The sequence below is a fragment of the Vibrio sp. 10N.286.49.C3 genome (assembly GCF_041469545.1).
Taxonomy (GTDB): domain Bacteria; phylum Pseudomonadota; class Gammaproteobacteria; order Enterobacterales; family Vibrionaceae; genus Vibrio; species Vibrio tasmaniensis_A.
Genome location: NZ_JBFRKT010000030.1, coordinates 1 through 57671, shown reverse-complemented (window position 1 = coordinate 57671; position 57671 = coordinate 1). Strand labels below are relative to the sequence as shown.

Below are 57671 nucleotides of genomic sequence, written 5' to 3'. Positions count from 1 at the left end.
AGGCTGGCTTTGATGTGGTGACTCGTACCGACGATATCGGTCTTGGGCATACGCTTCTGGAGCTGAAAGCTAACGCGAAATAATCATGGTAAACATGGCTTAAATTAATGAAAAAACTGTCAACTCAAGTAGTGATCATCGGAGCTGGCCCATCTGGGTCTATTGCTGCGTCTTTGCTTCATAAAAAAGGCATCGATGTTCGAGTGATTGAAAAGAGCCTTTTCCCCCGTTTTTCTATTGGTGAAAGCCTGTTACCTGCGTGCATGGAAGTGATCGAACAAGCGGGCATGAGCGAAGCTGTGGCTAATGCTAACTTCCAATTTAAAGATGGCGCGGCTTTTCGTAAAAATGGTGTTTATACGGCGTTTAATTTTGAAGATAAGTTCTCTTCTGGGCCGGGAACGACGTTTCAGGTTCAACGAGGTACTTTTGATAAGGTAATGGCAGACTGTGCTGAAGCGCAGGGTGTTACCATTGATTACCAACATGAACTGATAGGCATTAACTTCGCTGAAGACCGTACTGTACTAGATGTACAAATACAGGGTGGAGAGCGTTATCAGCTAGAGGCTCAATACGTCCTTGATGGTAGTGGTTTTGGTCGAGTGTTACCCAAGATGCTCGATTTAGAAGAGCCATCACGACTTCCTCCGCGCAAAGCTATCTTCACACATATTAATGATCATATCTCAGCAACGGATACTGATCTTGAATACGATCGCAGTAAAATTTTGGTCTCGGTACATCCAACCAATCCTGATGTTTGGTATTGGTTGATTCCCTTCAGTAACGGAGTCTCTTCATTCGGTGTGGTAGGGGAACCTAAATTCTTTGAATCATACCCAGAAGACAAGATTTCGGCGATTAAGCAGCTGGCAACAGAAGAGTCGGGCTTGGCCGAGATTTTGGCAAATGCGGAGTATCCAAATCCCGCAGGCGAAATTGGTGGCTATTCTGTCAACGTTAAACATCTTGCAACCGATAAGTATGCATTACTGGGTAATGCGGGGGAATTTCTTGACCCTGTATTTTCATCGGGAGTGACTATTGCGATGAAGTCGGCTCAGTTTGTGGTTGAGTGTGTGGAAAAACAACTCAATGGTGAGAAAGTCGACTGGGATCGTGAATACGCTGAACCATTGATGATTGGGGTAAATACTTTTAGAACGTATGTTGAAGGGTGGTACTCGGGGGCTCTTCAGGATGTGATTTTCTATCAAGAACCAAACCTGAAGATAAAGCAAATGGTATGTTCGATTTTGGCGGGCTACGCATGGGATCAAAGAAACCCCTATGTAAACGAGTCAAAACGTCGATTGAAGACGCTGGCAGAGATATGCCGAAGCTAGATGGTCTATTTAGTATGTAATAGCATGCTAAATGGTCACTATGGTTAGCCATAAATCAAAACAGCCGCAATGCGCGGCTGTTTTTGTATCTGATAATCAGCCTCTCAGCTCGAATACCAACTCCAGTACGTCAGAATCCAAAATTTCTAACGAAGTTATCGAGGTTGATACTACTTCAGATCAATGCTGTTCAATCGTCCCATAAAGATAAGCAGCTCAATCACATCTTTGTGAGCTTCAAGCAGTGCTCGTTTGGTTTGGCTGTAGGCTGCGAGTCGACCGTGTTTTCGTATAGAGCATACTTTTGTTCTATATTTGTAATCACCATTCTCAGAGAAAACACGCCATTTCGCTATGTAGCACTCGTCGCGATGTTCAGGGTCACTCTGCGTTGGATTAGGCTTAAATACAATTTTAGGCTCTAAACTATGAGGCAGACGTGTCATGAGATAAGGTTCTTTGAGGACCTTTGGCCAAAACTTGCCCCAAAGCTGTCTACCTAGCTCATCTCTTAATTTGATGGTTTTCTTGAGTGCTTTGTCTTCCCCCATACGAACAAAGCCAACTGAACGATGTAATACCGTATCGTCGGGTGTATGAATGTGGATCTTAAAAGCGGTCTTACCTTTCGAGATAAAGCGGTAACCGGTAGCACCAATTAGATTATTCTGGCTCATAGTTCGCTAAATGATGATTATGTTATTAATAAGATTACGACAAATACCGCGAAACCGAAACTAATCCTCATGAAAAAAATAAAGCCTTAGTACTTTTGCTAAGGCTTTATTAGAAAATATGAGTTGATGGTGCTGCTAACTACATGATTTTCTGCATTACATCACCAATTTGAATGCTTCCCGCAAGGCTTGGTTGATCAATGGTGAGTTCAGCTTCGTTTTCATAAACGCGAGAAACCGTCAGGGTGATATCGCTTTGAGAGACCTTATTGCGTGGCAAGCCTCTTTGGTCGATAAATGAACCTGTGTGCCAAAGCTGAAGTTTGTCGCCTTGTTCTACACCGTGTATTCGGCCTAAATCAATGGTCACCATATTCCCAAACACAGCAGCAACTTCAGGAAGCGTGATTTTACAAGATACTTCCGATTCTAAATCCAACATAATATTACGACTGACACGAAGCATCATGCTGCCATAGGTTGATGCCCAGAAACGAGCACTGCGGGTGTCGATTTCACTGGTCTTCGCAAATGGCCATTTTGCTACTTCACGATAGCTTCGGTTGTAAACCTGATGACCTGTTTTACCATCGAATACCTGCATTTCTAACGCAAATTGGCGATTGATAATGTCGTCTTTCAAAAGCTTCGATTCAATGGTTGCGGTTAAGTCGGTGATGTCACCACCTATGATGTACTGTGCCCCCGTATCTTGTGCGATCATTTTGATCACTTCCGGTCGACGCTTGTCAATGTCGTAATTTGTTGTGCCAACAGAGACAAAACTGCGAGATTCTTGCGCCAGTTGTCGGTTAACAACATGGCCAAAATCATCACCAATGTTATAGATTCGGCCCATCACAGCTTGTTGTGGAGAGCTTACATCAATATTACCGACCAAAAACGTCTTCTTATATTGGCTTTCATGGCAAGCACTTGCCGAAGGGTAGATGTCTATCCTTGCAGTGACCATTATATTGCCACCGCGTTTCTTCTCTTTTTCTACTAAGATGTAGCGCACTTCATGATTGGTAAATTGAAATTCTTTCTTTTTTGCATCTAAGTAGGGGGTGAGGTTTGCAATACTGCCGATGTCAGCACCAGAGAACTGTATGGCTTTGTAAACGGCATCCTCTAGGGCATGAACCCTTGCCGCATCCTCTGACGATACGATGGTTGCAGTACCGGTAACTTCATACCAAGAGGCATGAGTACTGAAGCTGATGGTTGTCAGTAAACTTATTGAAAATAAGTAATAAATTATTTTTTTCATCTATTCGTTACCAGTTGGGTATAAATATTGCTTAACAAATATCTATAAGCTTAAAGCTGACTCAAGTGCGTTTTTCATAATCTGAACCATTAATGAAAAGCAAAGATTGTTCCAACATTGTAATCCATTGAAAAGAGTCATGGCGAGAACATATTGGAACAGCAAGCACTAAATATATCTGGAGATAAGAGAATGAAAAAATGGCTCGTAGTAATGAGTGTCATGTTAATGACATCATGCGCTTATTCGCCAATCTATAACGGTAAATCTGAGTATTCAGGTAGTCCGTTTATGTTGATGGACAGCCCGCGTCATACCATGGATTTTTTCGTGGAAAGCATGACCGAAGATTTGATCTTGTCGAATACGAGTATTTCAGCCAGAACACCCATTGCCATTACCTCGTTTGTCGATCTGCAACACATGGACACAACCAGTTGGTTAGGAAACTCGGTATCAGAAGGTTTCATTCATCAGTTTCAACGTCGAGGTTTTAAAGTGGTTGATTTTAAAACCACAGGCTCTATCCAAGTGACCCACCAGGGGGATTTTGCTATTAGCCGCGATTGGAAAGACTTAGCCCAAGAGCAAGACGTCCAGTATGTTTTGACTGGAACTATGCTTCGTCAAGAAGGCGGTGTTCTAGTGAATGCTCGTGTGGTCGGAATGCAAACTCGCATCGTTGTTGCTTCCGCACAAGGCTTTTTACCTGCAGACCGTATTGGTCGTGACTTAGATACTCTGAACAGTATTCGAACTCAAGATGGGGTTATTATTCGTTCTGATCCAACGATCAGTCAGCCTCATACTGTTATTCTTCGCCCTTAGGAGTTCGTGATGAAGAAGTTAATATTTGTTGTTGCCGCTTTATTGCTTGTCGGCTGCCAACCATTACAAAGCATGAGACCTAATGACTTTTTGGTTGCGGTTGGCTACGCGAGTGTCAGCGAGCAGAAAGGTCGTAATGACGAAGAGAAACGTATTCGAGCAATGAGAGCCTCTAAAATTGATGCGTATCGTGAACTTGCCGAGCAAGTGTATGGTATGCGCGTGAGTGGTCGAGCTGAGCTTGAAGATCAGCGTCTTGGTACTGAGAGAACTTCAGGCGCGGTTGATGGTGTTATCCGTGGTGCCGAAGTGGTGCGCAGTTACCCTGTTGGCGACAGCTATGTGACTGAACTGCGGTTAGACATCCAAAAAATGGAACAACTGCGTAATTATGGCGAAGTTCAGCCAGTGCCTGAGAAGAGGCAACAAACGTTGTTCTAGTTTAAGGGGCGTCTAGTTATAGGTTTCTCCTGTTATATTGGCTGCTATTCGCTTTCCAGATGGCGTAACGGCGACCAGTAACGGTTATGAATAAGAAAGCGGTAAGTATTAAAGTGCTTGCCGCTTTTTTGTTTATCGGCTTGGGGAGTACATTCACAGGTTTAGTGGGAGATTTGACTAGTGTAACGAGAAGGGTAGGCTGAGATACAGATACAGATACAGATACAGATACAGATACAGATACAGATATGAGAGGGCGGTGGTTTACCTAACTAGGCTTTAACGTTGGTTCCTAGCGTAGAAATTGTATGCGTTTGGCCTCCGGCATTGTAGGTCATGCCAATTTTGCCGTGACTTTGCTGCATCATATTGCTGAGTTTTTTGAAGCTAAGGTGTGCTCGATTCAAGGCTTCGCCATTTACCAAGTTCGCTTGATGGCAGTCGTGCACTATGGATTTGATGGTTGTGACTAACTGAGCAAGTTCAGGGTTCTCGGTCAGTTCAGATATATTAGTATGGGCAGCGATTCGTTGATCGGTTGATTTTAGTTGTTCAACAAGAACCACTTTCTCTTTGGCTATTCGCTCAATATCGCTTGATTGTCGGCTTGTAATAGCGATTTTCTCTGAACTCAATAATTCAGATAAGGCTTTGGCATTTTGAAGTTGGAAATTAACTAAATCTGCTAGTGCCGCCATAATGTAACCTACTAATAACCTCGTGTACTTTAAGATAATAACTTTATTTTAAAGCTAATGTTTGCTTAAAGACCTTTTAATTCGTTTTCAAATTTCATCATGTTGTCGGCCAACTTTTCTGGATCAACAGTGTATGAACCATTTGCGATCGCTTCTTTTATTGCCGCGACTTTCACTGAATCGAAACTTGGTTGTGCTGCCATCTCTTGATGGAGTTGACCAATCGCCTTGCCTTGTTGGCTTAGTGAAACCGCATCTTTGCTTGCTGGTGATTTAGATGATGCATCAGATCTTGATGCCTCAGACTTAGAATCAGAGCGCACTGCTGAGCGGTTAGTGCTCGCTAGGGTTTGCCCTGAACGAATATTATCAATACCTGCCATAGTTAAGCCTTTTTCTTCAAAATGGGAACCTGTACAGTCAATATCGACCATGGGTGAGAATACTTTAGCAATTTTTAGCTCAATAGTCGAAAACGAACCAAACACCTCAACCGTTATAATTGGATGTTAGAGTTGAGAATAAAAGCGCTAACGATACCGACACTTTAAAGTGAAGTGTTAAAAGTAAACCGTGACTTCAGACATGCTGGTAACAATACCTTCGATTATACGCTGTGATTTGTCATTTTTCACCCTAACTTGATCACCCATTGAGCCATCGGTAAGTGCAGTACCTTTGGTGGTAATGGTCATGCCACCTTTTACTGCCTGTATGATAACCTTCTCATTTCGGCATACGACACAAATATCGCCTCTTTCGACAACATCACCGGGTCTTAGGTTCTTTTTTACCTTAGCACCGATGACTTGTTGTGGGGTGGTAAAGCCTTGGCGACGAAATTTGTTGAGAGAAATCATCGCAGTCGTGACGTCGTATTGACCGACAATTTCGCCTCTCGCCAGTGAGCGAGTCGTTGTGACAAGTGGTACTGACATTGAAAGGCGCACTGGCACGTAAACACGCCATTCATCAGGAACACAACGAACTAAAACTGTAATGCTGCTACGAGTGTTGGTTGTTGTCGAGGCACTTGTCTCGAGGGGGATAGGACAATTTGTGGCTTTGATTCTAGAGTCTACATTAGCGGAATTAACAAAAAGTTCACCGCCTCGCGGTTGCTCCACCGAGTCAAGGATGTGTTGCTCAGCCGCTGATTGGATCATGTCAATTTGTTCCGGCGTTGCCGCGTGTGTAAAAAAACTAAACAATATTGTTAGAATGCCGATAAACTTAGCGACAGTTTTAAAAATAGTTCTACACATAGCTATGGAAAAAAGATATATGTTTGCTTTATGATATGTCATTTTATTTCTCTAGTGGTTCGTAGCCTGCAGTAGACTAACACTTTCTATCCAAAAAGTTTGATATGGAGATGAGCTCATGACGGGTATTCTTGATTCAGTGAATCAGCGTACGCAACTCGTCGGTCAAAACCGATTAGAATTACTAACCTTTCGCCTAATGGGGCGTCAGCGTTACGGTATTAATGTATTTAAAGTGAAAGAGGTTTTACAATGCCCTCGTCTGACTTTAATGCCAAATTTACATCATCTCGTAAAAGGTGTGGCTCATATTCGTGGTCAGACAGTTTCTGTCATTGATTTGAGCCTAGCGGTAGGCGGACGTCCTACATCTGATATCGATAAGTGCTTTGTGGTGATTGCTGAATTTAACCGTACTATCCAAGCATTCCTCGTAAGCTCTGTAGATAGAATTGTTAATATGCACTGGGAAGCTATTCTTCCACCACCAGATGGTTCAGGTAAAGATAATTACCTAACAGCGGTAACCAACATCGATAATGAATTGGTTGAAATTCTGGATGTTGAAAAGATCCTTGCTGAGATCTCACCTGTTGATGAAACCATGGATAGCAGAATCGCAGAGGAAATTGCAGAAGTTGAACAAGAGAAAGAATTGGTTCGCCGAATCTTGATTGCTGATGACTCGACAGTTGCTCGTAAGCAGGTTCAACGTGCTATAGAATCTATTGGTTTTGAGGTCATTGCTGTTAAAGATGGTAAAGAAGCCTATGAGACTCTGATGAAAATGGCATCGGAAGGCAGTATTTACGATCAAATTTCATTGGTCATTTCAGATATCGAAATGCCTGAAATGGATGGATACACGCTGACTGCTGAGATTCGTCGTCACGCAGAACTAAAAGATTTATACGTAATTTTGCACTCATCATTGAGTGGTGTATTTAACCAAGCCATGGTTGAGCGTGTAGGGGCTAACTCCTTCATCGCGAAATTCAATCCTGATGAGCTTGGTGGCGCGGTTAAAGCTGCGTTAACTAACTAAAAGAGACATTAATGACTGCTATAACAATAAGTGATCAAGAGTATCGCGATTTCAGCCGTTTCTTAGAATCTCAATGTGGCATTGTATTAGGTGACAGTAAGCAGTATTTAGTGCGCAGTCGTCTAAGCCCATTAGTAACGAAGTTTAATGTAGCTTCATTGTCTGATTTGCTAAGAGATGTAGTGACAGGTCGAAACCGTGAGTTGAGAGTGGCGGCAGTGGATGCTATGACGACTAACGAGACACTTTGGTTCCGAGATACTTATCCGTTTGCTGTACTAGCGGATAAACTTCTACCGGAAATAGCGGCAAATAAACGTCCTATCAAGATTTGGTCTGCGGCAAGCTCTTCAGGCCAAGAACCATACTCAATGGCTATGACGATACTTGAGACCCAAGCACGTAAGCCGGGTATGTTGCCAAATGTATCGATTACCGCTACTGATATTTCAGCAAGTATGTTGGATATGTGCCGCACCGGCGCTTATGACAACCTTGCCTTGGGCCGAGGACTTTCTCCTGAGCGCCGTCGCACTTTCTTTGAAGATGCTGGCGATGGTCGTATGAAAGTGAAAGACAACGTTAAGCGAATGGTAAACTTCCGTCCTCAGAACTTGATGGAGAGTTATGCACTGTTAGGCAAATTCGACATTATATTTTGTCGTAACGTGTTGATTTATTTCTCTCCGGATATGAAGTCAAAAGTTCTTAACCAGATGGCAAATAGCCTGAACCCTGGTGGTTACCTGTTATTGGGTGCGTCTGAATCGTTAACCGGCTTAACGGATCGTTTTGAAATGGTTCGCTGTAATCCAGGCATCATCTACAAATTAAAGTAATTAGTGTCACCACTTTAAGGTGCAATATTACTGTCCAAATTTAAAACCCAGCCAAGTGCTGGGTTTTCTTTTTCTAATTTAATCTATATCTTTAAGTCAGAGTGACATTCCAATTTACTCTATTTGTTGGCTTGTATATTGCAAGTTTACCCACGAGTAACCTGTAAAAGTAATGGTCGGCCACTTTGTTTTTAAAGTTGGTATATATATTGCTTAGGTTATTTCATAACAGTCAGTTCTTGAGTTGAGGTTTACATGGCTATTTCTTTTGACAATGCTTTAGGCATTCACCAGCACACAGTTGGTGTACGTGAGCGTAACGCTGAGGTGCTTTCCACCAATATCGCGCAAGCTAACACGCCTGGGTATAAAGCAAAGGGATTAGACTTTAATAAATCACTGCAGGCGGCAAGTTCTGGGGCAAGCATTGGTCTTAGCCGAACAGACGGTCGGCATATTTCTGCCTCAACAACGGTGAATGGGGAAACGAAGTATCGAATTCCTACGCAACCTGATACTGGAGATGGCAATACGGTTGATTTGGATTTGGAACGAAATCTTTTCATGCAAAACCAAATTAGGCATCAAGCCTCTCTCGACTTCTTAGGAAGTAAGTTCAAGAATTTAACTAAAGCGATAAAAGGGGAATAACTAGATGAGCTTATTTAATGTATTCAATGTGACTGGTTCTGCGATGAGTGCTGAATCTGTTCGTCTAAATACTACCTCAAGTAACCTTGCTAACGCAGACAGTGTAAGTAGCTCTGCTAAAGACACTTACAAGGCTCGCCACGCAGTGTTTGGCGCTGAGTTAAATCAGGCGCGTAATAGTGGTCACACTGTGCCAGTAAAAGTATTAGGTATCGTAGAAAGCGATAAACCGCTGAATGCGGAGTACAACCCAGATCACCCGTTAGCGAACAACGAAGGCTACATCTATAAGCCTAACGTTAACGTTATGGAAGAAATGGCTAACATGATTTCAGCATCACGTGCGTATCAAACAAACGTACAGGTTGCTGACTCGAGTAAACAAATGCTGCTGCGTACGCTGCAGATGGGTCAATAAGGATAAGGAGGTAGCAAATGGCTGGAATCAACAATGTTGGTCAAAGCGGCTTGTCCTATGTTGACCAGCTGAAGAGTCTTCAAGATGGTGCTAAGAAGCCCGATGAAACAACAGGTAAGCAAGATCTTAAACAAGATGACTTCTTATCGTTGTTGACTAAGCAACTTGCACAACAAGACCCTTTTAAGCCGGTTAGCAATGACCAGATGATTGCGCAAATGGCTTCATTTGCGACCGTAGATGGCATTGGCAAAATGAATACACAGTTTGAAAGCTTGAATTCATCAATGACTTCTAACCAAGCACTGCAGGCATCTTCTTTGGTTGGACGCGATGTATTGGTTCCTGGAGCGGCAGGTGTGAAACAAGGTGATGGCGGTATGGCGTCAATGGTTAAGCTTCCTCAGGCAATGGACAATGTAATGGTCCGTGTTGAGAATGAAGTTGGCCAATTGGTTCGCACTTTTGATATCGGCTCAAAACCATCTGGTGACACGCGTGTTGAGTGGGACGGAAAAGACGAAGACGGTAATCCATTGCCGGCCGGTAAATACAACGTGAAAGCGTCGGGTTTATTGGAAGGTGAGAACACAGAGTTCCAAGTGTCGAGTTATGCGAACGTGAACAGTGTGCTTCTTGGTAAAGGCGATGGCAACGTACTACTCAATCTGGCTGGTTTTACATCGCCAGTACGACTTGCTGAAGTACTAGAAGTTGGTAAAGCGTAGCTCTTTTTAGAGTGATTATGCTAGCTAGATTAGGAGAATATTGGAATGTCATATGTATCTTTAAGCGGTCTATCCGCTGCACAGTTAGACCTGAATACAACCAGTAACAACATTGCGAACGCAAACACATTTGGCTTTAAAGAGTCTCGTGCGGAGTTCGGGGATGTTTACTCAAGCTCGTTGTTCACTAACGCAAAAACGACGCCAGGAGGCGGTGCGCAAGCTAGCCAAGTGGCACAACAGTTCCATGAAGGTTCAAGTATCTATACGAATAACCCAATGGACTTGCGTGTAAGTGGTACAGGTTTCTTTGCAGTATCGAAAGACCGTATGGTGCCAGAGATCAATGAACTAACGCGTAATGGTGCATTTCACCTAAATAAAGACAACTACATGGTTACGGCCAATGATGAGTTTCTTTTAGGTTATGATGTCGATCCAAACTCGGGTGAAGTTCTTTCTTATGCACCAAAGCCTCTCGACATTCCAGCTGAGTTTGGTAAGCCTAAACAGACAGAAAACATTGAAGTAGGGGTTAACCTTCCTGCGAACGGTGATCTTAAAGACCCGGCAACATTTGACTTCAAAGATCCAGATACCTACAACCGTGCAACGTCTTCGACGGTCTACGATTCTATGGGACAGTCTTACAAGTTAACGACTTACTACCTAAAAGATCAGACTCAACCGAATACTTGGCAAACGTACTACACCATGTCAGATGAAACGGGTGAGAAGCCGGTAAACATTACTGGTGGCGACGCGACGAATTCAGCAGGTCATGTTGGTCACACCATGAAATTCAACAATGACGGTACCTTAGCAAGCCTTAACAGTGGTCAGCCAATTCTATCTGATCCTATCGGTGCTGGTGAGAACGCAATTGATTTGAACGGTGCAGATCCGACACAGGTACTTAACTTTGGTCTGGATTCTTCAACTCAGTTTGCCGCTCCATTCGAACTGTCTAGGTTTGATGAAGATGGCGCGACAACTGGTTTCTTAACGAAAATCGATTTCGATGAGTACGGCAGTGTCCTAGGCAGTTACTCAAACGGTGAAAATGTGATACTAGGCCGCGTAGGTTTAGTTCGTGTACCTAATGAGCATGGTCTAGATAAGAAAGGCGGCACTCAATGGGATTCTACTAACGCTTCAGGTGATAAAATCTGGGGTGAATCAAATAAAGGTTCATTTGGTAGTATCAACAATGGCTCACTAGAGCAGTCGAATATCGATATGACTCAAGAATTGGTTGATTTGATTTCTGCTCAACGTAACTTCCAAGCGAACTCTCGTTCTCTAGAAGTACACAACCAACTACAACAGAATATTCTTCAGATTCGTTAATCGTTTCGAGCGTTTGAATCATCTGCGAATACCCAATTCAATGTTATTGAATTGGGTATTGTTGATGAATTACGTATGGCTGTTTGCTTCTCTATTTGCCGCCCCTATTGCCGCCCGGTAACGCCTCTGGCAACAATTCTTCCTCAATGATCCTTTATGATCAGTTTTTTTTTGTTGTTTCTCCGTTTAAGTTTTTGATAAATAACAGTTAAAAATATTGGCATAGTGTTTGCTTTATTAGTTCCAGAAGATGATTTTTGGAGCAAAATTATGGATCGCGCACTGTTTCTTGCCATGAGCGGCGCTAAGCAAAATATGCAGGCTTTGCAGCTGCGTTCAAACAACCTTGCCAATGTAAGTACAACGGGTTTCCGTGCTGATTTAGCACAGGCACGTTCAATGCAAGCGTATGGCGAAGGTATGCCTACTCGTGTTTTCAGCATGACAGAGCGCCCGGGTCATAATTTCGCTCAGGGTAGTGTGGTTACTACAGGCCGAGATCTAGACGTCACCATTCAAGGTGATGGTTGGATTTCAGTTATGGACAACACTGGTCGTGAAGGTTTAACCCGTAACGGTAACCTAAGGGTTGACCAAAACGGTTTGCTTACCAACGCAAGTGGTCATTTAGTGCTTGGTGAAAACGACGCACCAATCACGATCCCAATCCCAATCAGTAAAGTAGAAATTGGTACAGATGGTACGATTTCGGTGATTCCTCAAGGCGCTCCAGCTGAAGAATTAGCCGTAGTTGATCGTATCAAACTTGTGCGTCCAGATAATCAAAGCTTATTTAAAGACACGAATGGTTTATTCCGTTCGAAAAACCCAGATCAGGCATACGAAGCAGATGCAGCGGTAACGTTGCTAAAAGGTGCCATCGAAGGCAGTAATGTAAATGCTGTCGGTGAAATGACCAGCCTAATTGACTTACAACGTCAATTCGAAATGCAGGTCAAGATGATGAGCACAGCAGAGGAAATGGACAAATCGTCTGATTCACTGCTTCGTATGAGCTAATAGAATTTAAAGGAATTTGCTATGCATCCAGCATTATGGGTAAGTAAAACCGGTTTAGACGCCCAACAAACCAACATCTCAACAATTTCAAACAACCTTGCCAACGCCTCAACTATTGGCTTTAAAAAGAGCCGTGCGGTGTTTGAAGATTTGTTCTATCAGAATATTAACCAACCAGGTGGCCAATCGTCTCAGAATACTGAGCTGCCAAGTGGTTTGATGTTGGGTGCTGGTTCTAAGGTAGTAGCAACTCAAAAGGTGCACACACACGGTAATGCACAAACAACCTCGAACAGCTTAGATATGATGATCGAAGGTGATGGCTTCTTCCAAGTGGAAATGCCAGATGGTGAAACAGGCTACAGCCGTAATGGTCAGTTCACACTGAACGGTGACGGCGCGATCGTAACATCGGGTCAAGGTTATGCCCTACAACCCGAAATCGTTATTCCTGAAGATGCGATCTCGGTAACGGTTGGTAACGATGGTGAGGTGTCGGTTCGTCTACGTGGTCAGCAAAACAACGTCGTGGTTGGTCAAATCACCATTACTGATTTCGTAAACCCAGGTGGTTTAGAGCCTATTGGCCAAAACCTTTACTTGCCTACAGGTGCAAGTGGTGACCCGCAAGAGGGTGTTCCGGGGTTGAACGGCTTAGGTAATGTTCGTCAGTCTATGCTTGAAGCATCCAATGTAAACGTAACTGAAGAGTTGGTTAACATGATCGAAGCTCAACGTGTATACGAAATGAACTCAAAAGTTATCTCGGCGGTAGATAAGATGATGAGCTTCGTTAACCAACAACTGTAGCTAGTTAATTCGCTGTTTACTTATTTCTTTTGATCGTTCTGTTTACCATTGCCCGCTGAGAGTATGTCGCCATGAAACGTATTGTTTGTTTAGCCCTATTTTTGTCTATGACTGGCTGCGCCCCATTGGCTCCAATTGAAACTCCGGCGCAAGAGAACGCAACCACAGTGGTTGATGCCGTAGAAGGCGACAAGTCGGCCCAGGAAAGCTCTGGTATTATCGACACACTTCGAGATAGAACGGACCCTATTGCTGGTGATCCTGCATGGGCGCCAATTAACCCGAAGAAAAAACAAGAGCATTATGCGGCAGCAACAGGCTCACTGTTCAATGCTAACCACATTGGTAGCATGTATGACGACTCAAAACCTCGCGGTATTGGTGACATTATTACAGTTGCGTTAGATGAGAATACGCGAGCGACTAAAAAAGCTAATGCAGATATGTCTAAATCGAACGATGCATCGATGGAACCGTTAGCTGTAGGTGGTGAAAATCTAGAACTTGGTAAATACAACTTTTCTTACGATCTGAGTAACACCAACACCTTTGCGGGTGACGCGTCAGCCAACCAAAGTAACAGTATCAGCGGATACATTACCGTTGAAGTTATCGAAGTATTAGCCAATGGTAACCTAGTGGTCCGTGGCGAAAAGTGGATGACACTGAATACGGGCGATGAGTACATCCGCCTAAGCGGCACCATCCGTCCTGATGATATAGACTTCGAAAATACCATCGCTTCAAACCGTGTTTCTAACGCACGAATTCAGTATTCAGGTACGGGCGTGCAGAAAGATATGCAAGAGCCTGGATTCTTGGCACGATTCTTTAATGTATCTCTGTAGAGCTTGATAGGGCGTCGGGATTCTGACAGCCCTCATTAATCACAAATATTTCGCTAAGTTATTATAAACTAAAGCAATACAGACAGGTTACTCAATGAAAAAACTCACACTCGTACTATTCGGCATGCTATTTCTTGCCACCAGTGCCCATGCTGCGCGTATTAAAGACGTGGCAAAAGTGGCGGGTGTTCGTAGTAACCAACTTGTCGGTTATGGTTTGGTTACGGGTTTGCCGGGTACTGGTGAAACAACTCCCTTTACCGATCAAACGTTTAACGCAATGCTGCAAAATTTTGGCATTCAATTGCCGCCTGGCACTAAGCCAAAAACCAAAAACGTAGCGGCGGTAATTGTTACCGCTGAACTTCCTGCATTCTCTAAGCAAGGCCAGGAAGTAGACGTAACGGTGTCGTCTATTGGTTCAGCAAAAAGCCTTCGTGGTGGTACTTTGCTGCAGACTTTTCTTAAAGGTCTGGACGGTCAAGTGTACGCTGTGGCACAAGGTAATTTGGTGGTGAGTGGTTTTAGTGCTCAAGGCAACGATGGTTCTAAGCTCGTTGGTAACAACCCTAACGTTGGTATCATCTCTAGCGGTGCGACGGTAGAGCAAGAAATCCCAACCCCATTTGGTCGTGGTGACTACATCACTTTCAACTTAATCCAATCTGATTTTACTACGGCTCAGCGTTTAGCTGATGCGGTTAATAATTTCCTTGGCCCTCAAATGGCGTCTGCGGTCGATGCGACTTCTGTAAAAGTTCGTGCGCCACGTGAAATCAGCCAACGTGTGGCTTTCTTGTCTGCCATCGAAAACATCGAATTTGACCCTGCAGAGGGCTCTGCAAAAATCATTGTTAACTCTCGTACCGGTACTATTGTTGTTGGTAAGCATGTGCGCTTAAAAGCAGCAGCAGTAACACACGGCGGCATGACAGTTGCAATCAAAGAAAATCTAAACGTGAGTCAACCTAACGCATTCTCTGGTGGTCAAACGGTAGTCGTTCCTGATTCGGACATCGAAGTAACCGAAGCCGATGGTAAAATGTTCAAGTTCGAACCCGGTTTAACGCTCGATGATTTGGTACGCGCTGTCAATGAAGTCGGCGCCGCACCTTCTGATTTAATGGCAATCCTTCAAGCACTGAAACAAGCGGGTGCAATTGAAGGTCAGTTGATCATTATTTAAGGGATAAAGCATGATTAAAAATAACAGTGACATCGGCTTTATTCACGATATTGGTAGCCTAGACCGTCTTCGTCAACAAGCGGTAAGCGGTGAAGAAGGCAGTGAAAAAGAAGCGCTAACCGCTGCAGCAAAACAGTTTGAATCTATTTTTACCTCGATGTTGTTTAAGTCGATGCGTGATGCGAACTCGAGCTTTAAGTCAGATATGTTGAACAGCCAGAATGAACAGTTTTATCGTCAGATGCAAGATGACCAAATGGCGAGTGAACTCAGTGCATCAGGTTCACTCGGTCTTGCGGACATGATCGTAGCTCAGTTAAGTGCTGGCCAAGCAAATGATGCAACTGAAGATAAGGTTCGCAATGAAGGCTTTGATACTTCACTGCGAAGACCGCGATACTCGGGGCGTTCAGAAGATAGAGTGTCGGATGTTCAATCTGCGCAAGCTATGTCAGCAACAGACGTGTCATCAGCCAAACAACCCGTTTCCTTCGACTCTCCAGAATCGTTTGTTGCCTCAATGAAGCCTTACGCTGAAAAAGCGGCGAGCGCACTCGGTGTTGATTCATCACTGCTATTGGCACAAGCGGCACTTGAAACAGGTTGGGGTTCTAAGATGATTAAGAACTCTTTGGGCAACAGCAACAACCTATTCAATATCAAAGCCGATAGAAGTTGGAAGGGCGATAAGGTTGCTACTCAAACTCTAGAGTTCCATGGTAAAACAGCCGTTAAAGAGTCTGCTTCTTTCCGTTCTTACTCTAATTTCGAAGATAGCTTTAATGATTACGTGAAGTTCTTGAACGAAAACCCAAGATACGAAACGGCATTGCAGCATCAAGGTAACTCTGAGAATTTCATCAAAGGCATTCACCAGGCGGGTTACGCAACCGACCCAAACTATGCCGACAAAGTTTTACGAGTTAAAGCTAAGATTGATGAGATGAAATAGCGTTATTGAGTGCACTCGAGAGCTTGCCACCGGCAGGCTCTTTTCTTATCCGCCCCTTCAGTCTTACGCGCCATCCATAGTTTTTTCCATACACTTCAACAAATTATTGTCTTTTAACTCTCCGTTATTTCTATTGGCACATATATTGCTAAATATCTTAATAATAAGCTGTAGTAGTTAATCAGTTCATGCTGATTTTGTTAAGTTTTTTGGGGGCATTATGGCGTCGGATCTTCTGAATGTAGGAGCACAAAGTGTTCTTACTGCTCAGAGACAGCTAAACACCACAGGTCATAACATTTCTAACGCCAACACAGAAGGCTATAGCCGCCAGTCTGTGGTTCAAGGTGTGAATGACCCGCGCCAGTACGGTGGTCAAACCTACGGTATGGGTGTGCATGTGGAAAATGTTCGCCGCTCGTGGGACCAGTTTGCCGTCAAGGAACTTAACTTATCAACAACCAATGCCGCTAACAAAGCGGATACCGAAGCTAACCTGGATATGCTGTCAAGCATGTTGTCATCGGTTGTTTCGAAGAAGATCCCAGAGAACCTTAATGAGTGGTTTGATTCTGTTAAGACGCTCGCTGATACTCCGAATGATGTGGGTACACGAAAAGTCGTCATAGAAAAAGCTGGGTTATTAAGTAAAACGTTAAATGAATTTCATGAAACCGTTCGTCAACAGTCTGATTCTGCGAATAAGAAATTAGACATGGGTATCGAGCGAGTTAACCAAATTGCATACGAGATCCGTGATCTTCAGCGACTAATGGTACGAACTCCCGGACCTCATAATGATCTACAAGATCAGCACGAACAGCTAGTTAATGAGCTTTCTGGTTACACTAAAGTGACGGTGACACCACGAGCTAATAATGAAGGGTTTAATGTCCATATCGGTAATGGTCATACCTTAGTTTCTGGTACAGAAGCGAGCCAACTGAAAATGATCGATGGCGTACCAGATGCACATCAGCGTCGTCTTGCTATCGTAGAAGGAAAGTCATTAAAGGCGATTACTAACCGCGATATTGATGGACAAATCGGCGCGATGTTAGACATGCGTGATGAACATATTCCTGCAGTTATGGATGAGCTTGGTCGTTTGGCGACCGCGTTTTCATACGAGGTCAATGCACTGCAATCGCAAGGTTTGGATCTCAATGGCAATGTAGGTAAAAACCTGTTTACCGATGTGAACTCTGAGTTAGTGGCTAAGTCTCGTGTTACTGCTCATGGACAGTCTAAAGCGGATGTCGCGGTTTATATTGATGATACTTCTGCTCTGAAAGGCGGCGAGTATGGTCTGAAATACGATGGCAGCGATTATGTGGTGATTAAGCCAGATGGTGAAACGGTAAAAGTTAGCACTAATTCAACCGGCAATGCCTTTTATTTAGATGGCATGCGAGTGGAAATTCGAAATCCGCCTGAACTGGGTGAGAAGCTTTTACTACGCCCAACTCGCAACTTTGCCGCGCAGATTCAGATGGAAACCAAAGACCCTAAAGATATTGCGGCGCAAAGCTATGAGGCATCAACTACCTTTGCCAAAGGCACTGCAGGTTTCAAAATTTTGGCGGCAGGTCAATTACGAGAATTTGAAGTGATCGTGTCACCAAAGGGCGAACAGTTTGCAGTTACCGATCCTAAGGGCAACATACTTATGCAGCCTCAACCGTATCCACCACAAGGCCCTGTGACAATTAATGGCACAACGTTTGAACTTACACCGGGCGCGGTGGCAAACGATAAATTTACGGCAAACCTTGTCCCATCAGAAGGTGACAATGGCAACTTGCGTAAATTGCAAGATCTCCAAACAGGCAAAGTCTTGGATGATGGTGAGTCTACTATTTTAGATCTTTACCACAACTTGAATACCAATACGGGCTTGAAATCTTCAACGGCAAATCGCTTGAGTGATATTGCTAGGCTAGAAAAAGAGTCAGCTCAAGAACGTATTGCTTCAGTCTCTGGGGTGAACCTAGATGAAGAAGCAGCAAATATGATGAAATTTCAGCAAGCGTACATGGCTTCTTCACGCATCATGCAAGCCGCCAATGATACGTTTAATACTATTTTGGCTTTGAGGTAGGAGATATAAATGTTGACTCGTATTTCTAGCTTTCATAATTATCAGTCAGTACAAAATGACTTTCGCCGCCAAGAAAACAAGGTGCATCATAATCAAGCACAACTGGCTTCCGGTAAGAAATTACAGTCGGCGAGTGATGATCCTTTGGCGACGCATTATTTACAAAACATCGGCCAGCAATCTGAGCAACTTAAACAGTATGTCGATGCGATCACTCTAATTAGAAACCGCCTTGAACATCATGAGGTCATGGTCGCCAACTCGGAAGGGTTCGCGGATGAAGCAAAACGAACCGTGATGGAAATGATTAACGGTGCACTTTCTCCGGAAGACCGCTTAGCGAAGAAACGTGAAATTCAAGAGTTATCGAATAATCTTCTACATTTAGCGAATACTCAAGATGAGTCAGGTAACTACACATTTTCAGGAACCAAGCCCAAGAGCCAGCCATTTTTTCAAGATAATGAAGGGAATGTTTCTTATCAAGGTGATGACTATCAAAGAAAGATGCGAGTAGCAACGAGCTTTGAAATGGCAATGAATGATCCGGGCAGCAAGTTGTTTATGGAAATAGATAACCCGTTCGGTGATTACGAACCTCAGTATGACCTTGAACCAGCCTCTGAGTTATTGCTAGGACGTGCAACTAATACAGCTGACGATAGTGCAACTTATAAAGTCACTTTTGTTGATATGCAGACGGGCAAGTTCGCTTATCAGCTTGAAAAAGACGGTGCAGTGGTTGCTGCAGAAGATTTTGACCCTTCGAAGGGAGTTGTCTATGAAGGTTTGAATATCCAATTCAAAGGACAGATCACGAAGGGTGACTCGATCACTTTAGAGCCGAGAGAGACATTCTCTATCTTTGATACGTTCAAAGAGACCGCCGAACAGGCAGAAAATTCTGTATCAGATGCATCGGCAACGGCAAAGTTGCACCAAATGACTGAAGAATTTCATGCCGCGTTTATTCATTTGACTAAGGCGAGAACGGATGTCGGTGCTCGTTTGAGTACATTGGATATTCAAGAGCAGCAACATGAAGATTTTAAGTTGTCTTTAGCGAAAGCAAAAAGCAATTTTGAAGACTTGGACTATTCGAAAGCCATCATTGAATTCAATGAAAACTCTCGAGCGCTACAAGCTTCACAACAAGCGTTTGGCAAGACGAAAGACCTGACCTTGTTTAATTATATTTAGCTATGAACAGCCGTTAATCTGGGGTTAATTCTCTGCCGTATGTGCTATGCCATATGTGCGAATAATTCTATGGATTGCCACTTTTTTGTTCAGTGTGGCATGTTTGAAAAATAGCGGCAAAAAACGGCAACGAGAGAAATCAATATCTTATTTTCTCGACTTGATATAATTAGCTTCTATGGGGGTTGCTGTTTAAGTGTTTGTTTTTTTATGTTTATTTTAAGTTTATTGGAATTAAAATAAAAGTTGGCACACAACATGCTTTTATAATTTTCATAAATGATTAATACAGATCTTAAACCTTATCTAGGGTTTATCGCGTAATACACGGTCAGTGCTTATCCATATGAGAGTAAAGCTGGCCGCTTCGCAGTGACTTTGCGAACTCATAAGGAGAGCAATATGGCTATTAATGTAAGCACTAACGTATCTGCTATGACAGCACAGCGATACTTGAATAAATCGTCTAATGACTTAGCGACTTCTATGGAGCGTTTGTCATCAGGTCATAAAATCAATAGCGCAAAAGATGATGCGGCAGGCCTGCAAATCTCGAACCGCTTAACCGCGCAATCACGTGGTCTGGATGTAGCAATGCGTAATGCTAATGATGGTATTTCGATTGCTCAGACAGCAGAAGGTGCGATGAATGAATCAACGAACGTATTACAACGCATGCGTGACTTGGCGATTCAATCATCAAACGGCACCAACTCTCCGGCAGAGCGTCAAGCGCTAAACGAAGAGACAATGGCACTTCAAGATGAGCTTAACCGTATCGCAGAGACCACTGCTTTCGGTGGCCGTCGTCTATTGAATGGTTCATTCGGTGAAGCTTCATTCCAGATTGGTTCAAACTCTGGTGAAGCTATGATCATGGCGTTAACCAGTATTCGTGCTGATGACTTCCGCATGGGAGGAACGACGTTCGACTCTGAACACGCTAAAGACAATAGTTGGGAAGTTCCACCAACAGCAAAAGACCTTAAGTTTGAATTTAAAACTAAAGCGGGTGAAGCCATTGTTCTCGATATAAGCGCCAAAGTGGGTGAAGATATCGAAGAACTAGCAACTTACATTAACGGCCAATCTGATCTAGTGAATGCGTCTGTGACGGATGAAGGTCGCATGCAAATATTTGTTGCGGAACCTGATTTAGAAGGCGCGATGTCGATCTCGGGCAGTTTAGCCTCTGAGCTAGGCCTTAAAAGTGAAGGTCGAACTTCATTGGTTCAGGATATCGACTTGAATACCGTTGCTGGTTCACAAAACGCTATCGGTGTAATTGATTCTGCGATGCAGTATGTCGATTCACAGCGTGCTGATTTGGGTGCGAAGCAAAACCGTCTAAGCCACAGTATTAATAACTTGGCAAACGTTCAAGAGAACGTAGACGCTTCAAACAGCCGAATCAAAGATACAGACTTTGCGAAAGAGACAACGCAAATGACCAAAGCTCAAATTCTGCAACAGGCAGGTACATCAATACTTGCTCAAGCAAAACAGTTGCCTAACTCTGCAATATCACTATTGCAATAGTTATTGGTTGAACTTGCTACTCGTGTTCAGACGTGAACTGCGTAGCAAGGGAAACTGGCAAGCATACTTACTATCGGGTGTTTAGCTCTCTCATCTCTCACCTGCTATCCATTTTTACGGTAAGAATGCAACGGCGCGTCGGAAATGTGTTCATTTCTCGATGATCTCCGCACAGGCTCTGACACGCCAACCAGCCCCGTTTCCTTAACAGGAAAAGGGGCTTTTTCCTTTCTATTTCTACACTTTTATTTTCTTTTAGATCGTCTAGTTTACCTTTCAAATCCGCAAACCTCGATCTCACTTATCTGTTTCACGACAAACAACTCAACTCTTTGTATAAGAAGCATACCAATCTGAGCTCTTTGGCGACTATTCATTTCTCTACATAGGGTAACTCAAATAGTGATTAGTGTGTTTTTCGAACACTTTTGAATGCATTATCAATTGAAGGCTGCCACTGTTACAAAAAATGTGAGATTTTAAGTGCCTGATAAATTTGATTTTAATATTTAATTTGTGGTTTTTTGAAAGTTTTTCTAAAGCTTCTGAATTTTGAGCCGTTATTAAAAGTAACTTAGAGATAACTATTTGGTTTTCCGAGACGTCGGAAACCGCTATACCGGAAAATCAATTGGAGAAATCACCATGGCAGTGAATGTAAATACCAACGTTTCAGCAATGACAGCACAACGTTACCTAAACAGTGCAAACAGCGCTCAACAAACATCAATGGAACGCCTATCTTCAGGTTCTAAAATCAACAGCGCAAAAGATGACGCTGCTGGCCTGCAAATCTCGAACCGTTTGAACGTTCAGAGTCGTGGTCTTGATGTTGCTGTACGTAACGCCAACGATGGTATCTCTATCGCTCAAACAGCAGAAGGTGCGATGAATGAAACATCGAACATTCTACAACGTATGCGTGACTTATCTCTGCAATCAACAAACGGCTCAAATACAAAAGCTGACCGTGTAGCAATCCAAGAAGAAGTAACAGCGCTTAATGATGAATTGAACCGTATCGCTGAAACAACCTCTTTTGGTGGCAACAAGCTGCTTAACGGTACTCACGGTACTAAGTCGTTCCAAATTGGTGCAGACAATGGTGAGGCAGTTATGCTTCAACTGAAAGACATGCGCTCTGATAACGACCAGATGGGCGGAAGCAGCTACCAATCTTTAGAAGCTAAAGGTAAAGATTGGAATGTAAAAGCGGGCGCAAATGACCTAAAAATGTCTCTGAAAGATAGTTTTGGTGACCTTCAAGAAATCAACATTTCTGCAAAAGCAGGTGATGATATCGAAGAGCTAGCAACTTACATTAATGGTCAACAAGACCTAGTAAAAGCTTCAGTAGATGAAGACGGAAAAATGCAAGTCTTCGCTGGCAACAACAAAGTTGATGGCGCTATCTCATTCTCTGGTGGTCTATCTGGTGAGCTAGGCATGCAACCAGGTAAGCAAGTAACAGTTGATACTATCGACGTAACGTCTGTTGGTGGTGCTCAAGAATCTGTAGCTGTTATCGATGCGGCACTTAAATATGTAGATAGCCACCGTTCTGAACTGGGTGCTTTCCAAAATCGTTTCGACCATGCAATCAATAACTTAGACAACATTAACGAGAACGTTAATGCATCTAAGAGCCGCATTAAAGATACTGATTTCGCGAAAGAAACGACTCAGATGACTAAATCTCAGATTCTTTCTCAAGCTTCAAGCTCGATTCTAGCTCAAGCAAAACAAGCTCCGAACTCGGCACTTAGCCTACTAGGTTAACAGGTTGAAAGGCCACATTGAACATATGCATTATTGGTTATAAGTGTCAATGTTAGGCTTCCACAAATTAGCTCGTGGTGAGAGATGAGCGCTAAATAAACCCAGCTTCGGCTGGGTTTTTTATTGCCTGCGATTTGGTAACGGTAATTTTCGAGATCAGGGGGGAAAGAAAAAGCGAGATTCCCTATCACGTTCGTTCCCCACTGTAGGGAATGACCGAGTTGGGAAATGATGATTTCATTGCTTATTGCTTATTGTATCGAAGTAGCCTTTCGTCATTCCAGAACCGAGTAGAGCGAGATATCAGGAATCCTTTCTTATATCAATGTTCTGATGGGTGTTGATACACATAGTGTTAATACCAATCGTAGTAAATAACTTATCACCCTAGCTTGCTAAAAACTCGATAACGGCGTGAGAGCTTCTAGTTGTAGAATAACTACTTATCGAAAAACCCTGCCTTGTTCTCAAGCATTTTTCCTGCGCTATTTCTGCTCACTTACTTACTGTGATTGGTACAAATCCGGCTTTAAAAGATGCCGTGAGATTAATCGAGCTACTTCACGTTTTTTTTAATATTTAAAATAATACGAAAAAAAATGCATTTTTTATTAAAGCTTCTAGTTAAGGGGCCGTTAAAGGGATTGAGAGAAATGATATGTACCAATGTAAGGTGAGAGAGACACTGGTATATAAAACAGAAAAACATGTATTTTTGTGAGGTGAGAGTCACATAAGTGCATGAAAAAATGCCTAAAGGAGATCAACTATGGCGATTAATGTAAGCACAAATGTGTCTGCAATGACGGCTCAGCGCTACCTAAATAGCGCGGCTGAAGGTACTCAAAAATCAATGGAGCGCTTGTCTTCTGGCTATAAAATTAATAGCGCGAAAGATGATGCTGCAGGCCTACAAATCTCTAACCGCTTAACGTCGCAAAGCCGTGGCCTAGATATGGCTGTAAAAAACGCGAATGATGGTATCTCTATTGCACAGACTGCTGAAGGTGCAATGAATGAGTCAACCAATATCCTGCAACGAATGCGTGACCTTTCTCTTCAATCTTCAAATGGCTCAAACACGAGATCTGAACGTGTTGCTATCCAAGAAGAAGTATCGGCGTTAAACACTGAGCTTAACCGTATTGCTGAAACGACCTCTTTTGGTGGTAACAAGCTTTTGAACGGTACTTTTGGTAGCCAATCTTTCCAAATCGGTGCAGATTCTGGTGAAGCAGTAATGCTGACGATGAATAATATGCGTACTGACACTCAAGCTATGGGCGGTAAGAGCTATAGTGTTACCGAGGGTAAAGATACGTCTTGGCGTGTAGGAGCAAACTCTGCTCTAACGATGAAATACCAAGATCAGTTTGGTGATCTTCAAGAGTTGTCTATTTCTGCGAAAGAAGGCAACGACATGGAAGAGCTAGCAACGTATATTAATGGCCAAAGTCCAGACGTCCAAGCATCGGTAGGTGAAGGCGGTAAACTGCAACTGTTTGCTTCTAGCCAAAAAATTGAAGGTAATGTTGAATTTGGCGGCAGTCTGGCGGGCGAGCTAGGGATTGGTGCAGGTAAAGACGTTACTGTTAACGATATCGATGTAACATCGGTTGCTGGTGCTAACAACGCGGTATCTATTATTGATGGCGCTCTAAAATCAGTAGACAGTAACCGAGCATCTCTCGGTGCATTCCAAAACCGTTTTGATCACGCAATCAGCAACTTAGATAATATTAACGAAAACGTTAATGCGTCTAAGAGCCGTATCAAAGATACCGATTACGCAAAAGAAACAACGGCAATGACGAAGTCTCAAATCTTACAACAGGCGAGTACTTCTATTTTAGCTCAAGCAAAACAATCACCATCAGCAGCTCTAAGCTTATTGGGCTAAACTTACTTCAGTAAGTAACGGTAAACTCTACTCTGGGTAGAGTTTTACTGTTAGGCTCATAAAGGTGGGAGGGAGAGTGTTATGGAAATATTATCTAACGCGTCGAACATCCAGCCTTATGGCTCACCTAATGGCACTAAATTTGCAAGCGATGAAGGTAGTAGTGCGTCGAGCACTTTACAACTAAAAGAAGCAACATCTCATGGCAAGGTAGAAAAATCGAAAGAAATGGCTACCGAAGCGGCGATTCAATTAGCTCAACATAGACAAGAGTTAAATGATCAGGAGCGTGTCAAGATGGTTGAGAAGGTCAATGAGTTTATATCTTCTCTTAACAAGGGTGTTGCCTTCAAGGTTGATGAAGAGACTGGGAGAGATGTGGTCACTATTTATGAGACCACAACAGGCGATATTATTCGCCAAATTCCCGACGAAGAAATGCTCGAAATTCTGAGGCGCCTAGCAGCCCAAACCTCGAATAGTGGAATATTGGAGGCTAAGGTTTAAGTCGTATTATTGAGGTGGTTTAATGAGTTTTGGCCCAATGGGGATTTCGTCTGGCATGGATATCAATTCCATGGTCAGCAAAATTGTTGATTCTGAGCGTGTGCCTAAACAGCAACAGATCGACAATGAACGAACGCGAATCGACACCAGCATTAGTGCCTATGGAAGACTCAGAGAATCCCTTGATTCGATGAAGGATCTGATGACAAGCTTTCGTCAGGATAAAGCTTTTGCTGTGCGAACAGTAGAAAGTACTGATGAAAATCTTGTTTCTGCGACCGCGACTACCGAAGCGATCGCTGGCAAATATGCCATCGATGTGTTGCAGCTTGCCCAGAGCCATAAAGTGGCTTCTGATGTTCTATCAGATGACATGAAATTTGGCCCTGGCAAGCTGCAGGTTTCGCTTGGTAGCGAGAGCTTCGAAACACAAGTTAGTGCTAACTCAAAACTGCGTGATGTTGTTAGAGGTATTAACAGCGCTGGGGATAATCCGGGTGTTCGAGCTTCTATCATTAATGATAAAGAAGGACCGCGGTTAGTCCTCGCTTCAAATATGTCTGGTGAAGACAATCAAATAAAACTCCACGTTGACTCTGAAGATAACAACCCTCTAAAAAAATTAGAATATAAAACCCTATCGGAAAGACTGAAAGCCTTAGAAGATGCTCGCTCAGTAGCGCAAGGCGTCTTAGCTGATGCCCCTCCTAAATTGGATGCTGACGGTAACCCAATTCCTGACGGCTTTGCTGTTCCGCTGCGAGACGATGACGGAAATTCCATATTTGATGAAAACGGCAATCCTATTTTTGAAAGAAAATCGGAACCTGTCGTTGAACCTGAAGATCCTTTCGCTGAATTTGACCGTGATAATTTAACTTATGGCCAAGAAGCGGCAATGGCAGGTCAAAAGGCGCTAGATGCGTCTGCCTTAGCGGCTTCAGGGATGCCAGAAGATACGATCCCAGGCTGGAACAACACCGCTTCGGGCACATTACTCGATTCTTTTTTTAGGCCTGAACTCGAGCTTGACGAAAAAGCCATCGAGAAAGCCGCTGATATTCCGGGGTGGTCAAATACTGCCGCAGGTACTCTGACGGATTCTTATGTTACCCCCAAAGAAGCGCAGCAGAAGCTCGATGCCGAGAAAGCCAGAATAGAAAGTAAATTGGTTGATGAACGTTCAGAGTTAGCGAAGAGAGTTGAGAAAGGTGAATTAACCCCGGAGCAGGCTCAGCAATTAGAGAGAGCTAGGTTATCTCCGGGGGAACGAACACATTTAGAGAAGGTTGATAAAGCTCAAGCTAATCTGGCTTTGGCTCAACAGTCTTTTGACCAATACAGCGGCATGACTGAAGTGCAAGCTGGACAAGATTCAATGGTCATTCTGGATGGTGTCGCTCAGCTTTCTAGCAATAATAATGTGATTGAAGATGCCGTTGAAGGTATTGATATTACGGTTAAAGGTAAAACGCCAAAAGATAAGCCGCCAGCAGAAATTGGTGTTGAGTACGACCGTAATCGTGTTCGTGAAGATATTGAAGCTTTTGTTAGCTCTTATAATCAGTTTTACCAAGTATCTAAAGGTTTGGCGAGTGTTGACCCTTTGACAGGTCAAAAAGGCCCTCTTTCTGGTGACAGTACAGTGCGTAACGCAGACTCGCGACTAAAAAGTGTGTTCTCTTCAAGCATTGAAGACGCGCCTGACAACCTTAAGTCTTTGACTGAATTTGGTATCACCACCACAAGACAAGGCTCGCTAGAAATCAACTACGACATGCTTGATCGTCAGCTTAACAATCATTTTGATAAGTTGGGTGAGTTCTTTGGCGGCAACAACGGTTTCGCCAAAAAAGTCGAAGATGCGATTCAAGGGATCACGGGTGTTACCGGTTCTATCCGTACGAGAGAGAAGAGCTTGGTCGAACAAAACTATCGGTTGGTTGATGACCAAGTCGCACTCGATCGCCGTATGGATAGCCTGCAGAATCGCACGCACTCTAAGTTCACTGCTATGCAGGATGCGACCAGCAAGATGCAATCTCAGTTAGGCAGTATGATGAGTGCAATGGGCTAATAGATGAGCATGCTGCTTCAAGAGCTTTGTGAGCTCGATCAATTAATTATGTCTAAGCTCGAATTTAGTGAAATTAATGCTGAAGAAATCGTGCATCTTGTCGATAACAGAGAACAGTTATTGCAAAACGTGCTTCAATTAATCGATTCATATCCCGACGTTAAGCAAAGCTCCGAGTGGTTTGAAGCCATTTCGAGAACAAGACAATTGGTCGAACTGATGCAGTCTGAGACTGGTCGAGTAGGTAAAAACTTACATAAATACCGACATGGTGCCAAATCAGTTCAACAATACAAAAAGTTTTTATAGAAGAGGTTTACTATGCGCGGTTCTTTACAGGCATATAAAAAGGTATCAGTGGATAGCCAGCTTACAGCTGCCTCACCGCATAAAATTGTTCAGATGCTAATGGCTGGTGCTATCGAGCGCTTAATTCAAGGTAAAGCGGCAATGCAAGCGGGCAACATCCCGGTGAAAGGTGAGCGATTGAGTAAGGCTCTAGATATCATTATTAGCCTGCGTAGTTGCCTATCAATGTCCGATGGTGGCGACATTGCGAAAAATCTAGATCAACTTTATGAGTTTATGATCACGCAAATTTCTGCTGCAAATCACAAAAATGATCCTCAGCCAATTGATGATGTTATCGATATTATCCGCGAAATTAAGAGCGCTTGGGACCAAATTCCGAATGAATATCACAATTTAACGTCTGCGGATGTAGGTATTTAAAGAAACATCCCAGTTTAAACCAATCGCATATCTCTGAATTGCTTGGTTGCCTTATTTTTATAATCAAATAAAATAGAAGCCATTAGATAGCCTAATGGCTTTTTTCGTTGCTGGTTTCCTAGATTTGTCCACGTAGATCATAATCATTGATATTTTCTCTGTTTTGTCTCTTACGTCGCTTACCAATTTCCGCATCGCACCAAAATAAAGGCAATAATTCCTACTTATGCAAGGTTTGGCAAAACTGCTTGTCGTCGATGATAACGCTCAAAATCGTCACAATTTAAGCACAATATTAGAGTTTGTAGGAGAGAGCTGCGAAGTAATCAGCTCTGAACAAGCATACAAAGTTGACTGGTCCCTACAGTGGGCCGGTTGCATCATTGGTTCAATTAAAGCCAAAGGCTTCGCATTACTGAATGAAAAGCTTGTTCATGTTAATCACATCCCTTTACTGGTGATTGGCAAAAACGATTACCCGGTTGACGAACTTACTAACTTTGTTGGTGAACTCGAACTTCCTCTTAACTACCCGCAATTAAGTGATGCACTAAGACACTGTAAAGACTTCTTAGGCCGTAAAGGCGTTCAAATTGTACCTTCAGCGCGTAAGAATACGCTTTTTCGTAGTCTAGTTGGGCAGAGTGTTGGTATCCAAGAAGTTCGTCACTTGATTGAACAAGTCTCTTCTACTGAAGCAAACGTATTGATTCTTGGTGAGTCAGGCACGGGCAAAGAAGTTGTAGCACGAAATGTTCACTATCATTCTAAACGTCGTTCAGGACCTTTCGTTCCCGTAAACTGTGGCGCTATACCGCCAGACTTGCTCGAAAGTGAACTGTTTGGTCATGAGAAGGGCGCGTTTACTGGTGCAATTACCGCACGTAAAGGCCGTTTTGAGTTGGCTGAAGGTGGTACACTGTTTCTTGATGAAATTGGTGATATGCCAATGGCGATGCAAGTTAAGTTGCTTCGTGTTTTACAAGAACGCAGTTTTGAACGTGTAGGTGGCAATAGTACCATTCAAGCTGATGTTCGAGTGATTGCGGCAACACACCGCAATCTTGAAAATATGATCGAAGATGATTTGTTCCGTGAAGACCTTTACTATCGCTTGAACGTTTTCCCAATTGAAATGCCATCGCTTCAGGAGCGAAAAGAAGATGTTCCCCTATTGCTTCAGGAGTTGATGACCAGAATGGAAGCTGAAGGTGGCATGCCAATCTGTTTTACTCCCCGTGCCATCAACTCTTTGATGGAGCATTGCTGGCCGGGCAACGTACGTGAGTTAGCTAATTTAGTTGAGCGAATGGTTATTTTATATCCAAATAGCTTGGTTGATGTGAATCATCTACCAACTAAATATAGATACAGTGATATCCCAGAGTTTCAGCCAGAGTTTAATAATTTTGCATCAGAGGAAGAGCAAGAGCGAGATGCTCTTTCTGACTTGTTCTCAGAAGACTTCAGTTTTGAGCAGCACGATGAGCTTGCTGACAATGCGAACGCACCTCAAGATTTACCCGCTGAAGGGGTTAACTTGAAAGAACTACTCGCTGATATGGAAGTGAATATGATCAATCAAGCGTTGGAGGCTCAGGGCGGTATTGTTGCTCGCGCTGCTGACATGCTTGGAATGCGCAGAACCACTCTGGTCGAAAAAATGCGTAAATATAACTTGCAGCGTTAGTGCCTATTTTCGATGAAAACGAAAACTAGTACACATTTTAGCATTTTAGCATTTTAGCATTTTAGCATTTTAGCTTTTTGGCAACTTTAGCTAAACGAACAGATAAACCATAGTCGAGTTGTTGCTTGCTTAACTATGTGATAAATATAGCAAATAGCCTGACTTGTGTTGTACATGTCAGGCTGTTTTAGTATTTGAGGCAAATTTTTGACATGCACCTATCTAACGAACCAGAAAATCAATCACATCTAGATTCTGTTGAGCAACAGGTTGAGCGCTATAAGCAAGTGCTCGATGTTATGCCTGCGGGGGTCATCTTGTTAGATACACATGGTGAAGTGAGAGAAGCGAATCCTGAAGCACACCGTATTCTCGGGGTTGAGTTGGTTGGCGAGAAATGGTTTTCGGTAATACAAAATGCCTTTGAACCAAGGGACGATGATGGGCATGAGATCTCATTGAAGAATGGGCGAAAAGTGCGCTTAGCGATTTCAGCTTCGACTACAGGTCAGCTTATTTTGATTACAGACCTGACAGAAACTCGCCTACTTCAGTCTCGTGTGAGCGATCTTCAGCGTTTATCTTCACTCGGAAGAATGGTCGCTTCGCTTGCCCATCAGGTTCGCACGCCGCTTTCTAGTGCAATGCTATATGCATCAAACCTTGCCGCGCCAAATTTGCCGCCGGCAACAAAAACGCGTTTTCAATCTAAGCTGATGGATAGGCTGCATGATTTAGAGAAACAAGTGAATGACATGCTGTTGTTTGCCAAAGGTGGCGACAACAAGGTGGTTAAGCCATTCACCATCGCGGAACTCATCATTGAGTTTCATCCTATGGTGGAGGCTGCGTTAAAAAGCAACCAGATTGATTATTGTCAGGAAGTTGAAGATGAAAAGACTCAAATGTTTGGTAACGCCAATGCTATCGCTTCTGCTTTAAGTAACCTAGTTTTGAACGCGGTTCAAATTGCTGGTAAGAAATCGCAGATTGATGTGTTTTTTAGACCCGTAAACGGTGAACTTAAGATATCAGTACAAGACAGTGGCCCCGGTGTGCCTAAAGAACTTCAAGGTAAAATTATGGAACCTTTCTTTACCACTCGTTCTCAAGGCACAGGTCTAGGTTTAGCGGTTGTACAAATGGTATGCCGAGCACATGAAGGTCGACTGGAATTGATATCAGAAGAGGGTGACGGCGCATGCTTTACCATGTGTCTACCGTTGGAAAGAAGCTCTTCTTCTGAAGACTAATAAGTTTTAACTGAATTTACACTGGAGAATCCTATGGCTCAAAGCAAAGTGTTAATCGTCGAAGATGATGAAGGTCTACGCGAAGCCCTTGTCGATACACTCGCGCTTGCTGGTTATGAATGGCTGGAAGCGGATTGTGCGGAAGATGCTCTGGTAAAATTGAAATCAAACTCTGTTGATATCGTGGTCTCTGATGTACAGATGGCCGGTATGGGCGGTTTAGCATTGCTAAGAAACATCAAGCAGCATTGGCCAAATCTTCCGGTTCTATTGATGACGGCCTATGCCAACATTGAAGATGCGGTCGCGGCAATGAAAGAAGGCGCTATCGATTACATGGCAAAGCCATTTGCTCCAGAAGTGCTGTTAAACATGGTGAGCCGTTACGCTCCCGTAAAGTCGGATGACAATGGCGATGCTATAGTTGCCGATGAGAAAAGTATCAAACTAATGATGCTGGCTGACAAAGTGGCTAAAACCGATGCCAACGTGATGGTGCTAGGGCCAAGTGGCTCTGGTAAAGAGGTCATGTCTCGCTATATTCATAACGCCTCGAGCCGTAAAGACGGTCCGTTTGTTGCGATTAACTGTGCCGCGATTCCAGATAACATGTTGGAAGCAACACTGTTTGGCTACGATAAAGGTGCGTTCACCGGGGCGATTCAAGCTTGTCCGGGTAAATTTGAGCAAGCTCAAGGCGGTACTATTTTGTTGGATGAGATCAGCGAAATGGATCTCAGCCTACAAGCGAAATTGCTGCGAGTGTTGCAAGAGCGCGAAGTTGAACGTCTTGGTAGCCGCAAGAGCATCAAATTGGATGTCCGTGTTCTAGCAACCAGTAACCGCGACCTAAAACAGTATGTTTCTGAAGGGAATTTCCGTGAAGATTTATACTACCGACTGAATGTATTTCCAATTACTTGGCCAGCGCTGTGTGAACGTAAAGGTGATATTGCGCCGCTTGCGAAACATTTGGTGGAACGTCATTGCACCAAACTAGGAATGCCTGTTCCTGTTCTGTCTGAGCAAGCCATTAGTAAACTCGTCAATTATCCGTGGCCGGGAAATGTACGTGAACTGGATAATGTCGTGCAGCGCGCTCTAATTTTGAGTGAGCAAGAAAATATTTCAGGCGAACATATTTTACTTGAAGGTGTTGATTGGCAAGACGCTACTGGACTGCAACAGATCGTTGAAGGGAACAGTGTTGCAGCGCCAGAAATTAAGCCGATTGCTGAAGCTAATCCTATCAATAAAGTCGTGGCAGGTAGCGAAGGGCTTGGAAATGAGCTTAGAGATCAAGAGTATGCGATCATTCTCGAAACATTGATTGCTTGTCATGGTCGACGTAAAGATATGGCTGAAAAGCTAGGCATTAGCCCTCGTACATTGCGTTATAAATTAGCGAAAATGCGTGATGCTGGAATAGACATTCCAAATTGAACATAAATTAGTAGTGTCAGCTTTCTGACTAGTGTATTACGATAGCTAGTCAAATTGATGCATGGCACGTTAATTGCTCTGTCAATAATACAGCTAAATAGATAGTCATAATTTTGACTCCTGAGGTAGTAAATGAGAATAGATGGTTTACAAGGCGAAATGCAGGCAATGATGGTTGAAGCTGCCAGCACGCGTCCTGCTGCAACGGGCCAAGCGGTTGGTGCAGATTTTGGCAACATGCTGACTAATGCCATCAATAATGTGAACTCATTACAAAAGACCTCTGGTAATCTTCAAACTCGTTTTGACAGTGGCGATCAAAGCGTGTCTTTATCTGACGTGATGATTGCTCGTAATAAATCTAGTGTGGCTTTTGAAGCGACGATCCAAATTAGAAATAAATTGGTCGAATCGTACAAAGAGCTGATGAACATGCCGGTATAAGTTGGGTAGTAAATAGTGGCAGATAACAGTCAAACAACAGATTTAACCGTAAGCGATAGCAACGACCACGCACTTATTGCAAGTTCTGATCTAGATGGAGAAGGGCAAAATACCGATTTAGGTGAGCGCAGTTCATCTAAGTTTGATATGGCCGTCGGTGATCTCGATTTGCTTCGTCAAGTCGTCTTAGTTCTTTCTATCTCGATCTGTGTAGCGCTTATTGTAATGCTGTTTTTCTGGGTGAAAGAGCCAGAAATGCGTCCATTAGGGGCTTACGAAACAGAAGAGTTGATCCCGGTTCTTGATTATTTGGATACGCAGAAGATTGAGTACTCTCTTGAAGGGAATACCATCTCGGTACCAGCGAGTGAATATAACTCATTAAAGCTAAATATGGTTCGAGCGGGTTTGAACCAAGAGCGAAACACCGGTGATGATATCCTCATGCAAGACATGGGTTTCGGTGTATCACAACGTTTAGAGAAAGAGCGTCTTAAACTAAGCCGTGAAAGACAGCTTGCTAAAGCTATTGAACAGATGAAGCAGGTACGTAAAGCTCAAGTTTTACTTGCCTTACCTAAGCAAAGTGTCTTTGTTCGTCACAATCAAGAAGCCTCTGCCTCAGTATTCCTGACACTTAAAACGGGGACGAACCTCAAGCAGCAAGAAGTTGATTCTGTTGTGGACATGGTGGCCAGTGCCGTTCCGGGGATGAAAACTTCGCGAATTACGGTGACCGATCAGCATGGCCGACTTTTGAGCTCTGGCTCTCAGGATCCGATGTCAGCGGCACGCCGAAAAGAGCACGAGTTAGAGCGTAATCAAGAGCAAGCGCTACGTGAAAAAATTGACTCTATTTTGATTCCGATTCTTGGGTTTGGTAACTACACGGCTCAGGTTGATATTCAACTCGACTTTAGTGCTGTGGAACAAACACGAAAGCGTTTTGATCCGAATACTCCAGCAACCCGAAGTGAATACACATTAGAAGACTATAATAACGGCAACGTTGTGGCAGGTATTCCAGGGGCTTTGAGTAACCAGCCTCCTGCTGATGCTTCGATTCCTCAGGATGTGGCTCAGATGAAAGATGGTACGATGATGGGGCAAGGTTCGGTTCACAAAGAAGCGACCCGCAACTTTGAGCTGGATACTACCATTAGTCATGAGCGAAAACAGAGCGGCACGGTTAATCGTCAGACCGTATCTGTTGCAATCAAAGATCGCCAATCATTGAACCCTGATACGGGAGAAGTGGTTCATACCCCAATTCCAGCAAGCGAAATTAACGCGATACGTCAGGTATTGATTGGCACTGTGGGTTTTGATGAAAACCGCGGTGATTTACTCAATGTTTTAAGCATGCAATTTGCACCTCAAGTAACGGATATTGTTGCTGACGTACCAATTTGGGAGCACCAACACTTTAATGATTGGGTACGTTGGTTTGCGAGTGCGTTGGTTATTATTGTTGTCGTATTGGTGCTGGTTCGCCCTGCAATGAAAAAACTGCTTAACCCAGCAGCAGACGATGACGATCAAATGTACGGACCCGACGGCATGCCAATTGGTGCTGACGGCGAAACCAGTTTAATTGGTGGTGATATTGAAGGTGGTGAGTTATTTGAATTTGGTTCAAGTATCGACCTACCTAACCTTCACAAAGATGAGGACGTACTGAAAGCAGTACGTGCACTTGTAGCGAATGAACCAGAGCTAGCAGCTCAAGTAGTTAAGAATTGGGTGGCAGATGGCTAACGAAATTGTTCCACAACAAGCAGAAGGTGGTGAGCTTGATGTCGCAAGTGTCGATATCGAGTCTATCTCAGGCGAAGAGCGCGCTGCGATCTTGTTGCTAAGTTTAAGTGAAGAAGATGCTGCGGGTATCATTCGCCATCTAGAACCTAAACAGGTTCAGCGTGTTGGTAGTGCAATGGCACGTTCAACGGATTGGTCTCAAGAAAAAGTAGGTGCTGTACACCGCGCTTTCTTAGATGATATTCAGAAGTACACCAACATCGGTATGGGCAGTGAAGACTTCATGCGTAATGCGTTGGTGGCTGCGCTGGGCGAAGATAAGGCGAATAACCTTGTTGATCAGATCCTTTTAGGTACTGGTTCTAAAGGTTTGGATTCTCTTAAGTGGATGGACCCTCGTCAGGTGGCAAGCATCATCATTAACGAGCACCCACAGATTCAAACGATCGTACTGTCTTATCTGGAATCGGATCAGTCTGCGGAGATCTTATCTCAATTCCCTGAGCGTGTTCGCCTTGATTTGATGATGCGTATTGCTAACCTTGAAGAAGTTCAACCTTCAGCTCTCGCTGAATTGAATGAAATCATGGAGAAACAGTTTGCGGGTCAAGCGGGTGCTCAAGCTGCCAAAATTGGTGGCCTGAAAGCCGCTGCTGAGATCATGAACTACATGGACAATAATGTAGAAGGCATCTTGATGGGGCAAATTCGAGATCAAGACGAAGACATGGCAACACAGATCCAAGATCTTATGTTTGTCTTTGAAAACCTTATTGAAGTTGATGACCAAGGTGTTCAGCGATTGCTGCGTGATGTTCCACAAGACGTTCTACAGAAAGCGCTTAAAGGTGCTGATGAAAGCCTACGTGAGAAGATCTTCAAGAACATGTCTACGCGTGCTGCTGATATGATGAGAGACGATATTGAGGCGATGCCGCCAGTTAAAGTCTCTGATGTAGAAGCGGCTCAGAAAGAGATCTTGGGTATTGCGAGGAAGATGGCAGACAGTGGCGAGATTATGCTGTCTGGTGGCGCCGACGAGTTCCTTTAATACAGAAACCTCAAGAGCCCCACATTGTTGGGGCTTTTCTTTATCCAACCTCAAACCACAGATTAACTACCGTGTAATTGCTTGAATCTACAACGCAGTTGGACGAACTCATAGATAGGTACTGATATGTCAGGTGATAGAAAACGTGGCTTCCTTCGCCCTGAAGAAGATAATACGGTTGCCCAACCTCAGAAATGGGGGCTGCCTGACTATACCTCTGATGTGAACAAACAAGCCAAAGAAACGGCTTTTAACTACGATCCTGGCTGGATGCCAACGGTTGAAGAAGCCATTGAAGACGAAGAGCTGGTTCTAACTGAAGACCAAATCGAACTGATCAAGCAAGGTGCTTATCAGGAAGGGCTTCATCAAGGACAAGAGGCTGGCTTTAAACAGGGCTACGAAAAAGGCAAAGAAGAAGGGTTTGCCGCAGGTCACGAAGAGGGTAACGAAGCCGGCAAACTTGAAGGCGTTACTGCTGGTCAAGAGTACATTCAGCAGCAAGTCGCCATCTTTATGGGGCTAGCCAACCAGTTCGCTCAGCCATTAGAGCTGATGAATGCTCAGGTAGAGAAGCAACTGGTGGACATGGTGCTGACTATGGTCAAAGAAGTGGTTCATGTTGAAGTGCAAACCACCCCACAAATCATACTAGATACCGTGAAAGAATCGGTAGAGTCATTGCCAATTTCAGGTCACGCGATCACATTGAAGCTAAACCCTGAAGACGTTGCAATAATACGCTCAGCGTATGGCGAAACGGAATTGGACTCTCGTAATTGGACGTTGGTATCAGAGCCTGCACTCAATCGCGGCGACGTACAAATTGAAGCGGGTGAATCGAGTGTTAACTACCGTATGGAAGAGCGCGTGAAGAACGTCATTCAAAGCTTCTGTGGTGTAAACCGTCATCAAGGTCATGAGTAATGCTTGAGTTAGCGAACCGTCTTAGCCAATACAAAGTCGAGGGGCTAAAGTCGCGACCAATTGCATCAGGCAAACTAGTTCGTGTTGTTGGTCTAACGCTTGAAGCGACCGGCTGCAAAGCGCCAATTGGCAGCTTATGCTTAGTAGAGACCATGTCTGGTCAGATGGAAGCCGAAGTGGTTGGCTTTTCTGGCGATAACCTGTTTTTGATGCCCAGTGAACAAATTACTGGGATCTTACCTGGCGCTCGCGTGACACCGATGACATCAGAAAGCGGTATCCCTGTTGGAATGGAGTTGCTTGGTCGTGTTATCGATGGCGTAGGTAATCCGCTCGACGGTTTAGGTCCAATCTATACCGAGCAACGCGCTTCCTTTAATGCTGAGCCAATCAATCCTTTAGCTCGTAAACCTATCTCTGAGCCACTTGATGTTGGCTTAAAAGCGATTAATGGCTTACTAACGGTGGGCAAAGGGCAGCGTATCGGCCTGTTTGCGGGTTCCGGTGTAGGTAAGTCGGTCACGCTTGGGATGATGACTCGTGGCACTACCGCGCAAGTGGTTGTGGTGGGGTTGATTGGTGAGCGTGGGCGAGAAGTAAAAGAATTTATTGAAGAGATCCTTGGCGAAGATGGTCGTAAGCGTTCTGTTGTGGTCGCCGCTCCTGCGGATTCGTCTCCATTGATGCGTTTAAAAGGCTGTCAAACCGCACTGGCTGTAGCTGAGTATTTCCGAGACCAAGGTCTAGATGTTTTACTACTGATGGACTCATTGACTCGTTTCGCTCAGGCGCAGCGTGAAATCGCTCTGTCTGTGGGTGAGCCGCCAGCAACCAAAGGCTATCCGCCGTCTGTGTTTGCCAAGCTTCCTGCGCTGGTGGAGCGAGCAGGTAATGGTAACGATGAACAAGGTTCTATCACTGCTTTCTTTACCGTGTTAACAGAAGGTGATGATTTACAAGACCCTATTGCCGATGCATCGCGAGCGATTCTTGATGGTCACATTGTTTTATCTCGTGAGATGGCTGATGCTGGTCACTATCCCGCGATTGATGTTGAGAAATCCGTCAGTCGTGTTATGCCTCAAATCACCACTGAAGAACATGTCTTGATGTCGAAAGCCGTTAGACAAGTGCTGTCTATATGCCGGAAAAATCAAGATTTGGTTTCGATTGGTGCTTACAAGCCGGGAACAGACCCTGCAATCGACAGTGCTTTCACTTTGAAACCGAGGTTGGACGAGTACTTACAACAGAAAATGAAAGAAACGGTTCCCTATGATATGTGCGTCAACATGTTAAAGCATGTGTTAGGCGGTTAGGTCGTGTTGAATAAGGTCAATCATGGATAACGCGTTAGAATTTCTTCTCGATCAAGCGAAAGACCAAGAGAACCAAGCTGTATTGGCGCTGAATCAAGCGAATGTCGAACTGCAGGGTTACTACGAACAGGTCGAACAGATTGAAAAATATCGACTTGATTACTGCCAGCAACTTGTTGACCGAGGTAAAGCCGGATTAACGGCTAGCCAATATGGTCACTTAAACCGTTTCTTAACGCAATTAGATGAAACGCTCTCTAAGCAGAGAGAAGCGGAGCATCACTTTAAAAATCAGGTCGATAACTGCCAAAACTATTGGATGGAGTTACGAAAAAAGCGTAAATCCTACGAGTGGTTGATGGAGAAAAAGCAGAAAGAAAAAGCAAAGCTGCAAGATCAAAAAGAGCAAAAGCAAATGGATGAGTTCTCGACTCTGTTATATAGCCGAAAGAAGATTTGAACCTAATTCACGAATGACGCAAGTGTTGCTCTCCAGATGGCAGACTTAAAACTTATAGGCATGTTTCTTGCTCTGTTTTATATCAAATTGCGAGTTATGCTCACCAAAGGCATAAAAAGCACCCGACTTTCTTTTTGTTGTCTGATTCATGGCAGCAAAGCTAGTAGATAGAGCTTGTATATATGAATGTTAGTCTTTCCTCAAATTCAGCGACCAACAAAACGTCATCGTTGTTGGACTCCGGTTCTGCCTCTTCAAAGGTAGAAGAAACTGGAGACTCTAAAGGTTTCTTTGAGTCTTTCAAAGAAGCACTAGGCTTTGAAGAAAGTGACAGTAAAGTCGCAGCAAAAGACACAGAAAGCACCGCGAAACCTGATGCTAAACAGGCCTCTACCGAAGGTGAAGCGTCAGCCGAAGCGAACAAAGGTGATTCAGCTGAATCAAAGGCTACTGACGAAGTAAGCGAAGCGCAAAGCAAGCAAGCAGCTTCAGAAGTAGAAGGCGAGAAAGCTGCTGAGGAAACATCTGCAGAGGCTGTGTCTGGAACTGAGGCTAAGCTCAAAGCCAATTCGGGCACTGATAGCACTGTCGCTGATAAGGCGGATGGTAAAGATGCGCAGGTTACGACGAATGATTCTAAAGAACAGGTTGCGCAATCCCAAACTCAGGGTACATCAGCTGTAGATGGCTCTACGCAAGCATCGCAAGCTAATGCAGCGATGAATGAAGGCAATAAATTGCTTGGTCAATTGGATGAGGCAAACAAAACTCTAAATCAAGCGCCAAACGGCAAAGGCTTGCCTCAGCAAGGTCAGGTAGATAAAGCCCAAGGTAATATCCCCGGTGCTTCAGTTGCAGTCGCTTCCGTTACGGATGAGGCGACACAACAAACGAATGCAGCAACCCAAGAGAATAGTCTTGAGGTGGATTCTGAAATCGCTGTTCTTACCGGAGGTAAGGGTGTGTCTCAGCTGACTGATGATGAAATCCGACAGTTGATGGATAAAGGCGTCACTCCAGAACAAATTGAAGCCAGTATGAACCGAGAGCTGAGTCAAAAGAATGCGGCTAGCGCCGCGGTGGCCGAACAGAGCCAAGCGATCTCAGCTGCAGATATTGAACTCGCCAAGCAGGTTGATGCCCATACCAAAGCACTAAAACAATTGAATGGACAAATCGAATCAGAACAGTCTGTTGTCGATAGCTTGCTTAAGAAGCAACAGAGTGGTGCTAAGTTGACGGTTGATGAGCAAGCCGCTTTGGCTAAAGCGACCTCTAACTTAGACCTGTTGAATCAACAGCTCACTAACGTTCAACAACAAGCAATGGCTTTGCTAAATCAAGCTCCGGCTGTGAACAGCGCGTCTGGTGAACCCGCTGCTATTGATTGGGATAATACGAATTCAAGCGAAACTAAAGCTTTAGCTGCGGCAGCATCAACAGCAGCTGTAGCGACGGCTGCACAACAAGTGTCAGCGCAGGCCGCTTCTCAATCAACAAACAATGCTCTTACGGATAAGGCAGCAATGCTGCACGCCAACAATGCACATGCAGCCGCTCAACAAGCTAATGTTGCTTCACCTCAGCAGCAAGCAACGTTGGATCCAGCTTTAACCGCGCAAGGGATCGCGATGAATGCAGCGCCAGTCACTACAAAAGCAGGCTCTACTGATGCGCTTCTTAAAGCGGGCGCAGGTGCCGCGGCATTGTCTGGTTTGGGCAAAGCCGGTGCTAAAGAAGATTCTAAAGATTCGACCTTTGCTCAGCAGATAGCCTCGGCGGCTGGCGCACAAGGTACAGCTACGGTGGGTTCAGCACCAACACGAGCTGAAATTCAAGCGGCTCAACAGGCACCTTTGCAACTCACTAAAGAGTTAGCGAACGAGCAGGTGGCGGAAAAAGTCCAAATGATGATGTCTAAGAATCTCAAGAACTTGGATATCCGTCTTGACCCACCAGAGTTGGGGCAGATGAAAATTCGCATGACCATGAATAATGATGTGGCGAACGTGCACTTTACTGTCGGTAGCCAACAAGCGAGAGAGGTTATTGAACAAACCTTACCTCGTTTGAGGGAGATGCTCGCTCAACAAGGGATGCAGCTTGCTGAGTCTTCAGTTCAGCAACAGAATACTGGTCAGGGGCAAGACAGGTACAATAATGGCGAGCAACAATCAGGCTCTAACCGTATAAATGATGGTCAAGGTGATGAAAACCTTGATAGCAACAGCAATCTTGAATTGAATGTCACGTCAAAGCGTGATGGAATTAGTTATTATGCCTAGTATCAGGCTAAAACACTTAGCTAATAGAAAGAACCGTTAGCTTATAGAAGAACAGTTAGTTAATAGAAAGTACAGTTAGTTAATAGAAGAACAGGAAGTTAGAGCTGAATATGGCAGAAGAACAAGAAACACCGAAAGGAAAGAGTAAGCTCCTTATTATCGCTATCGCGGTTGTTGTGCTGTTACTTGGAGGTGGTGGTGCCGCATTTTTCTTAATGGGTTCCGATGATAAGGCTGAGGGTGCTGGGTCGTCAGCTGAGGTTCAACTCATGGGTGCCGATCCAGTGGTCTATGTTAATGTGCCTCAAGCTTTCTTATTTAACGTTACGGGCGATAAGAAAGATCGCTTAGTTCAGATAAAAGTACAGCTGATGGTACGTGGTATGAAGAATGAAGTTCTCGCTCGATACCACTCTCCACTTGTTGAAAGCGCACTACTTGCTACATTCGCTTCGGCGACGGTCGATCAATTACGATCTCCTGCCGGCAGAGTTGAACTGCGGAACAAGGCGACTGAAGATATTAAAGCAAGCTTAACTCAAGCTGTTGGCCAGCCGGTAATTGAAAAAGTGTTATTCACTGACTTTGTAATTCAATAGGTAATATGTGACCGATTTATTAAGCCAAGACGAAATTGATGCGCTATTACATGGCGTTGATGATGTTGAAGACGTTGAAGATGTCTTAGAAACCGAAAGTGACAATACGGTCAATTTTGATTTCTCATCACAAGATCGAATCGTTCGTGGTCGAATGCCGACCCTTGAACTTATTAACGAGCGTTTCGCACGCCATATGCGTATTAGCTTGTTTAATATGTTGCGTAAGACGGCTGAAGTGTCGATCAACGGCGTACAGATGATGAAATTTGGTGAGTACCAGAACACACTCTATGTACCCACAAGTTTAAACATGGTTCGCTTCCGCCCGTTAAAAGGTACTGCGCTAATCACGATGGAAGCTCGGCTAGTTTTCATTCTCGTAGAGAACTTTTTTGGTGGTGATGGTCGTTTTCACGCCAAGATTGAAGGTCGCGAATTTACACCAACAGAAAGACGAATTATTCAGTTACTACTGAAAATTGTTTTTGAAGATTACAAAGAAGCTTGGTCTCCCGTGATGGGCGTTGAGTTTGAATACTTGGACTCTGAAGTAAACCCAAGTATGGCTAACATTGTGAGTCCAACCGAAGTGATTGTTGTGAGTTCATTTCACATTGAAGTCGATGGCGGCGGCGGTGATTTCCATGTGGTTATGCCTTACTCAATGGTTGAGCCGATTCGTGAACTGCTGGATGCTGGTGTCCAATCAGATAAAATGGAAACCGACGTTCGTTGGAGCTCTGCATTGCGTGATGAAATCATGGATGTGCCAGTCAACTTCCGTGTCAATTTGCTCGAGCAAGATATCTCTTTGCGTGATTTGATGGAACTTCGTCCTGGGGATGTTATCCCGATGAATATGCCTGAGCATGCAACCATGTTTGTTGAAGAACTGCCGACCTATCGTGTGAAAATGGGTCGTTCTGGAGAGAAGCTCGCGGTACAGATTTCTGAAAAAATTGAAAGACCTCATGTGGTCAAAACCGATCTCGCCTTTCTTGGCAAAGACTTAATGTCTGAGTTGGAAAATAGCGAAGATGAAGAATAGCAAAGTAGATAAAAGTATAGGAATTGGTAATGGAACCTAGTGAAGATCAAAAGCTAGCAGACGAATGGGCTGCAGCACTTGGTGAAGACCCTTCAGCACCGTCAATCGATGTTGATGATGTTCTCGCGGCACCACTTGATGAGTTAACCGACTCATCGTCTCCAATTTCAGAAGATGAGCGTCGTAAGCTGGATACCATTATGGATATCCCAGTGACTATCTCAATGGAAGTCGGCCGCTCTCAAATCAGTATCCGTAACTTACTTCAATTGAACCAAGGTTCGGTTGTTGAGCTAGATAGAATTGCTGGTGAGTCACTTGACGTGATGGTTAACGGCACTCTGATTGCTCATGGAGAAGTGGTTGTGGTGAATGACAAATTTGGTATTCGTTTGACAGACGTTATTAGTCAAACAGAACGAATTAAGAAGTTGCGTTAATGAGCTTTTTGTCTCAAAGACTGGCGGGCTCTTCTCTCGGAATGACAGGTTTGTTTCGCAGAGTCTTGGGAGTAGGGCTACTTGCTACTCCTTCTATTGCCTTTGCGGCAACGCCTCCTTCTCTCGATTTAGCGACCACCTTTGGGTCGCTAATTTTCGTTATAGCCTTCATTTTATTTATTGCTTGGCTACTGAAGCGAATGCAAGTGCCTGCGATGTCGAATCAACAAGGTTTGGCTATTATTAGGCAAATTCCGGTAGGCACAAAAGAACGTATCGCTATTGTACAAGCGGGTGATGAACAGTTCTTGGTAGGCATTACCACACAATCGATTCAGCTGATCTCTAAGCTCGATAAACCTCTTACTCAGGAGATGCTGGAAAAAAGTACATTTTCAAGTCAGCTTTCCCAGCTAATAAAAAAAGATGCAAACAAGTAACGGATTTTTGAATCCATTTTACTTTTGCCATGCCGGATTTTTCCGTACGGTGAAAGTGTGGTTGGTTCAGCTCATTATATTCTGCTCTCTCGTATTTAGCGTGTCAGTATTTGCACAGGTTGAAGATGGCACTGTCATTCCTGCGAATACCGCTGGATCTGAGTCGGTCACCATCAGTACGATGCAGCAAGATCAAGCCAAATCGAAGACTATGACCACTGGTAGCTTAACCGGTAATGGTGGCGGCATACCTGCATTTACCATGACCACCAATGCCAATGGCGGTGAAGACTACTCGATTAACCTGCAAATTCTTGCGTTAATGACCATGCTTGGCTTCTTGCCGGCGATGGTTATTTTGATGACATCGTTCACCCGCATTGTGGTTGTGATGTCTATTTTGCGTCAGGCAATGGGTCTTCAACAAACACCTTCAAACCAAGTGATTATTGGCATTGCGATATTTCTGACCTTCTTCATCATGTCGCCAGTAATCCGTCAGGTAAATGAACAAGCTGTTCAGCCTTATTTGAATGAACAGATATCAGCGCGACAGGCGTTTGATGTTGCCCAAGGGCCGATTAAGTCTTTTATGCTTAAACAGACTCGAATCAAAGATCTTGAAACTTTTGTTGAGATATCCGGTGCGCAAGTAACTAACCCAGAAGATGTTTCAATGGCGGTTCTGATTCCTGCGTTTATCACGTCTGAATTGAAAACAGCTTTCCAGATAGGCTTTATGTTGTTCTTGCCGTTCCTAATTATCGACTTGGTAGTGGCATCAGTTTTGATGGCCATGGGTATGATGATGTTGTCCCCAATGATTGTATCGTTGCCGTTTAAGTTGATGTTGTTCGTCCTTGTTGATGGTTGGAATTTGATACTCTCCACACTCGCCGGCAGTTTTGCCTTGTAGCTGGGGGAAGCATGAATCCTGAAATATTCGTAGATTTGTTCCAAGATGCCCTTTGGATGGTACTAATTATGGTGTGCGCCATAATTATTCCTAGCCTGCTGATTGGTTTGGTTGTGGCTGTTTTCCAAGCGGCTACTTCGATCAATGAACAAACTTTAAGTTTCCTACCACGTTTGATCGTGACGTTATTAGCGTTGATGATGTTTGCACATTGGATGACCCAAATGATGATGGAGTTCTTTTTCGAACTCATCGAACGCTTGCCACAAGTTCTTTACTAAACCGATATGGAATACCCAACGAGCCTTGTACTAGAGTGGTTAGCCAATTATTTTTGGCCCTACACTCGCATCTCAGCCATGCTGATGGTGATGACAGTAACCGGTGCACGCTTTGTGTCGCCGCGTATTCGTCTGTATTTAGGTTTAGCGATCACCTTTGCGGTGATGCCTGCGATCCCCGCTGTTCCTAAAGAGATTGAACTGCTCTCTTTCCAAGGTTTCTTGACTGTATTTGAACAAATCGTGATTGGCGTTGCCATGGGGTTTGTCACCCAATTTATGATTCAAACTTTCGTAATGCTCGGCCAGATCTTGGGTATGCAATCAAGCTTGGGTTTCGCCTCTATGGTGGATCCGGCTAACGGGCAAAACACGCCAGTACTGGGCCAATTGTTTATGTTGCTAGCGACCATGTTTTTTTTGGAGACTGACGGTCATTTGAAAATGCTGCAGCTGGTGGTGTTCAGCTTTAAGACTTTACCCATTGGCAGTGGAAGTTTGACCTCTGTTGATTATAGAGAGCTTGCTCTGTGGTTGGGTATCATGTTCAAAACAGCATTAGCAATGTCATTGTCTGGTATTATTGCGCTGCTGACGATTAACCTTTCGTTTGGTGTAATGACGCGTGCGGCGCCTCAACTAAATATCTTTTCTTTGGGTTTCTCATTTGCGCTACTCGTGGGCCTATTGCTTTGTTGGTATATCCTTGGCGGCTTGTTTAGTCACTACGAGTTATTCTGGATACAAACCGAACAACAGATATGTCGTCTAATCAGGTTAGAGTGCTAGGAGACTAAAATGGCAGAGTCAGACGGTCAAGAACGCACGGAAGACGCCACGCCCAAACGCTTGCAACAGGCCAAAGAGAAAGGGCAGGTTGCAAGGTCAAAAGAGTTAGCGTCGGCGTCAGTACTTATTGTTGGTGCGATTGCTTTAATGTGGTTTGGTGAATCGATGGCGAAAGCTTTGTTCGAAACAATGCAACGTCTGTTTTCTCTGAGTCGGGAAGAAGTTTTTGATACCACAAAACTCCTCGAAATTGCAGGTGGCGCATTAGTGAACCTGTTGTTCCCGCTGTTCTTAATCCTGATAACCTTATTTGTTGCAGCCGTCATTGGTGCAGCGGGTGTCGGGGGGATTAATTTCTCTATGCAGGCGGCGATGCCTAAGGCGTCTAAGCTAAACCCACTCAGTGGTATTAAGCGTATGTTTGGCCTGCAGAGTTGGGTTGAACTGTTGAAATCTATCTTGAAAGTGGCACTTGTTTCGGGAATGGCCATCTATCTTATTCAAGCTTCTCAACACGATTTAATGCAACTGAGCATGGAGGTATACCCACAGAATATCTTCCACGCTTTAGATATCTTGCTTAATTTTATTCTGCTGATCAGCTGCTCTTTACTTATCGTGGTGGCGATTGATATCCCGTTCCAGATTTGGCAACACGCCGATCAGCTGAAGATGACCAAACAAGAAATTAAAGATGAACACAAAGATACTGAAGGTAAGCCTGAAGTTAAGGGCCGCATTCGTATGTTGCAAAGAGAGGCTGCCCAGCGCCGTATGATGGCTGACGTACCTCAAGCGGATGTGATAGTGACCAACCCGGAGCACTTCTCGGTGGCTCTACGCTATAAGCAGAATCAAGACAAAGCCCCCGTTGTAGTTGCGAAAGGTGTTGATCATATGGCAATGAAGATCCGTGAAATTGCCCGTGAAAATGACATCTATATTGTTCCTGCGCCACCATTGGCTAGGGCGCTTTATCACACTACCGAACTAGAACAACAAATTCCTGACGGTCTGTTTACAGCAGTTGCTCAAGTGCTTGCATATGTGTTTCAACTGAAACAGTACCGAAAACGAGGCGGAGAGAGGCCAAAACTCCAAGATTCTAATATGCCGATCCCACCTGATTTACGACATTAGATCAATTGCTTGAGCTCTGCTTGATGAACCCTGATAATAGCGGGCTAGCTAATCCTCTTTTTAGAGAGGCGATGGCAATAATTTGACGAAAAGTGTTGGTACAGTGTTTGCTATATCAACCCCGAATATTATAAGCCGATCATTAATAACCTTAGCATTGTAAATCTGAGTATTATAAGCCCAGTCATTATAAATCCTAGCGTTATAAATCCCGAGCATATAAAGCTTAGTATTATAAACCTGTGCATTTGAACCTATGCACTATAAATCATAGCAACATAGCTTAGACCTGAGCCTCAAATAGCTTAGTGAGATGGCTACAACATAGCGAAACTGTCTAGACTTATGAAATTCTCCCTGCCTTTTGCGGACAAGCTGCCTAAAATCCCTAATCGTGCGATGCCTGCAATTGGCGCACCCGTTATGGTACTTGCGACGCTCGCTATGGTGGTGTTGCCAATACCAGCCTTCTTGTTGGACATGTTCTTCACTTTCAACATTGCACTGTCCATGGTTGTGTTACTGGTTTCGGTTTATACCCGCAGGCCTTTGGACTTCGCTGCATTCCCGACCGTACTTTTGATTGCGACTCTACTTCGATTAGCTTTGAACGTTGCTTCGACGCGTGTGGTATTGCTTCATGGTCACGAAGGTGGTGACGCGGCCGGTAACGTTATCGAAGCCTTCGGTAACGTGGTTATCGGCGGCAACTACGCGGTAGGTCTAGTGGTGTTCTTGATTTTGATGATCATCAACTTCATGGTTGTAACCAAAGGTGCGGGTCGTATTTCGGAAGTAAGTGCGCGTTTCACCCTAGATGCCCTACCAGGTAAACAGATGGCAATCGATGCCGACTTGAATGCGGGTTTGATCGACCAAGATCAGGCTCGTACTCGACGTTTTGAAGTGACCAAAGAGGCTGACTTTTACGGCTCGATGGACGGTGCATCTAAGTTTGTTAAAGGCGATGCAATAGCCGGTATCTTGATATTGTTCATCAACATCATTGGCGGCTTGAGTATCGGTATGGCTCAGTTTGACCTTGGTTTTGGTGAAGCCATCGAAATCTATACGCTACTGACTATCGGTGATGGTCTGGTTGCACAAATTCCATCGCTGTTACTTTCTATTGCTGCGGCGATGATGGTAACGCGTCAAAATACTGATGAAGACATGGGCGAACAACTTGTCTTCCAAATGTTCGATAATCCTAAAGCCCTAATGATCACCGCTGCTATCCTCGGCATCATGGGTATTGTTCCTGGTATGCCACATTTCTCCTTCTTGAGCCTTGCTGTGGTTGCTGGGGCTGGGGCTTACTTTATCGATAAAAAGAACAAGGCAAAGGTAGAAGAGAAAAATCTACCTGCAACCGCTAATGCCAATGGTGATAAGCCCGCATCGCAAAAAGAACTGTCTTGGGATGATGTTCAACCGGTAGATATTATTGGTCTCGAAGTGGGGTACCGCTTGATTCCTTTGGTCGATAGAGACCAAGGTGGTGAATTGCTTGAGCGCGTGAAAGGTGTACGGAAAAAGCTGTCTCAAGATTTTGGTTTCTTGATTCCAGCAGTACACATTCGCGATAATCTGGAACTGACACCAAACAGCTATCGAATTACCCTGATGGGGGTAGCGGTTGGTGAGGCTGAGATCAAGCCGGACATGGAGCTCGCGATTAACCCTGGCCAAGTCTATGGGATGATAGATGGAGAGCCGACGATTGACCCTGCCTTTGGCCTTGAAGCGGTCTGGATTCGTGAAGAGCAGCGTGAACACGCACAAGCCTTAGGTTATACGGTTGTAGACTCTTCAACCGTACTAGCCACACACCTTAGCCAGCAGTTAACGAATAACGCTTCACAGTTGATTGGCCACGAAGAAGTTCAAAACTTACTTGAGATGCTTAGCCGATCAACACCTAAGCTGGTGGAAGGTTTTGTACCGGATCAATTACAGCTTGGTGTGGTTGTGAAAGTTCTGCAAAACCTACTGAATGAAGCGATTCCAATTCGTGATATTCGAACCATTGTCCAAACTTTGTCGGAGTACTCTTCTAAGAGTCAAGAACCTGACATATTAACTGCAGCTGTTCGTATCTCACTAAAACGACTAATTGTTCAAGAAATCAATGGTATAGAGCCAGAATTACCAGTTATAACCTTAATTCCCGAGTTGGAACAAATCTTGCATCAAACCATGCAGGCATCCGGCGGAGAATCTGCTGGTATTGAACCTGGTTTAGCCGAACGTTTACAGACCTCACTCAGTAACGCGACACAAGAGCAAGAACTGAAAGGTGAGCCAGCGGTATTATTGACCTCTGGTGTTTTACGTTCGACTCTGGCTAAGTTCGTGAAAAACACGATCCCAAGCTTGAGAGTATTATCTTACCAAGAGATACCAGACGAAAAGCAGATACGCATAGTACAAGCTGTTGGTAATTAAGCCGCCTAATTAGAACGGACGATCGAATTGAAAATTAAACGATTTTTTGCAAAAGATATGCGAACAGCTCTGCTCCAAGTTAAAGAAGAACTTGGCTCAGAAGCGGTGATCATGTCTAACAAAAAGGTCGCAGGTGGTGTGGAAATTGTTGCCGCTATTGATGGCGATTCCAGCCCGTCGACAGCAAGTCCCAGACTCAATAAACCTCAGCAGCCTACGCAAAGCCAGTACACTCAAATGTCTGAGCCCAAATTGCCAACTGGGCGTCGTCAATTAGATGATGACAAGGTTAGCATCCAGCCAAATGCAGAAGGTGGACGCTCAATGACCAAGCGCTTTGCGAATATGCTAAAGCAATACAGTCATGGCGCCGACGATGAGCAACAACATCGCGCTGAAAACGAAGACTCGTTATCAGCATTGCTCAATCGCCAGTCAAGTAACGGTCATCAACCTCAGAGTAGCCAGCATTCTAGCGGCAGCCTTGACTCGGCCTTTGCTCGTGAAACGGGTTTATCTAAATTGATTGCCGAAGATCGCAGAGTAGAGCGTCCAGCACCTCGTTTGGATCCTACCCGTTATGATCGTGGTCGTGAAAACCCTCAGTCGAAAGGTTCAGATGCAGAAATGGAGACGATGCGTGAAGAGATGACTTCAATTCGTCGTTTGTTAGAGCATCAAGTATCTGGGCTCATGTGGCAAGAAGTCGAACGTCGCGAACCTTTGCGAGCGATGCTTATCAAGCGCCTAGAACGTATGGGTGTTTCGGCAGAACTCGCCGATCAAATGGCCTGTTACATTCCAGAAGACACAAAACCAGCACGAGCATGGAAAGCCTTGCTTGCTCTGGTCGCTGATCAAATCTCAGTAACACAAAAAGATATTTTAAAACGCGGCGGTATTGTGGCCTTACTTGGCCCGACTGGCGTAGGTAAAACAACAACCGTTGCTAAGCTCGCAGCCCGCGCAGCAATGGAGTACGGTGCAGACAACGTAGCGCTTGTGACAACGGATACATATCGCATAGGTGCACATGAGCAGTTATCGATTTATGGTCGAATTATGGGTTGTCCTGTAAGAGTTGCTAAAGATTCTAGTGAATTGGCCGATGTAATATATCAGTTACGTAATCGTCGCCTGATTCTAGTCGATACTGCAGGTATGGGGCAGCGAGATGTTCGCCTATCTGAGCAGTTAGACACATTGATGCAAGAGAGTGGTTCCGTTATCAATAGTTACCTTGTGTTACCCGCAACCGCGCAACGCAAAGTACTACAAGAAACCATTGAACACTTTAGAAGAATCCCGCTGTCGGGATGTATCCTGACGAAGCTGGACGAATCGCTTAGTTTGGGTGAGTTCATCAGTGTGGTAATACAAAATGCATTGCCAGTTGCTTATATAGCAAATGGTCAACGAGTTCCTGAAGATATCGTTATTGCTCAGCCAAAGTACATGATTGCTAAGGCCAATGAGTTATTAGAAAAATCGACAGAGAATGAACCTCATTACTGGAATAGCGATTCTGAAGGGCTCTAGGCGGCGGATAAATATGAATGAGAATATGATACACGATCAAGCTAGCGGCCTCCGTCGCTTAACCCAGCCTTCACTCACAAAAGTTATCGCTGTAACGGGTGGCAAGGGAGGCGTGGGTAAATCGAATGTAACGTTAGGTATGGCTATTTGTATGGCTCGCCAAGGCAAGAAAGTCATGGTGCTGGATGCCGATTTAGGATTAGCTAACGTAGACATCATGCTCGGCATTCGTTCTAAACGAAATCTTGGGCATGTGTTGGCTGGCGAGTGTGAACTTAAGGATGCGATTGTCGAAGGGCCGCACGGAATTAAAATTATTCCAGCGACATCAGGCACACAAAGCATGACTGAACTTTCACACGCTCAACACGCTGGATTGATTCGTGCTTTTGGTTCGCTTGAAGACGAGATGGATATCTTATTGGTTGATACCGCAGCGGGTATATCCGATATGGTCATCAGCTTCTCAAGAGCTGCGCAGGACGTGGTTGTGGTGGTTTGTGATGAGCCAACGTCGATTACTGATGCATATGCATTGATCAAGCTTTTGAGCCGAGAGCACCAAGTTCAGCGATTCAAAATTGTTGCAAATATGGTCAGAAGCTACCGCGAAGGCCGAGAATTATTTGCAAAGTTGACTTTGGTCACAGAGCGCTTCTTGAATGTGAGCCTCGAACTCGTAGCATGTATTCCTTTAGATGATAAAGTACGTCAATCAGTTAAGAGACAGAAAATCGTAGTCGATGCGTTTCCTCGCTCTCCAGCTGCATTGGCAATCAGCTCTTTGGCTAATAAGGCATTGACCTGGCCAATACCAAAAACACCAAGCGGACACTTGGAGTTTTTTGTTGAAAGGCTGCTGAACCGTACTGAATTTATAGAGGAACCATTTGGTGAATAAAGCGCTTACTTACGATCAACATGCTAATCACAATAGCCAGCAGGCTTTTTTTGAGAAGTACTCTGTGTTGGTTAAGCGTATCGCTCATCATTTGTTGGGGCGATTACCGCCTAATGTATTAGTTGATGACTTGATTCAAGCCGGCATGATTGGCCTGATTGAAGCACAACAGAACTATGATGGTACCAAAGGCGCAAGCTTTGAGACGTACGCAGGTATTCGAATTCGTGGAGCAATGTTGGATGACATTCGCCGCGGGGATTGGGTCCCGAGATCGGTTCATAAAAACAATCGAGAAATCAGTAGTGCAATCGCGGAATTAGAGGGCACTCTCAATCGCGATCCCAGTGATGCTGAGGTGGCAAAGCACATGGGGCTGAGTTTAGACCAGTATCACAGTGCTTTAACTGATATTAATTGCTCAAAATTGGTAGGGATAGAAGACTTAGGTGTCTCTGATGATGTAATATCTCCGAATGAAGATTCTCAAGATAATACGCCTTTTCAAGGGGTTGCAGATGAATCATTCCGCCAAGCTTTGATCGACTCGATAAAACAACTTCCGGAAAGAGAAGGCCTCGTGCTTTCGCTTTATTACGACGAAGAACTCAATTTAAAAGAGATTGGGGAAGTATTAGGTGTCAGCGAATCTCGTGTCAGCCAAATACTAAGCCAATCTATGCAGCGTTTACGCACTAAGTTAAGTGCTTGGACACAGAACGACTAACAACACTGATTTTATTCAGTGGAGGCTAATTTGAACAAAAACATGAAAATTCTCATTGTTGATGATTTTTCAACGATGCGCCGAATTGTTAAAAACCTACTTCGTGATTTAGGTTTCAACAACACTCAAGAAGCAGACGATGGCTTGACCGCGTTACCTATGCTGAAAAAAGGCGAATTTGATTTCGTGGTAACTGACTGGAACATGCCGGGTATGCAAGGTATTGATCTTCTAAAACACGTCCGTGCAGACGCTGAACTTAAGCACCTTCCAGTGCTTATGATCACAGCAGAAGCTAAGCGTGAGCAGATCATCGAAGCAGCGCAAGCGGGTGTTAATGGTTACATTGTGAAGCCGTTCACTGCCGCAACTCTAAAAGAGAAACTCGACAAGATTTTTGAGCGTTTATAAGCACTCATAATAACCTGTTTCAGGCGCTTCATAGAGAGACATTAACTTTTTTGTTTCCCGTTTACCTCTAAAGCTGAAGCGTCACAAACTATGCGGAGTAAGGCCGGACTCAGGATGATTTCATTAGAACAAGCAAAAAAATTAGTAGAGCTGCTTGAAAACGACGAGCAGCAAGGTGCTGATTCTCTTGTTAGAAGCATTTATGAAGATAATTTTAATCTTCAAGATAACCCAATGCTTCAAGAAATAGGCAGTCTGACTCGTGACCTCCATGATTCTTTGACACAATTCAACTTTGACGAGCGTATTAACGTTATCGCAAATGATGAAATCCCTGACGCCAGGGATCGCCTTCAATATGTCATTGATAAAACGGAAGTTGCGGCGAACAAAACGATGGACGCTGTCGATCGCTGTATGCCAATTGCAACTAATTTACACGAGTGTTTACTTCAAGTAAGGCCTCAATGGAATGAACTGATGCATGGCCGCATTGAGCTAGTAACATTCAAAGCTTTATGCCACCGCATTGATGGATTACTTGTCCAAGTAGAAGGTGATAGTACTGAACTACGTGGACAACTGACTGAAATCTTGATGGCTCAGGATTTCCAAGATTTAACTGGGCAGATTATTAGCAAAGTTATTACCTTGGTGAATGAGGTTGAAGGACGTCTGGTAGAGATTCTCACCGTATTCGGTGCGAATCAAATAGAACCAACACCAGAGACAGATAAGAAGTCATCTATTGCTCCAGAGGGTCCGATCATGAACCCAGAAGCTCGTGAGGATGCTGTTGCATCTCAAGATGAAGTCGACGATTTGTTATCCAGTCTTGGATTTTAAAGGTAACGTATGAGCTACGATTTAGACGAAGATATTCTTCAGGACTTTTTAGTCGAAGCAGGAGAGATCCTCGAACTTCTATCAGAACAACTGGTAGAGCTAGAGAATAACCCTGACGACAAAGAACTACTAAACGCTATTTTCCGTGGTTTCCATACAGTAAAAGGTGGTGCTGGTTTCCTAGCATTGACCGAGCTGGTGGATACTTGTCATGGTGCTGAGAATGTGTTCGACATTCTAAGAAATGGCCAACGCAGTGTAACATCAGGACTGATGGATACGATGCTGCAGGCTTTAGATACAGTCAATGTACAGTTTAAAGCCGTGCAAGATGAGGAAGCTTTAGTACCAGCAGACCAATCTTTACTGGATGAACTTCATCGCCTCTGTAAGCCAGAGTCTGAAGATGAAGTTGTGGCAGTAGAAGCTCCAGCACCGGTTATCTCTGAGCCTATCGTTGCAGCTCCTGAGCCTGTTATTGCTCCGGAACCTACTGTTGAAAGTTCAAACATCAGTGCATCTTCCGTGGATGATATTTCTGAAGATGAATTTGAGCGTTTACTTGATGAACTTCACGGTAAGGGTGGTTCACCAACGACATCATCTGTAGACACACCAGCGCCAGCACCTGTGGCACCTCAGCCAGTTGCTGCGAGTGGTGACATTACTGACGACGAATTTGAAAAGTTGTTAGATGAGTTGCATGGTGCAGGTCAAAGCCCGACAGCTGCAAGCTCAACGCCACCACCTTCGTCAGTCGCTCCTGTAGCCAAAGCACCAGTAAAGTCTGAAGGCGATGACCTAATGACTGATGCTGAGTTTGAGAGTTTACTTGACCAGTTACACGGTTCAGGTAACGGCCCTTCAATTGAAGAGTTGGATGCTGCGACTAAGCCTGTACAAGCGAAGCCTGAGCCTGTTGCGCCGAAAGTCGCTCCTAAACCACAGCCTGCTCCTGTTGCTGTAAAAGCAGAGCCTAAGCCTAGCGTACCAGCAAAAGCTGAAGTTAAAGCGCCTGCGAAGAAGCAGCAAGCTGAAGCCACAGTTCGTGTTGATACATCAACACTGGATACCATCATGAACATGGTGGGTGAGCTAGTATTGGTTCGTAACCGCCTCGTTAGCTTAGGTTTAAACAGCAACGACGAAGAAATGTCGAAAGCTGTCTCTAACTTAGATGTTGTTACTGCTGACCTACAAGGTGCAGTAATGAAGACGCGTATGCAGCCGATCAAGAAAGTATTTGGTCGCTTCCCTCGCGTTGTCCGTGACCTTGCTCGTACCTTGAAGAAGGACATCGTTCTTGAAATGCGTGGCGAAGAAACGGATCTTGATAAAAACTTAGTAGAAGCACTTGCTGATCCCCTGATTCACTTGGTGAGAAACTCTGTCGATCATGGTATCGAAATGCCGGACGACCGTGTTGCTGCGGGTAAATCTAAAACCGGTAAAGTGATTCTGTCTGCCTCTCAAGAAGGCGACCACATTGAACTGGCTATCGTTGATGATGGCGGCGGTATGGACCCTGATAAGCTTCGTGCTATCGCGGTTAAGCGCGGTCTGATGGATGATGATGCAGCGTCTCGCCTAACAAATAAAGAGTGTTTCAATCTAATATTTGCTCCTGGCTTTTCAAGTAAAGAAAAGATCTCAGATATCTCTGGCCGTGGTGTAGGTATGGACGTTGTGAAAACAGCGATCAACACACTGAATGGTTCTATTGATATCGATTCAGAGATGGGCCAAGGCACCAAGATAACCATTAAGGTTCCGTTGACACTTGCGATTCTACCAACCTTAATGGTCGGTGTTGCGGGTCACCCGTTCGCATTGCCACTGGCTTCTGTAAATGAAATCTTCCACCTAGACCTAAGCCGCACAAACGTGGTTGATGGCCAGCTAACGATCATCGTTCGCGATAAGTCTATTCCACTGTTCTACTTACAAAATTGGCTTACACCTAAAGAAGGTCTTGTTGAAGGACGTCAAGGTCATGGTCATGTTGTTATTGTGCAACTTGGTAGTCAACGTGTTGGTTTTGTTGTCGATGCGCTTATCGGCCAAGAAGAAGTGGTTATTAAGCCACTTGATAAGCTTCTTCAAGGCACGCCAGGAATGGCAGGTGCGACAATTACAAGTGACGGTCACATAGCATTGATTTTAGATGTGCCGGACTTGTTGAAGCAGTACGCAGCTGCATCAAGAATTTAACTTAAGGATAAATATGGCGATTAAAGTATTAGTCGTTGATGATTCGAGCTTCTTCCGTCGTAGAGTAAGCGAGATCATCAACTCGGAGGCTCGCCTAGAAGTCATCGATGTAGCAGTAAACGGTAAAGAAGCGGTTGAGAAAGCGAAAAAGCTAAGACCTGACGTAATTACCATGGACATCGAGATGCCTGTCATGGACGGTATTACTGCCGTTCGTGAAATTATGGCTGCGTCTCCGACGCCTATTTTGATGTTTTCATCGCTAACGCATGATGGTGCAAGAGCAACGTTAGATGCGTTAGATGCTGGTGCTCTAGATTTCTTACCTAAGAAATTTGAAGACATCGCTCGTAACCGTGACGATGCTGTCGCATTGCTTCAACAGCGCGTGATTCAGATTGCTGCAAAACGCGCGTTTATGCGACGCACTCCTGTTGCGCCAAGAGCTACCGCAACAGCTACGGCGTCAACATCAGCGCCATTGCGCCAATCTATTTCAGCAACAGCCCCTGCTGCTAAACCAGCGGTTGCTTCAACCGCGAAATTCAGAGCTTCGGGTAAAAAGTATCAATTAACTGCAATTGGTACTTCTACTGGTGGGCCAGTTGCACTACAGAAAATTTTGACACGCATCCCTGCCAGCTACCCGCATCCGATTGTGTTAGTGCAGCATATGCCAGCAACGTTCACCGCTGCTTTTGCTAGCCGCTTGAATACCTTGTGTAAGATTGAAGTTCGTGAAGCTCAAGACGGAGACCTGTTGAAACCTGGGGTGGCTTATCTTGCTCCAGGCGGAAAGCAAATGATGATTGATGGTCGCCCGGGTTCGGCGCGTCTGAAGATTATCGATGGTGGTGACCGAATGAACTACAAGCCTTGTGTGGATGTCACTTTTGGTTCTGCAGCTAAGATCTACGGCGATAAAGTGTTGTCTATGATACTGACCGGTATGGGTGCTGATGGTCGAGAAGGTTCTCGCATGTTAAAAACAGCGGGTTCGACCATTTGGGCGCAAGACGAAGATAGTTGTGTTGTATATGGTATGCCTCAAGCTGTAGCAAAAGCTGGCATTTCTACTGAAGACCTACCTCTAGACCGCGTTGCGGAACGGATTTTGGTCGAAGTTGGGTTAGCTTAGGTAAATCGACATGATTGTTTGGAGTGTTGCAAACCAAAAAGGTGGCGTTGGGAAAACGACGACGACAGTGACCCTAGCTGGCTTACTCGCCTTAAAGGGTCATCGTGTGTTGTTGGTTGATACTGACCCACATGCATCACTAACCACCTATCTGGGTTACGACTCAGATACGGTGGAATCGAGCCTGTTTGATCTGTTCCAGCTGCGTGAGTTTTCTACGCAAGCTGTGAGAGCGTTGACTATACAGACCGAAATTGAAGGTATCGATATTATTCCCGCACACATGTCATTGGCGACATTAGACCGTGTAATGGGAAATCGAAGTGGTATGGGCTTGATCTTAAAGCGTGCTTTAGCCGCTTTGAAAGATGACTATGACTACGTGCTTATCGATTGTCCGCCTATTCTTGGTGTGATGATGGTGAATGCGTTGGCTGCCAGTGATCGTATCTTGATTCCGGTACAGACTGAATTTTTGGCGATGAAGGGTTTAGAGCGTATGATTCGCACTCTAACCATTATGCAGAAGTCTCGCAAAACACCGTTTAAGGTGACGATTGTCCCGACGATGTACGACAAGCGAACGAAAGCATCATTGCAAACATTGACTCAGCTTAAAGATGACTATCCAAACCAAGTTTGGACCTCTGCTGTGCCGATTGATACCAAGTTTCGCGATGCCAGTCTAAAACGTTTGCCAGCATCTCATTTCGCATCGGGTAGCCGTGGTGTATTTGCTTATAAACAGCTGCTTATTTATCTCGAGAGGTTAGCGATAAATGAGCGCGAATAACGAATCGACATTGACGCAACCAAGTTTATCGAGTGAACAAGCAATCGATGATTACTTTACCGCGCTGTTAGGCGATGAAAACTTTGAATCTGATGCTTTTCTTGTTGACGAGTCTAGCGACGAATCACAAACTAAAGAGCCAGAGCCAGAGCCAGAGC

The 57671-nt window shown here is 44.3% G+C and carries 56 protein-coding genes and 1 pseudogene (1 of these 57 running past the window's edge); 52 read left to right on the top strand and 5 right to left on the bottom strand.

What is annotated here, in order from left to right; translation table 11 throughout:
- Window positions 1–83, top strand: partial view of a methyltransferase gene (locus AB4180_RS14130; RefSeq protein ID WP_102250352.1) — the 3' portion only. 991 nt of this gene lie to the left of the window's left edge; 83 of the gene's 1074 nt are visible here — the last part of the coding sequence; the start codon falls outside the window, past its left edge; it ends in the stop codon at window positions 81–83.
- Between the two features lie 24 nt (window positions 84–107).
- Window positions 108–1349 carry an NAD(P)/FAD-dependent oxidoreductase gene (locus tag AB4180_RS14125; RefSeq protein ID WP_017103992.1) on the top strand — a complete coding sequence of 414 codons (1242 nt, stop codon included), beginning with the start codon at window positions 108–110 and terminating at the stop codon, window positions 1347–1349.
- Window positions 1350–1519: 170 nt separating this feature from the next.
- Here the strand turns inward: AB4180_RS14125 and AB4180_RS14120 are convergent, their stop codons facing one another.
- Together AB4180_RS14120 and AB4180_RS14115 are read right to left on the bottom strand one after the other, a co-directional pair.
- Window positions 1520–2026 (bottom strand): hypothetical protein, encoded by a 507-nt coding sequence (locus AB4180_RS14120; RefSeq protein ID WP_009848584.1) that lies wholly within the window; start codon window positions 2024–2026, stop codon window positions 1520–1522.
- A gap of 139 nt (window positions 2027–2165) precedes the next feature.
- Window positions 2166–3299, bottom strand: coding sequence for a flagellar assembly protein FlgT (locus AB4180_RS14115; RefSeq protein WP_017099160.1), 1134 nt, complete (start codon window positions 3297–3299; stop codon window positions 2166–2168).
- Window positions 3300–3491: 192 nt separating this feature from the next.
- Here AB4180_RS14115 and AB4180_RS14110 point away from each other — a divergent pair, with 192 nt between their 5' ends.
- Window positions 3492–4127, top strand: coding sequence for a FlgO family outer membrane protein (locus AB4180_RS14110; protein ID WP_012603422.1), 636 nt, complete (start codon window positions 3492–3494; stop codon window positions 4125–4127).
- Window positions 4128–4136: 9 nt separating this feature from the next.
- Complete coding sequence (gene flgP, locus AB4180_RS14105; RefSeq protein WP_012603423.1) at window positions 4137–4568, top strand: flagellar assembly lipoprotein FlgP; 432 nt, start codon at window positions 4137–4139, stop codon at window positions 4566–4568.
- A gap of 272 nt (window positions 4569–4840) precedes the next feature.
- Here the strand turns inward: flgP and AB4180_RS14100 are convergent, their stop codons facing one another.
- The 3 genes from AB4180_RS14100 to flgA all read right to left on the bottom strand — a co-directional run bounded on the left by AB4180_RS14100 (window position 4841) and on the right by flgA (window position 6573).
- Window positions 4841–5266, bottom strand: a complete 426-nt coding sequence (locus AB4180_RS14100) for a flagella synthesis protein FlgN (RefSeq protein WP_017103993.1) — start codon at window positions 5264–5266, stop codon at window positions 4841–4843.
- 65 nt (window positions 5267–5331) lie between these two features.
- Complete coding sequence (gene flgM / locus AB4180_RS14095; RefSeq protein ID WP_029223115.1) at window positions 5332–5649, bottom strand: flagellar biosynthesis anti-sigma factor FlgM; 318 nt, start codon at window positions 5647–5649, stop codon at window positions 5332–5334.
- Between the two features lie 177 nt (window positions 5650–5826).
- Window positions 5827–6573 carry a flagellar basal body P-ring formation chaperone FlgA gene (gene flgA / locus AB4180_RS14090; RefSeq protein ID WP_012603426.1) on the bottom strand — a complete coding sequence of 249 codons (747 nt, stop codon included), beginning with the start codon at window positions 6571–6573 and terminating at the stop codon, window positions 5827–5829.
- 76 nt (window positions 6574–6649) lie between these two features.
- Between flgA and AB4180_RS14085 the strand changes: the two genes are divergently transcribed.
- The 48 genes and pseudogenes from AB4180_RS14085 to AB4180_RS13850 all read left to right on the top strand — a co-directional run.
- Window positions 6650–7576, top strand: a complete 927-nt coding sequence (locus tag AB4180_RS14085) for a chemotaxis protein CheV (RefSeq protein ID WP_009848577.1) — start codon at window positions 6650–6652, stop codon at window positions 7574–7576.
- Between the two features lie 11 nt (window positions 7577–7587).
- The gene (locus AB4180_RS14080; RefSeq protein ID WP_009848576.1) at window positions 7588–8415 is read left to right on the top strand and encodes a protein-glutamate O-methyltransferase; all 828 of its coding nucleotides are present in this window, start codon (window positions 7588–7590) and stop codon (window positions 8413–8415) included.
- Between the two features lie 255 nt (window positions 8416–8670).
- On the top strand, window positions 8671–9066 hold the full coding sequence (gene flgB, locus AB4180_RS14075; protein ID WP_009848575.1) for a flagellar basal body rod protein FlgB: 396 nt from the start codon (window positions 8671–8673) through the stop codon (window positions 9064–9066).
- A 4-nt stretch (window positions 9067–9070) separates the two neighbouring features.
- Entirely contained in the window at window positions 9071–9484 is a 414-nt protein-coding gene (gene flgC / locus AB4180_RS14070) for a flagellar basal body rod protein FlgC (protein ID WP_009848574.1), read from the top strand.
- A 17-nt stretch (window positions 9485–9501) separates the two neighbouring features.
- Entirely contained in the window at window positions 9502–10212 is a 711-nt protein-coding gene (gene flgD, locus AB4180_RS14065) for a flagellar hook assembly protein FlgD (protein ID WP_009848573.1), read from the top strand.
- Window positions 10213–10257: 45 nt separating this feature from the next.
- On the top strand, window positions 10258–11562 hold the full coding sequence (flgE, locus tag AB4180_RS14060; RefSeq protein ID WP_009848572.1) for a flagellar hook protein FlgE: 1305 nt from the start codon (window positions 10258–10260) through the stop codon (window positions 11560–11562).
- Between the two features lie 270 nt (window positions 11563–11832).
- A complete protein-coding gene (flgF, locus tag AB4180_RS14055; RefSeq protein ID WP_017103995.1) occupies window positions 11833–12582 on the top strand; it encodes a flagellar basal-body rod protein FlgF in 750 nt (249 codons plus the stop codon).
- A gap of 21 nt (window positions 12583–12603) precedes the next feature.
- Window positions 12604–13392 carry a flagellar basal-body rod protein FlgG gene (flgG, locus tag AB4180_RS14050; protein WP_017103996.1) on the top strand — a complete coding sequence of 263 codons (789 nt, stop codon included), beginning with the start codon at window positions 12604–12606 and terminating at the stop codon, window positions 13390–13392.
- Window positions 13393–13463: 71 nt separating this feature from the next.
- A complete protein-coding gene (gene flgH / locus AB4180_RS14045; protein ID WP_009848569.1) occupies window positions 13464–14240 on the top strand; it encodes a flagellar basal body L-ring protein FlgH in 777 nt (258 codons plus the stop codon).
- Window positions 14241–14334: 94 nt separating this feature from the next.
- On the top strand, window positions 14335–15426 hold the full coding sequence (locus AB4180_RS14040; protein ID WP_017056857.1) for a flagellar basal body P-ring protein FlgI: 1092 nt from the start codon (window positions 14335–14337) through the stop codon (window positions 15424–15426).
- Window positions 15427–15436: 10 nt separating this feature from the next.
- Window positions 15437–16378: a flagellar assembly peptidoglycan hydrolase FlgJ gene (flgJ, locus tag AB4180_RS14035; protein WP_017103997.1), complete on the top strand. Its 942-nt coding sequence runs from the start codon at window positions 15437–15439 to the stop codon at window positions 16376–16378.
- A gap of 220 nt (window positions 16379–16598) precedes the next feature.
- Window positions 16599–18479, top strand: coding sequence for a flagellar hook-associated protein FlgK (gene flgK, locus AB4180_RS14030; RefSeq protein WP_102250353.1), 1881 nt, complete (start codon window positions 16599–16601; stop codon window positions 18477–18479).
- A 9-nt stretch (window positions 18480–18488) separates the two neighbouring features.
- Complete coding sequence (flgL, locus tag AB4180_RS14025) at window positions 18489–19679, top strand: flagellar hook-associated protein FlgL (RefSeq protein ID WP_102250354.1); 1191 nt, start codon at window positions 18489–18491, stop codon at window positions 19677–19679.
- 402 nt (window positions 19680–20081) lie between these two features.
- Window positions 20082–21218: a flagellin gene (locus AB4180_RS14020; protein ID WP_017100665.1), complete on the top strand. Its 1137-nt coding sequence runs from the start codon at window positions 20082–20084 to the stop codon at window positions 21216–21218.
- 645 nt (window positions 21219–21863) lie between these two features.
- A complete protein-coding gene (locus tag AB4180_RS14015) occupies window positions 21864–22997 on the top strand; it encodes a flagellin (RefSeq protein ID WP_372081877.1) in 1134 nt (377 codons plus the stop codon).
- A 769-nt stretch (window positions 22998–23766) separates the two neighbouring features.
- Window positions 23767–24897: a flagellin gene (locus AB4180_RS14010; RefSeq protein WP_017101959.1), complete on the top strand. Its 1131-nt coding sequence runs from the start codon at window positions 23767–23769 to the stop codon at window positions 24895–24897.
- An 81-nt stretch (window positions 24898–24978) separates the two neighbouring features.
- Window positions 24979–25404, top strand: coding sequence for a flagellar protein FlaG (gene flaG, locus AB4180_RS14005; protein WP_017101960.1), 426 nt, complete (start codon window positions 24979–24981; stop codon window positions 25402–25404).
- A 22-nt stretch (window positions 25405–25426) separates the two neighbouring features.
- Window positions 25427–27481 (top strand): flagellar filament capping protein FliD, encoded by a 2055-nt coding sequence (fliD, locus tag AB4180_RS14000; RefSeq protein ID WP_102250123.1) that lies wholly within the window; start codon window positions 25427–25429, stop codon window positions 27479–27481.
- A 3-nt stretch (window positions 27482–27484) separates the two neighbouring features.
- Window positions 27485–27790, top strand: a complete 306-nt coding sequence (locus AB4180_RS13995; RefSeq protein ID WP_102250122.1) for a flagellar protein FliT — start codon at window positions 27485–27487, stop codon at window positions 27788–27790.
- A 12-nt stretch (window positions 27791–27802) separates the two neighbouring features.
- Entirely contained in the window at window positions 27803–28213 is a 411-nt protein-coding gene (gene fliS, locus AB4180_RS13990) for a flagellar export chaperone FliS (protein WP_009848558.1), read from the top strand.
- A gap of 226 nt (window positions 28214–28439) precedes the next feature.
- Complete coding sequence (locus AB4180_RS13985; protein ID WP_009848557.1) at window positions 28440–29903, top strand: sigma-54 dependent transcriptional regulator; 1464 nt, start codon at window positions 28440–28442, stop codon at window positions 29901–29903.
- 212 nt (window positions 29904–30115) lie between these two features.
- Window positions 30116–31156 carry a PAS domain-containing sensor histidine kinase gene (locus tag AB4180_RS13980; protein ID WP_009848556.1) on the top strand — a complete coding sequence of 347 codons (1041 nt, stop codon included), beginning with the start codon at window positions 30116–30118 and terminating at the stop codon, window positions 31154–31156.
- A gap of 33 nt (window positions 31157–31189) precedes the next feature.
- The gene (locus AB4180_RS13975) at window positions 31190–32599 is read left to right on the top strand and encodes a sigma-54 dependent transcriptional regulator (RefSeq protein ID WP_009848555.1); all 1410 of its coding nucleotides are present in this window, start codon (window positions 31190–31192) and stop codon (window positions 32597–32599) included.
- Window positions 32600–32731: 132 nt separating this feature from the next.
- Complete coding sequence (gene fliE, locus AB4180_RS13970; protein ID WP_009848554.1) at window positions 32732–33043, top strand: flagellar hook-basal body complex protein FliE; 312 nt, start codon at window positions 32732–32734, stop codon at window positions 33041–33043.
- 15 nt (window positions 33044–33058) lie between these two features.
- Window positions 33059–34801 carry a flagellar basal-body MS-ring/collar protein FliF gene (gene fliF / locus AB4180_RS13965; protein ID WP_017099171.1) on the top strand — a complete coding sequence of 581 codons (1743 nt, stop codon included), beginning with the start codon at window positions 33059–33061 and terminating at the stop codon, window positions 34799–34801.
- A complete protein-coding gene (gene fliG, locus AB4180_RS13960) occupies window positions 34794–35852 on the top strand; it encodes a flagellar motor switch protein FliG (protein ID WP_012603439.1) in 1059 nt (352 codons plus the stop codon). Before fliF ends, fliG begins: the two co-directional genes overlap by 8 nt.
- Before the next feature lie 126 nt (window positions 35853–35978).
- Window positions 35979–36779 carry a flagellar assembly protein FliH gene (gene fliH / locus AB4180_RS13955; protein ID WP_017104003.1) on the top strand — a complete coding sequence of 267 codons (801 nt, stop codon included), beginning with the start codon at window positions 35979–35981 and terminating at the stop codon, window positions 36777–36779.
- The gene (gene fliI / locus AB4180_RS13950) at window positions 36779–38098 is read left to right on the top strand and encodes a flagellar protein export ATPase FliI (RefSeq protein ID WP_009848550.1); all 1320 of its coding nucleotides are present in this window, start codon (window positions 36779–36781) and stop codon (window positions 38096–38098) included. Before fliH ends, fliI begins: the two co-directional genes overlap by 1 nt.
- A 22-nt stretch (window positions 38099–38120) precedes the next feature.
- Window positions 38121–38558, top strand: a complete 438-nt coding sequence (gene fliJ, locus AB4180_RS13945; protein ID WP_102250121.1) for a flagellar export protein FliJ — start codon at window positions 38121–38123, stop codon at window positions 38556–38558.
- Between the two features lie 182 nt (window positions 38559–38740).
- A complete protein-coding gene (locus AB4180_RS13940; protein WP_102250120.1) occupies window positions 38741–40843 on the top strand; it encodes a flagellar hook-length control protein FliK in 2103 nt (700 codons plus the stop codon).
- A 110-nt stretch (window positions 40844–40953) separates the two neighbouring features.
- Window positions 40954–41442, top strand: coding sequence for a flagellar basal body-associated protein FliL (gene fliL / locus AB4180_RS13935; protein WP_009848547.1), 489 nt, complete (start codon window positions 40954–40956; stop codon window positions 41440–41442).
- Window positions 41443–41449: 7 nt separating this feature from the next.
- Window positions 41450–42493 carry a flagellar motor switch protein FliM gene (gene fliM, locus AB4180_RS13930; protein ID WP_009848546.1) on the top strand — a complete coding sequence of 348 codons (1044 nt, stop codon included), beginning with the start codon at window positions 41450–41452 and terminating at the stop codon, window positions 42491–42493.
- Window positions 42494–42522: 29 nt separating this feature from the next.
- Window positions 42523–42933 carry a flagellar motor switch protein FliN gene (gene fliN, locus AB4180_RS13925; RefSeq protein WP_004739851.1) on the top strand — a complete coding sequence of 137 codons (411 nt, stop codon included), beginning with the start codon at window positions 42523–42525 and terminating at the stop codon, window positions 42931–42933.
- A complete protein-coding gene (gene fliO, locus AB4180_RS13920; protein WP_102250119.1) occupies window positions 42933–43373 on the top strand; it encodes a flagellar biosynthetic protein FliO in 441 nt (146 codons plus the stop codon). The genes fliN and fliO overlap by 1 nt, the downstream gene beginning before the upstream one ends.
- Window positions 43360–44289: a flagellar type III secretion system pore protein FliP gene (gene fliP / locus AB4180_RS13915; RefSeq protein WP_198592268.1), complete on the top strand. Its 930-nt coding sequence runs from the start codon at window positions 43360–43362 to the stop codon at window positions 44287–44289. The genes fliO and fliP overlap by 14 nt, the downstream gene beginning before the upstream one ends.
- Window positions 44290–44300: 11 nt before the next feature.
- Entirely contained in the window at window positions 44301–44570 is a 270-nt protein-coding gene (fliQ, locus tag AB4180_RS13910) for a flagellar biosynthesis protein FliQ (RefSeq protein WP_009848543.1), read from the top strand.
- A 6-nt stretch (window positions 44571–44576) separates the two neighbouring features.
- Window positions 44577–45359 (top strand): flagellar biosynthetic protein FliR, encoded by a 783-nt coding sequence (fliR, locus tag AB4180_RS13905; RefSeq protein ID WP_009848542.1) that lies wholly within the window; start codon window positions 44577–44579, stop codon window positions 45357–45359.
- Window positions 45360–45368: 9 nt separating this feature from the next.
- Window positions 45369–46499, top strand: a complete 1131-nt coding sequence (gene flhB / locus AB4180_RS13900; protein WP_009848541.1) for a flagellar biosynthesis protein FlhB — start codon at window positions 45369–45371, stop codon at window positions 46497–46499.
- Window positions 46500–46844: 345 nt separating this feature from the next.
- Window positions 46845–48947, top strand: a complete 2103-nt coding sequence (flhA, locus tag AB4180_RS13895; protein WP_009848540.1) for a flagellar biosynthesis protein FlhA — start codon at window positions 46845–46847, stop codon at window positions 48945–48947.
- A gap of 27 nt (window positions 48948–48974) precedes the next feature.
- A complete protein-coding gene (gene flhF / locus AB4180_RS13890) occupies window positions 48975–50486 on the top strand; it encodes a flagellar biosynthesis protein FlhF (protein WP_102250118.1) in 1512 nt (503 codons plus the stop codon).
- A 13-nt stretch (window positions 50487–50499) separates the two neighbouring features.
- Window positions 50500–51387: a MinD/ParA family protein gene (locus tag AB4180_RS13885; protein WP_009848538.1), complete on the top strand. Its 888-nt coding sequence runs from the start codon at window positions 50500–50502 to the stop codon at window positions 51385–51387.
- A complete protein-coding gene (locus tag AB4180_RS13880; protein ID WP_009848537.1) occupies window positions 51380–52114 on the top strand; it encodes an RNA polymerase sigma factor FliA in 735 nt (244 codons plus the stop codon). Before AB4180_RS13885 ends, AB4180_RS13880 begins: the two co-directional genes overlap by 8 nt.
- Before the next feature lie 42 nt (window positions 52115–52156).
- Window positions 52157–52525, top strand: a complete 369-nt coding sequence (gene cheY, locus AB4180_RS13875) for a chemotaxis response regulator CheY (RefSeq protein ID WP_012603445.1) — start codon at window positions 52157–52159, stop codon at window positions 52523–52525.
- Window positions 52526–52639: 114 nt separating this feature from the next.
- Window positions 52640–53371 (top strand): protein phosphatase CheZ, encoded by a 732-nt coding sequence (locus tag AB4180_RS13870; RefSeq protein WP_017101967.1) that lies wholly within the window; start codon window positions 52640–52642, stop codon window positions 53369–53371.
- Between the two features lie 9 nt (window positions 53372–53380).
- The gene (locus AB4180_RS13865; protein ID WP_102250117.1) at window positions 53381–55582 is read left to right on the top strand and encodes a chemotaxis protein CheA; all 2202 of its coding nucleotides are present in this window, start codon (window positions 53381–53383) and stop codon (window positions 55580–55582) included.
- Window positions 55583–55595: 13 nt separating this feature from the next.
- A complete protein-coding gene (locus AB4180_RS13860; RefSeq protein WP_009848533.1) occupies window positions 55596–56720 on the top strand; it encodes a chemotaxis response regulator protein-glutamate methylesterase in 1125 nt (374 codons plus the stop codon).
- Between the two features lie 10 nt (window positions 56721–56730).
- Window positions 56731–57513: a ParA family protein gene (locus AB4180_RS13855; protein ID WP_009848532.1), complete on the top strand. Its 783-nt coding sequence runs from the start codon at window positions 56731–56733 to the stop codon at window positions 57511–57513.
- Window positions 57500–57671 (top strand): annotated as a pseudogene (locus AB4180_RS13850) (chemotaxis protein CheW); the annotation flags it as partial. The gene AB4180_RS13855 and the pseudogene AB4180_RS13850, both read left to right, overlap by 14 nt.

Excerpts from the sequence above, each read along its gene's own strand:
- AB4180_RS14125 (WP_017103992.1), top strand. The coding sequence starts at position 108 with ATGAAAAAACTGTCAACTCAAGTAGTGATCATCGGAGCTGGCCCATCT.
- flgA (WP_012603426.1), bottom strand. The coding sequence starts at position 6,573 with ATGACATATCATAAAGCAAACATATATCTTTTTTCCATAGCTATGTGT.
- flgP (WP_012603423.1), top strand. The coding sequence starts at position 4,137 with ATGAAGAAGTTAATATTTGTTGTTGCCGCTTTATTGCTTGTCGGCTGC.
- fliN (WP_004739851.1), top strand. The coding sequence starts at position 42,523 with ATGGAACCTAGTGAAGATCAAAAGCTAGCAGACGAATGGGCTGCAGCA.
- AB4180_RS13940 (WP_102250120.1), top strand. The coding sequence starts at position 38,741 with ATGAATGTTAGTCTTTCCTCAAATTCAGCGACCAACAAAACGTCATCG.
- AB4180_RS13870 (WP_017101967.1), top strand. The coding sequence starts at position 52,640 with ATGATTTCATTAGAACAAGCAAAAAAATTAGTAGAGCTGCTTGAAAAC.
- fliD (WP_102250123.1), top strand. The coding sequence starts at position 25,427 with ATGAGTTTTGGCCCAATGGGGATTTCGTCTGGCATGGATATCAATTCC.
- flgB (WP_009848575.1), top strand. The coding sequence starts at position 8,671 with ATGGCTATTTCTTTTGACAATGCTTTAGGCATTCACCAGCACACAGTT.
- cheY (WP_012603445.1), top strand. The coding sequence starts at position 52,157 with ATGAAAATTCTCATTGTTGATGATTTTTCAACGATGCGCCGAATTGTT.
- AB4180_RS14015 (WP_372081877.1), top strand. The coding sequence starts at position 21,864 with ATGGCAGTGAATGTAAATACCAACGTTTCAGCAATGACAGCACAACGT.
- fliO (WP_102250119.1), top strand. The coding sequence starts at position 42,933 with ATGAGCTTTTTGTCTCAAAGACTGGCGGGCTCTTCTCTCGGAATGACA.
- flgH (WP_009848569.1), top strand. The coding sequence starts at position 13,464 with ATGAAACGTATTGTTTGTTTAGCCCTATTTTTGTCTATGACTGGCTGC.
- AB4180_RS14080 (WP_009848576.1), top strand. The coding sequence starts at position 7,588 with ATGACTGCTATAACAATAAGTGATCAAGAGTATCGCGATTTCAGCCGT.
- fliL (WP_009848547.1), top strand. The coding sequence starts at position 40,954 with ATGGCAGAAGAACAAGAAACACCGAAAGGAAAGAGTAAGCTCCTTATT.
- flhA (WP_009848540.1), top strand. The coding sequence starts at position 46,845 with ATGAAATTCTCCCTGCCTTTTGCGGACAAGCTGCCTAAAATCCCTAAT.
- flgC (WP_009848574.1), top strand. The coding sequence starts at position 9,071 with ATGAGCTTATTTAATGTATTCAATGTGACTGGTTCTGCGATGAGTGCT.
- fliJ (WP_102250121.1), top strand. The coding sequence starts at position 38,121 with ATGGATAACGCGTTAGAATTTCTTCTCGATCAAGCGAAAGACCAAGAG.
- flgL (WP_102250354.1), top strand. The coding sequence starts at position 18,489 with ATGTTGACTCGTATTTCTAGCTTTCATAATTATCAGTCAGTACAAAAT.
- AB4180_RS13975 (WP_009848555.1), top strand. The coding sequence starts at position 31,190 with ATGGCTCAAAGCAAAGTGTTAATCGTCGAAGATGATGAAGGTCTACGC.
- flgJ (WP_017103997.1), top strand. The coding sequence starts at position 15,437 with ATGATTAAAAATAACAGTGACATCGGCTTTATTCACGATATTGGTAGC.
- AB4180_RS13860 (WP_009848533.1), top strand. The coding sequence starts at position 55,596 with ATGGCGATTAAAGTATTAGTCGTTGATGATTCGAGCTTCTTCCGTCGT.
- AB4180_RS14120 (WP_009848584.1), bottom strand. The coding sequence starts at position 2,026 with ATGAGCCAGAATAATCTAATTGGTGCTACCGGTTACCGCTTTATCTCG.
- flgM (WP_029223115.1), bottom strand. The coding sequence starts at position 5,649 with ATGGCAGGTATTGATAATATTCGTTCAGGGCAAACCCTAGCGAGCACT.
- fliS (WP_009848558.1), top strand. The coding sequence starts at position 27,803 with ATGCGCGGTTCTTTACAGGCATATAAAAAGGTATCAGTGGATAGCCAG.
- AB4180_RS13985 (WP_009848557.1), top strand. The coding sequence starts at position 28,440 with ATGCAAGGTTTGGCAAAACTGCTTGTCGTCGATGATAACGCTCAAAAT.
- AB4180_RS14020 (WP_017100665.1), top strand. The coding sequence starts at position 20,082 with ATGGCTATTAATGTAAGCACTAACGTATCTGCTATGACAGCACAGCGA.
- AB4180_RS14100 (WP_017103993.1), bottom strand. The coding sequence starts at position 5,266 with ATGGCGGCACTAGCAGATTTAGTTAATTTCCAACTTCAAAATGCCAAA.
- AB4180_RS14085 (WP_009848577.1), top strand. The coding sequence starts at position 6,650 with ATGACGGGTATTCTTGATTCAGTGAATCAGCGTACGCAACTCGTCGGT.
- flgD (WP_009848573.1), top strand. The coding sequence starts at position 9,502 with ATGGCTGGAATCAACAATGTTGGTCAAAGCGGCTTGTCCTATGTTGAC.
- AB4180_RS14115 (WP_017099160.1), bottom strand. The coding sequence starts at position 3,299 with ATGAAAAAAATAATTTATTACTTATTTTCAATAAGTTTACTGACAACC.
- fliG (WP_012603439.1), top strand. The coding sequence starts at position 34,794 with ATGGCTAACGAAATTGTTCCACAACAAGCAGAAGGTGGTGAGCTTGAT.
- AB4180_RS13855 (WP_009848532.1), top strand. The coding sequence starts at position 56,731 with ATGATTGTTTGGAGTGTTGCAAACCAAAAAGGTGGCGTTGGGAAAACG.
- flgG (WP_017103996.1), top strand. The coding sequence starts at position 12,604 with ATGCATCCAGCATTATGGGTAAGTAAAACCGGTTTAGACGCCCAACAA.
- fliP (WP_198592268.1), top strand. The coding sequence starts at position 43,360 with ATGCAAACAAGTAACGGATTTTTGAATCCATTTTACTTTTGCCATGCC.
- AB4180_RS13980 (WP_009848556.1), top strand. The coding sequence starts at position 30,116 with ATGCACCTATCTAACGAACCAGAAAATCAATCACATCTAGATTCTGTT.
- flaG (WP_017101960.1), top strand. The coding sequence starts at position 24,979 with ATGGAAATATTATCTAACGCGTCGAACATCCAGCCTTATGGCTCACCT.
- flhB (WP_009848541.1), top strand. The coding sequence starts at position 45,369 with ATGGCAGAGTCAGACGGTCAAGAACGCACGGAAGACGCCACGCCCAAA.
- flgK (WP_102250353.1), top strand. The coding sequence starts at position 16,599 with ATGGCGTCGGATCTTCTGAATGTAGGAGCACAAAGTGTTCTTACTGCT.
- AB4180_RS14010 (WP_017101959.1), top strand. The coding sequence starts at position 23,767 with ATGGCGATTAATGTAAGCACAAATGTGTCTGCAATGACGGCTCAGCGC.
- AB4180_RS13865 (WP_102250117.1), top strand. The coding sequence starts at position 53,381 with ATGAGCTACGATTTAGACGAAGATATTCTTCAGGACTTTTTAGTCGAA.
- fliH (WP_017104003.1), top strand. The coding sequence starts at position 35,979 with ATGTCAGGTGATAGAAAACGTGGCTTCCTTCGCCCTGAAGAAGATAAT.
- AB4180_RS14040 (WP_017056857.1), top strand. The coding sequence starts at position 14,335 with ATGAAAAAACTCACACTCGTACTATTCGGCATGCTATTTCTTGCCACC.
- AB4180_RS14110 (WP_012603422.1), top strand. The coding sequence starts at position 3,492 with ATGAAAAAATGGCTCGTAGTAATGAGTGTCATGTTAATGACATCATGC.
- AB4180_RS13995 (WP_102250122.1), top strand. The coding sequence starts at position 27,485 with ATGAGCATGCTGCTTCAAGAGCTTTGTGAGCTCGATCAATTAATTATG.
- fliI (WP_009848550.1), top strand. The coding sequence starts at position 36,779 with ATGCTTGAGTTAGCGAACCGTCTTAGCCAATACAAAGTCGAGGGGCTA.
- flgF (WP_017103995.1), top strand. The coding sequence starts at position 11,833 with ATGGATCGCGCACTGTTTCTTGCCATGAGCGGCGCTAAGCAAAATATG.
- fliE (WP_009848554.1), top strand. The coding sequence starts at position 32,732 with ATGAGAATAGATGGTTTACAAGGCGAAATGCAGGCAATGATGGTTGAA.
- AB4180_RS13885 (WP_009848538.1), top strand. The coding sequence starts at position 50,500 with ATGAATGAGAATATGATACACGATCAAGCTAGCGGCCTCCGTCGCTTA.
- fliQ (WP_009848543.1), top strand. The coding sequence starts at position 44,301 with ATGAATCCTGAAATATTCGTAGATTTGTTCCAAGATGCCCTTTGGATG.
- fliR (WP_009848542.1), top strand. The coding sequence starts at position 44,577 with ATGGAATACCCAACGAGCCTTGTACTAGAGTGGTTAGCCAATTATTTT.
- flgE (WP_009848572.1), top strand. The coding sequence starts at position 10,258 with ATGTCATATGTATCTTTAAGCGGTCTATCCGCTGCACAGTTAGACCTG.